The following is a 56,885-nucleotide window of genomic DNA, read 5'->3' on the forward strand; positions in this document are numbered from 1 at the left end:
TATATTTTGATATTATCTTCTATGTACGGATGCGGGATGGACTGGCGAAAATGATCATTAATCTGGAAGCCCAGAAGAATGAACCGACAAAGTATTTTATCTTAAATCGAGCAATCTTCTATACGGCAAGACTGGTGTCATCTCAGAAAGAGCGGGAATTTACAGGTTCTGACTATAACGAGATCAAACAGGTGTATTCCATCTGGATCTGTATGAATATGAAAGAAAACAGTCTGAGTCATATCCATATGGTAAAAGATGATTTACTTGTCGAACAGGAATGGAAAGGCAATCTGGATATTTTAAATATCGTGATGATCGGACTGGCAAAGGAGATTCCGCCAAAGGAAGAAAAATATGAACTGCATCGATTGCTTGGAACGCTATTGTCACAGACAATGACGGCAGAACAGAAATTGAAGCTGATGAAACAGGAGTATGACATACCGGTAGATAGACACAGTATAAGGGAAGAGGTGAAGATCATGTGCAATCTGAGTGAAGGCGTAGAAGAAATGGGATATGTAAAGGGCGAAGCCGCGGGCATAGTCAAAGGTGAAATAATAGGCGAAGCCCGAGGAAAATCGGAGATTATCCTGAAAATGCATAAGAAAGGCTATTCCTTAGAGCAGATCATGGATGTAACCGATATGAGCAAAGCGGAAATTAAGGCAATCATAGGATAAAGACATAAGCAGAACAGATAACATGTATATTTTAGTAGAAATCCAGATATGGCAGAAATGTTGTATCTGGATTTTTTTGTCGAAATTTAAATAATTAAGAAATATTTTGTGAACTATTGACAGTTATTTTTTTTTTTATAATGTTTATGCTTTTTTAGAGACATCAAACAAAAAGTGTCAGATACAGATAAAATTGTGTTTATTTGTACTTGGCACTGTTTCTAAAAATGGGAAAAAGCAATGTACCTTATAAAAACAAGGAGCGTAAGAGAAAAGGAGAGATGAATGAAAATGATGCAAAAGAAGATAAGAAGCCTGATCTATGCGGGCTTGGGATTGATTTTATGTGTGTTGCTGTGTGGCGGGGGCGGTATGACAGCACAGGCGGAAGAGTCAAAGACATATGGTGATTTTACATATGAAGAAGCTAAGGATGGAATTACTATTACCAAGTATAAAGGTGATAAGAAAAAGGTTGTAATCCCGGATAAGATTAATGGGACAGAGGTAATAAGTATAGGAGATTCTGCATTTTGGAATTGTAGCAGTTTAACCAGCATAACAATACCGGAGGGAGTAACAAGTATAGGAGATTTTGCATTTGATCTTTGCTTAAATCTGACCAGTATAACGTTACCAAATAGCTTAACGTGTATAGGAAGCTATGGATTTGCAACTACTGATCTAATGAGTATCACTATACCTGAAAATGTAAGAAGTATAGGATGCGGGGCTTTTTTTCATGTGATAAATTAAAAAAAGTAGTATTGCCGGAGGGGATAACAAGAATCTCCAGTAAAACATTTGCTATGTGCAGCAATTTAACCAGCATAACGATACCGGATAGTGTAACAAGTATCGGTAAGGGAGTTTTTTTTAGCTGTCCGAAATTAAAATCGGTTGTTATACCAGATAGTGTTATTGAAATTGACGTATTTAAAAAGGGTGAGAATGAGAGTGGATATTGGTGGACAGTTTTTAACCAAAATACTACAGTTATTTGCAATAAAAATTCCGTAGCATATAAATATGCAAAGGAGAATAATATACCAGTTAAATTAATGCCAAAGCCTGCTAAGAAAGGTACAATTCTTACAGTTCCTTCTAAGAAGATTAAAGTAAAGGTAACTTCATCTTCAAAGAAGAATCCAACTGTTGCTGTTATGAAGATCACAAACAAGAAAGCGAAAAAACTTACCATACCATCTACTGTAAAGGTGGGTGGTGTTACCTATAAAGTAACAGCGGTTGCGAGCCAGGCATTCAAGGGTAACAAAAATCTGACAAATATCACGATCGGAAGGGGTATAACGAAGATAGGCAATGAAGCATTCTCCGGTTGTAAGAATCCGAAAAAGATCACTGTCACAGCAGGAAATCTTACAACCATCCGTAAGAGTGCATTCAAGGGCATAAATAAGAAAGCAACCATTACTGTGAAAGGCACAAAGAAAGCAAAGACAGCTTTAAAGAAACAGCTGAAAAAGAAATCCGTCGGATACGTAAAGACGTGGAAGATTAAATAATTAGAAAATAGTTAATGTAAGCAGGATCGGTATTATATGACGTGGTATAATACCGGTCCTTTTTGCCAGAAAATCATTGACAAAGAACCTTTTCAGGCCCTATAATTTTGCCTAGCGTTTTAGTAGGTTATTTAGGAGAGATAGACATGTTAACACAGTTTTCCCGGACAGAATTATTGCTTGGTAAAGAAGCAATGGACAAATTGGCAAATTCAAAAGTAGCGGTATTCGGCGTTGGAGGCGTTGGCGGTTATGTGTGCGAAGCTCTGGCACGAAGCGGTGTCGGTTCCTTTGATCTGATCGACGATGATAAGGTATGCCTGACAAACCTGAACCGCCAGATTATTGCCACCAGAAAGTCTGTGGGGAAATATAAAACAGATGTTATGAAAGAACGGATTCTGGACATAAATCCGGATGCTAAGGTCGAGATGCACAAATGCTTTTTCCTGCCGGAAAATGCAGATGAATTCCCATTTGACTCTTATGATTATGTTGTAGATGCGGTAGATACGGTTACGGCTAAGATTGAGCTGGTGCTCCAGTCACAGAAAAAAGGAGTGCCGATCATCAGCAGTATGGGTGCAGGAAACAAGCTGGATGGCAGTATGTTTCAGGTAGCAGATATTTATAAGACAAAGGTATGTCCGCTTGCAAAGGTTATGCGTCGGGAACTTAAGAAGCGTGGCGTGAAAAAGTTAAAGGTTGTATATTCGGAAGAACAGCCGGTAAGACCACTTGAGGATATGTCGATCAGCTGCAGAACAAATTGCATCTGCCCTCCGGGAGCACAGCATAAATGCACAGAGCGGAGAGATATTCCGGGCAGTGTGGCATTTGTTCCGTCGGTTGCAGGACTGATCATTGCAGGTGAAGTGGTAAAAGATTTGTGCAAAGAAGAAAGGCAGCGTGCATATGAGCATTACAATAGCGGAATTAAAGAATCGAAATAAAGACAGTTACCAGTTGATCGATATTCGGGATGCCATTGAGATCTCTCATGGGGCAGTGCCGGATGCGGTTGTGGTTCCTGCGGAAGAAATAGAGACAAGCAGCGAGGTGGATAAGGACAAGTTGCTTGTTTTTGTTTTATAGTGATATGAATGAAACACAGATTACAGGAGAAGATGATATGTATAAAATTACAAAAGATAAGCTGACATTTATACTTTTTTTAGTAGGTATGAGTCTGTCCTTGAGTACAATTTTGAATGGATATCAGATTATGAGTAATTGGATTCAAAAATATGAAAGTCAGGATGGTATTTCAAAGTATAACGCTTATATTAATATCTACTCTACCACAGGAGCAACGGAATATAAATTGAATGATATAGAAGAATATCGACAAATACAGGAGATGGCGGTTCGGAGTACAAAAGCAATTCTGGAGCGTATAAGCGATGTTAGTTGTGATGCTGTAATCAGAGGAGATGAGTTTTCGATTGGCAGTTGTGAGGAAGATGCGGATGAAGTGCAGATTGCAGTGGCATATCATGGAAACTGGAACAGATTGCTTGAAAGTGGCAGATATCCAACAATGGAGGAATGGAATTCGGATAACATTTATCTTGTAGTAGGACATGGATGGAAGGATTCAGTAACAGTTTCAAAAGATGGAACGGAATGCTTGTCATTAGATGGAATTGATTGTCAGGTGACTGGGTATCTGGAATCATTTGGAAATGATTCAGATAAAATGATTATTGCGTTTGGCTCGTTAGAAAACTGGACATCGGAATCAGATGTATTTTTGAACCGGATAGCCGATGGAATGACCTATACTTCATCTTCTTATCCGGGAATGACAATCCAGCTTATGGATAAGAGTGTTCCGGTTGCAGAGCAGGCTGATGAATTGATAGAGATATTTGGACAATCAGATAATTATTATGCACAGCTGCTGGATCATTATGAGAGTCAGACAGATGTGTATATCGTTTATAAATTAAAAGCAGCTATTCTGATATTACTGTACATAGTGGGTATTATAAATTGCATAATGATTGCAAGAGTATGGTATGCACGACAGAAAAGAGATTTTGCAATTATGAAAACAGTTGGAATAACAGATAGACGAATCATAGAGTGGCAGTTGGTACGAATCGGGATATTAATGGGAATTTCTATTATTGTTGCAGGATGTTTACAGATTTTCTATTGTCTTGCAATGAAAAAGAAGATGACGTTTGTCTGGAATACATATATTTTGTGGTATTTTATATTTATGATTGGTATTTTGTTGCTGGTATTACTTTTTCCAATCTGCAAGCTGTTAAGACAGCTGGTGCCTGCAAAGGAGGTTAGGGATTAAGTATGAGAAAACGAAATATAATACGTTTAGCAGCAGATAATGTTATGTCTCATGTTTTACAACTGGGTGGTAATATTGTGTTGGCAATGGTGTTATTGCTTTTGATTGCTGTGCTGATCAGTGTTTATAGTATGTCAACCAATATCAGACATTCTTTGCAAGAGTCAGGAATCAGGAATATAGATACCTTGTGTGAAATCCGTTTTTTGGATGAACTGGATAGTGAATTACAGTCTGACCCGGCAATGGATATAATAAAATCAGTGGATGGAGTGGAAGCTGTAACCTGTGCGTGGCAAACAGGATATATAAATACCGATCCGGCATTGGAGAAATTGAAAAATATTCAGACAGGCCATAGTTTTCAGGCAATCGATGATGAAGATGGAAAAGATGGCTTATATTATATTGAAATAGATGCAACCATTCAGAATATATGGAAGATGAAATTAGACGAAGGAATCCTAATCGAAGAATTAAAACCGATGGAAGATGGCATGTATTTATATCTGGGATTTGCATATAAGGACAAGATAGAAGTTGGAACAAAATATATTGGCGAAGTGGGAGATCAGTCATATACATATGTAGTTGCCGGGATATTAGAAAAGGGACAAAGTTTTCCAGTTTCACAAATGGAAATGCTGGATTTTTCAGATGTTACAGGAACAATTCCGTTGGATTATGAAGTGTTAGCCTGCCCGGGAGAGATATTTTGTAATAATTCGGATTTCTATTTTTCTATAAAACAAGGACACTCTTATGTAAAGATAAAGAGAAGTCTTATGCAAAAGCTGGCAAAGGCTGGATATAAAGATATAAAAGTGATTGATATTGGTAAAGCAATAGAAAATGGAGAAGAAATGAGTCGGAAGATTAATTATAATATTATTCAGATGTTAATTCTGGTGGGACTCACATTTTGTATTGTACTTTTATGTATACAGATACTTGATTTTTTGCGGAGACGAAGAGAGTATGGAATTATGCTGACGGCGGGATTTTCAATGAAAAATATAACCTGGATGATCCTATGGGAGAATATTCTTAAGTTTCTTCTAGCCTATGGCTGTTCATTATTTCTTGTATGGTGGTTGTTTATTCATATAATAGAGCCTGATCAGTTAATGGTATTTTCTTACAGAAGTATATACTGGAAGCGAGTGGTTCCTATCCTTGGAGAGATAAGCATACTATTTGTTGCATTATCAACAATTTGCCCGGTATTTATGATTTATAAGTGTTCACCGATTGATTTGTTAGGAAAAGAAGGAGAATAGTGATGATAAAACTTCGAAATGTTACAAAAATATATGAGCATCGGGAGCTTCCGGCGCTTAAGGATGTATCACTGGATGTCCAGGATGGGGAATACATATCGATCATGGGACAATCCGGATCAGGGAAAAGTACATTATTAAATATTATTGGGACTATGGATTATCTGACAAGCGGTGAATACTATTATAATGATATTGCTGTTCATGAGATGAAAGGAGATAAGCTTCACGAATTTCGTCGTAAACATGTGGGATTTGTATTTCAGAATTATGCCTTAATGAAATCTTATACGGTATTTGAAAATGTAGAACTGCCATTACTGGCAGGCAGATATTCCGGTAGGGAAAGAAAAAAACTGGTGAATGAAATGTTAGAATTTACAGGAATCAGGGATTTAGCAGACAAAAAGGTAACCAGGATTTCAGGTGGGGAACAGCAGCGTTGTGCGATTGCAAGATTGATGGTGGCAGGGGGAGATTTGATCCTTGCAGATGAACCGACAGGCGCATTAGATCATGAAATGGGAATCGCGATTATGGAGTTGTTAGAAATGTTGAATAAACGAGGAAAGACATTGATTGTGATAACACATGATCAAGAGATAGGAAGTCGGGCGGATCGTGTGATACGTCTTGCAGATGGACAAATATTGGAGGAAGCAAAGTGAGAAATAATTTGGGGAAAGTCACGCTTATGATATCTATATTATTGTGCTTTGGGGGATTAACTGCTTGTGAAAGTGCAAAAGAGAAGAATATATCATATGTAGGGGATGCGGCAAATAGTTTGCATATTCCGGATAGTTATATGGAAGAATGGAAAGTAAATAAGAATACAGTTAAGCTTGCGGTAGAGGGTGTTGAATATATACCAGATTCTGATTTTAGAATATATGAATATAAGCAGATTCCGAATGCTGCAAAACAAAAACAGGAGATTGTTGAAGCTGTGTTTGAGGAAGAGAAAGGAATTTTTGAGAACCGTTTGGAAAATGATTATAAGAATCTGTGCAGAGAGGATCTGGAAACCATACATATATATCAGGAGAAAATTCGAGAATATTATTTGGATCAGGGACAAACATCACAGGCAGTTTCCTGCGATCAAGAAATAGAAAATATTATTGCCTGTGAGGCAGGTGCATCAGATAAACGAGCATTGATACAGAATTATGAGGGACAGAAATATGTTGGATATATCGGAGATAATTTATTCCTTTTGACATTTAAAGAAGAAAATGATTGTATTACAGGAATTACACTGGAGAATTATCTGGGAACTGCGGGTTTATATACATATTACGGAATGAAGACGGATGATACGATCACATTGGAAAATCATCTGGGAGATGTAACAGAATGTATTGTTGACTTAGAGAATACAGTGGAAAACAGATGTGCAAAAGATATGGATTGTGCGCGTGATGAAGCCTTGTTGTTTTTGGAAGCATGTGGAATTACGGATGTAGAGATTTTAGAAGAAGGACCGCTTGGTTATAGTACGTTTGAAAGTGCAAGACCAATTGATTTTAATGGCTATTGTTTTCAGTTTACCAGAGCTGCAGGCAATAGAGGGGCATATATAGCTGAAACGGAGTTGTTTGCGCCATATCCGTTCTGCACATCTGAATTATTTACTGTTTGTGTTGACGATAATGGTGTGATGAATGCGGAACTTTATATTGCAGGGGTGCAGGCAGGAGAAAAAGCAGTAACATTAATGGATTTTGAAGATATAGAACCGAAATTCGCAGAACAATATGAGGCATTTTATGCAGCATATCCAGGAATTGATAAACCAGCGGCATTTAATTTTATGGAGCTTGATTATATGCTTGTGGAGGGGGAAAAATTAGGGACGTTTGAGTACAAACCTGTTTGGCTCGTGGCGTATTATGAGGATTTGGATACCTGTTATACATATGATTATTTTTATCTTCCTGATTCGCTGCTGGTAATTGACGCTGAAACAGGAGAATATATTGACTATCTAAAACAGAGCTGTTTTCGTTTATATTCTTCAAGAGTAGCTGTTTTCCATAATTGCATTGACAAAGTAACTTTTTAGGTCATATAATTGCTTGGTATTTTAGTGTAGGTTAAATATATATGAAAGATTATTGGTGCACTAGGAAGAAAGGCAGCGTGCATATGAGCATTACAATAGCGGAATTAAAGAATCGAGATAAAGACAGTTATCGGTTGATCGATATCCGGGATGCCATTGAGATTTCTCATGGGGCAGTGCCGGATGCGATTGCGGTTCCTGCGGAAGAAATAGAGACAAGCAGCGAGGTGGATAAGGACAAGCTGCTTGTTATTTTCTGTGCGAGAGGCGTAGTCAGCATCGATGTAGCGGAGCATTTGAAAGAAAAAGGATATCAGGCGGAGAGTCTGGAAGGCGGTTATGCTGCATGGCTGTTAGATGTTATGAGCAAACCGGAGGAGCAGAACAAGGCGAAGGATGTTGAGCTGAGCCTGCGTAAGAAATTCAAGAAAAGCATTTGGTCAAAGTTCACCAAGGCGATCAACACATATGAGCTGGTGAAGCCGGGAGATAAGATCGCGGTCTGCATTTCCGGTGGTAAGGATTCTATGCTGATGGCGAAATGTTTTCAGGAATTGAAGTTGCATAACAAATTTGAATTTGAAGTTAAGTTTCTGGTTATGGATCCCGGTTACAGTGAGGCGAACCGGAAGGTTATAGAAGAAAATGCAAAAAGTCTGAATATCCCGATTACGATATTTGAATCGGATATATTTGAATCTGTATTTACGGTTGAGAAGTCGCCATGTTATCTGTGTGCACGAATGAGACGAGGACATCTGTATCATTTTGCACAGGAGCTTGGCTGTAATAAGATTGCACTTGGTCATCACTATGATGATGTAATTGAAACCATATTGATGGGTATGCTGTATGGTGCACAGGTACAGACGATGATGCCGAAGCTTCACAGCACGAATTTTGAAGGGATGGAACTGATCCGACCGTTATATCTGGTGCGTGAGGATGATATCAAGGCATGGAGGGACTATAATGGTCTGCATTTTATCCAGTGTGCATGCAAATTCACGGATACCTGTACGACTTGTAATAACGAGAATCGTTCGAAACGTGTTGAAATCAAGGAGCTGATACAGACTTTGAAGCAGGTAAATCCTTATGTGGAAGGTAATATTTTCAAAAGTGTGGAAAATGTAAATCTGGACACAGTTGTTGCATGGAAGCAGCATGGAGAGAAGCATCATTTTCTGGATGCATATGACAGGGAAAATATCTGTACAGAAAATGAAGCAAAGGAATAATGTAACGATTTGACAATAAACAAGATAGGAAGAGGGAATACAAATGAAAAGCAGACAAATCAGAAATTCACTCCTGTTAGTTCTTACGGCATTTATCTGGGGAACCGCCTTTGTGGCACAGAGCAAGGGCGGACAGGCACTAGGACCATTTTCTTTTAATTGTATACGAAGTCTGGTTGGAAGTGTAGTATTGCTTCCGGTGATCAGGTTACTTGATAAAATTAATCCAAGTAATAAGAAGCCGAAGACAGTCGCAGAACGGAGACTGTTATGGATCGGTGGTTTGTGCTGCGGAATGGCATTGTTCTTTGCAAGCTCGGCACAGCAGCTTGGTCTGTATTATGGCACTCCGGCAGGAAAGGCCGGTTTTCTGACGGCTTGCTATATTCTGCTGGTTCCGATCCTTGGTTTGTTTTTAAAGAAAAAATGTGGTTGGAATATCTGGCTTGGAATGGTGATCACGATTGTAGGACTTTATCTTTTATGTATGACAGCGGGGTCGCTATCATTTCAGAACAGTGATCTCTTTGTATTGCTCTGTGCATTTTTGTTTGCTATACATATTCTGGTGATCGATCATTTTTCACCATTGGTTGATGGTGTACGGATGTCCTGTATCCAGTTCCTGGTTGCAGGGGTACTCAGTGCGTTCCCGATGTTCTTTTCAGAGATGGGACATTCGGCAGCAGGAATAGCAGCATGGCTTCCACAGTTACAGTCATGGGATGCATGGGTTGCAATTCTGTATGCCGGTGTGATGTCGAGCGGTGTTGCTTATACCTTGCAGATTATTGCACAGAATGGACTGAATCCGACGCTGGCATCTATGATCATGAGTCTGGAATCTGTATTTTCAGTACTTGCCGGCTGGGTGATCCTTGGTGAGGTGTTGACCGCCCGCCAGCTCCTTGGCTGCCTGTTGATCTTTATTGCGATTATCTTCGCACAGATTCCTGTGGGGGAGAAGAAAGAAGCATAAAACAATTTTAGTAGCATTAAAAATATGCGCGCCAGCTTATCACTATATTTTATGGAGCAGACCTATTTGAACGTCGGTCCTTAACGAGTCACCAATAGGTGACGAGTTTAGTACCGCTACGTGAAAATAGAACGAGAGTGTTCTGCGCAATAAAGATATAGTGATAAGCCAGCGCGCATATTTTTTAGATAAAATCAATATATTATTTCTTCTTCTTTTCTTTCAGAATCTTCTTAATAGAATATTTCTCTAATGAATCCTCAAATATCTCACGGAGTGGTCGAGCATTTTTCATAGCAAGGAAGAAATGTGATTTTTCCTTACGGAGCTCAGCTTCCTCTAACAGATGCTGTTTGAGTTCGTCAATCTTAACGACGATTTCATATTCGGCAGCCAGCTTACGTATCTTAACGATAAGATTGAAGGAGTAAACGATATCAATCAGGAACACGCCGTAGAAGAATCCGATAAAGAATGAAAATGCAAGGTTTCTGGATAACCAGTCAAGTGCTGATAAAACATGTGGATGGATCAGCAGGTAGTAGGTCGCGCCGAGAACTGCCCAGAAGAATGAAAACAGTGGACAGATGATTCCCTGAATATTGCCCCATCGGTCTGTGTAGTCCCAGAGTTTTACATTCATTCCCTTAATGAAGATCAATCCGGTGATGTATTCGATCACGGTCATAGCGATCGCCATAAATACAAATAAAACAATCTTCTCAATGATTGGATGTTCATCCAGAAATGACAGGTTAATAGATGCTAACATATACAAGACGCATAGTCCTGATCCATATAGCGGAAGGTAAGGACCGACCAGAAAGCCGGGATTTACCCATTTCTTTGTTGTTCGACCATTTGGAGAACAGAATCTGCGGAAGAACAATTCAATCACCCATCCGATCAGACTTCCGATAAAAAATAAAAACAATAATACAAGAGCTTTATTCATAATATTTCAACCTTTCTGATTTATATTTTTCCATAGAATTATGGCTCTTTTTTTCATTGATACAAATTGTGACATATCGCGGTCATAAAGTCAATAAATTAAATGCTTTCTCAAGTTGTTTGTATTGAAAAAGTATGGCAAAATGTGGTACTCTCAGATCAGGTATATGAGGCATTGCAGATAGTGAGAAAGCATATATCTGCATTTTAGAAAATGAGGGATAGGGAGATATGTATAAGATCAGAGAAAATGCGGATCGGGAGAAATGTATCCTCTTGATTCCAGCAATGTTAGATGCACATTTTCCATTGTTAAAATATGCGTTTTATTCAAAAAATTATCATCCGGTGATCTTAAAAAATGAAAAGGATATAACGGATATTGGATTAAAATATGTCAATAACGATATGTGTTATCCGATCATCTTAAATGCAGGACAGATGATAGCAGCTCTTCAATCAGGGAAATATGATCTGAACCGTACAAAATTATTAATGCCGACTGCCGGAGATGCATGTCGTGGTTCAAATTATCTGCATGTGTTAAAGGCGGCTGTTCGGAAAGCAGGATTTCCGCAGGCTCAGGTATTGTCGTTAAACATTCAGGGATTGGAGAAGGGGGAGCAGATGAAGCTGGAACCTGATATGGTCTGGCGTGCGTTATTTGGATTGTTTTATGGTGATATTCTGATGCTTTTACTAAATCAGGTCAGACCAAATGAAGTGCATAAAGGTGAGGCACAAAAGAAATGGAAGAAATGGGTCAGGATTCTTGCATGCGATCTTCGGGAAGGAAAACATCTGACAATTTCAAGAATGAAACAGAATTTTATAAGGATTGCGGCGGATTTTTCAAAAATTGAACTGGTGAAGCCAAGAAAGCAACGAATAGGGATCGTCGGAGAGATTTATATAAAGTATTGTCATTTGGGAAACTGGGATATGATCCGTTTTCTTGAAAAGAATAATTGCGAATCCCATACAAATGGATTATCCTGGTACGCGATGTATTATATAGATTCGCATTTATCGGATGTAAGCAAAATAGAACAGGCGGCTTATCGTATTGGGTTAAAATTGTTCGGAAGTCTTCAGAGATCCATGATTGCAGCAATGCGGCAGTATGGATTTTATTCGATGGAAGAATTTCAAATAATGAAAAAAGAGGCTGATGGTTATGTAAACTGGACATATAGAACCGGTGATGGCTGGCTGATCGGTGCAGAGATGGTAGGACATATTCTGCATGACTGCAAAAAGGTATTGGCAGTTCAACCGTTTGGATGTATGCCAAATCATATCTGTGGGAGGGGATTGTATCCTTCCATTCAGCAAAAGCTTCCGGAAGGGCGTATTGTGAGTGCTGATGTAGATTCCGGTTCTTCAAAGTTGAATGTTTATAACCGTGCCAGAATGTTGGTGGATATGCATATTTAACAGAATAGATGGTAATCTTTCTCAATATGCGGTATACTTATTGTGCATTCTTTAACAAAAAATGAAAACATAACAGACAAAGGAGAAAATTGTCATGAATATAAAAGAGATGCAGGATGAAATAATGAGAATAAAGAAGGAAAAGGATATTTGTATCCTTGCACATGCCTACCAGAGCCACGATATCTGGGAAGTGGCTGACTATGTAGGAGATTCCTTCGGTCTTGCACAGAGAGCAGCAGAAGCACCTCAAAAGACTATGATCATGTGTGGCGTGCGTTTTATGGCAGAGACTGTAAAACTGTTATCACCGGAAAAGACCGTATATCTGCCGGAGCCGGATGCCGGATGCCCGATGGCAGACCAGATCGACTATGATCTGCTGGCAGCACTTCGAGAGAAGAATCCGGGTTATACAGTTGTAGCATATGTGAATACTACAACGGAAGTAAAGACGCTGAGTGATGTCTGTGTTACTTCTTCTTCCGCAGTAAAGATCGTGAAGAATATGCCGGAAAAGGATATTTTATTTATTCCTGACTGTAATCTCGGTTCATGGGTAAAGAAGCAGGTACCGGAAAAGAATATTAAGCTGGTATCGGGCGGCTGTCCGACACATGTCAGAGTAACCGTAAAAGATGTAGAGAAAGCAAAAACAGCTCATCCAAATGCATTACTTCTGGTACATCCGGAATGTTTAAAGGAAGTAACGGAGCTTGCAGACTATGCCGGAAGTACAACCGGAATTATGGATTATGCAGCAAAGAGTGATGCAAAGGAATTCATTATCGGTACGGAGAATAGTATCGTGTCACACCTTCAGCTTGCACACCCGGAGAAGCGTTTCTATGCATTGTCTAAGGATTGTGTATGCCACAACATGAAGATGACGACACTTGGTGATGTCTATAACTGCGTGGTAAATGGTGAGGGCGAGAGTATTACCCTTACAGAGGAGACAATGCAGAAAGCCAGAAAGAGCATCGATGCGATGTTGCGCCTTGGCTAGAAGCCGGACGATCACTGTATTTCATATAAACAGAAATAGCAGGAAAAAATGCGAAACTTACTTTGCTTCGATTGGTTTTTATATGCGCGGGATTTCGGACACGATAAAATCGTTGTGTCCTCCATCCCGGCACAAAACCATCGAAACGCAGGTGTTTTCGCAACATTTTCCTGCTATTTTGTTTATTATACAATACGGTGATCTGCCTAAGCTATTCAACAATCGATTGCGTATGCCACGGTCGCTTCCGTTATGGTTTTATCATACGATACGGTCGTGCTTTATTATATATTATTCTGGTGATCTGCCCGAGAGGTCAGTTTACATAATCTGATATCTGGTATTTGCATATGTTATATATTGATATGGTCAGTTTGGATATAAGAAAAAGTTTAAAATTGAATATTTCAATATGGTCAGATAATTTTATAATAAATCCTAGCAGGTTTGTAGTGAATCTGTTCGTGATTTTGAGTAGTGATATTCAAGGATGAATATGTTACAGATAAATACACACATCAAATGAAAAAAGGAGTTACGATTATGGCAAACAGACAGTATGAATTAAACAAAGAATTGGCACAGATGTTAAAGGGTGGCGTTATCATGGATGTAACAACACCGGAGCAGGCAAAGATCGCCGAGGCAGCAGGTGCATGTGCAGTTATGGCACTGGAGCGTATTCCGGCAGATATCAGAGCAGCAGGCGGTGTATCAAGAATGAGTGATCCTAAGATGATCAAGGGCATTCAGGATGCAGTATCTATCCCTGTTATGGCAAAGTGCCGTATCGGACATTTTGTAGAAGCTCAGCTTCTTGAAGCAATCGAGATCGATTACATTGATGAGAGTGAAGTTCTTTCACCTGCTGATGATGTATATCACATCGACAAGACAAAGTTCAAAGTACCATTTGTATGTGGTGCTAAGGATCTCGGCGAGGCACTTCGTAGAATCAATGAAGGTGCATCCATGATCCGTACAAAGGGTGAACCCGGTACAGGTGATGTTGTTCAGGCTGTAAGACATATGAGAATGATGAACAGCGAGATCGCACGTATTTCTTCTATGCGTGAAGATGAATTATATGATGCAGCAAAGGTTCTTCAGGTTCCATATGACCTTGTATTATATGTACATGAGCACAAGCGCCTTCCGGTTGTAAACTTCGCAGCAGGCGGTGTTGCTACACCGGCAGACGCAGCTCTTATGATGCAGCTTGGTGCTGAAGGCGTATTCGTTGGATCCGGTATCTTCAAGTCAGGAAATCCGGAGAAGCGTGCAAATGCCATCGTTAAGGCTGTTACAAACTTCACAGATGCAAAACTGATCGCTGAATTATCAGAGGATCTTGGTGAAGCTATGGTTGGTATCAATGAGAGCGAGATCGAACTCCTTATGGCTGAGCGTGGTAAGTAAAATATCAGACAGACAAATAGATGCGGATATCGTAATGATGGATGATCGACATAAGCGAAAGGATGAACAGACACGATGAAGATAGCAGTATTAGCGGTTCAGGGCGCATTTATCGAACACGAGAAAATGTTAGAGAGCCTTGGAGCAGAAACAATAGAACTCAGACAGAAAAGTGATCTGGAACAGGATTTTGCCGGTATCGTTTTGCCGGGTGGCGAAAGCACTGTTCAGGGTAAGCTGTTAAAAGAGCTTGATATGTATGATGCATTAAAAGAAAAGATCGAACAGGGCATGCCGGTTCTTGCAACCTGTGCGGGACTGATCCTTCTTGCAGAAGAACTGTCCAATGATGATAAACGTCATTTTGCGACCCTTCCGGTCTGCGTAAAGAGAAATGCATATGGCAGACAGCTTGGAAGCTTTCATTATGATGGCGAGATCAAAGGTCTTGGAGTATATCCGATGGAATTCATCCGTGCACCATATATCGAGAGTGTAAAGCCGGGTGTTGAGGTATTAGCCGAGGTAGATGGTCACATTGTAGCGGTAAAATATCAGAACCAGATCGCACTGGCATTCCATCCGGAGCTTTCCGATGATACCCGTATCCATCAGATGTTCTTAGACATGATCAAATAAGGACAATAAAAGTAAACAATAAGATAACGGTATTTATTATTGAGCAGGTTGACTGTACGATAATAAATACCGTTTTTTATTGTCCATATATAAGAACTATGTGATATCCCGCCCTGCGCCTGTCCTTATAGAAATGCCATTGCGAGGATTTCGTTATGAACTGCACATTGTTAGTAAATACGGGTGCTTGTTTGAGCCGAAGGCGAGTTAGCACAGGAGTATTTACGAATTTAACATGTGCAGTGAGTAGAAAACGCAGCACGGCATTTCTATAAGGACAGGCGCAGGGCGGGATGCCATAGAGTTTTTGTCTATCTATAGAATGTAAAAAACTTGCATAATGCTTTCTTCCCACATATAATATTTTATAACTATGGTATCGCAAGGTGGGTTGTGATGCCGGCGGGAATAATGTGAAGGGCGGTTTGCTATGCTGACATATGCACTGGAAAATCGAGGAACAGATACGTTATATGAATATCTGTACAAGCAGATCAAAACAGATATTTTGTCTAAGAAGCTTGTAGCAGGGGAACGTCTGCCATCGAAGCGTCTGCTTGCAAAAAATCTGAATGTCAGCACGATCACCGTGGAAAATGCATACAGTCAGTTGGTTGCCGAAGGATATATATATTCGATTCCGAAAAGCGGTTATTATGTTACGGACATTTCGGCAGATCTGATGAAGCCGTTGCCGGAGCGACCGGCGAAGCAATTTGAAAAGCCGGAAGAAAAGAAAACATATTTTGCGGATTTTGCCAGTAACTCAACGGTAGAGGATGCGTTTCCATTCAGCATCTGGTCAAAGCTTTTAAAAGAAGTGATGGCGGAAAACAGCAAAGAGCTGATGTCCAGATCACCGTCCAAGGGTGTCTATGAGCTGCGAAGCGCGGTAGCAGGCTATCTGTATCAGTTCCGTGGTATGGATGTGAAGCCGGAGCAGGTCATCATAGGAGCCGGAACAGAATATCTCTATGGTCTTATCATTCAGCTGCTTGGCTATGACAAATGTTATGCGGTCGAAGATCCGGGGTATCAGAAGATATCAAGGATCTATCAGGCGCAGAATGTATGCTGCAAATTTGTGGCAATGGATGAAAATGGGATCAATATGGAGGCTCTGGAAGAATCCGGCGCAGATGTACTTCATATTTCGCCAGCGCATCATTTTCCGACCGGACTGGTAACACCTGTCAGCAGGAGATATGAATTGTTATCTTGGGCATCCAGAAAGGACAACCGCTATATCATCGAAGATGAATATGACAGTGAATTTCGACTGGTTGGCAAGCCGGTACCTACACTTGAAAGTATCGATGTGGGCGAAAAGGTCATCTATATCAACACATTTTCCAAGAGCCTTTCCTCTACGATCCGTATCAGTTATATGGTTCTTCCGGAGAGTTTGATACGGCGATATGATGAGATGCTCAGCTTTTATGCTTGTACGGTGTCAAATATCGAGCAATATACACTTGCAAGATTTATCACCGATGGTTGTCTGGAAAAACACATCAACCGCATGCGTAATTATTACAGAGAACAGCGGGATCTGGTGCTTGCATGCATTAAAAAATATATGAATCCGGACAAGATTCGTATTCGCGAAGAGAATTCAGGGCTGCATTTCCTGTTGGAGATTGATACGAATTACAGTGATGAGCGGTTGCGGAATAATGCCGAAGCAAGAGATATTCACATTTCATTTCTCAGCCAGTATTATAGAAATACCGAAAATGCCAGATATCATACACTGGTCATTAATTATTCCGGTATCATGCCGGAGCATATAGAAGAAGCAGTCAGAAGATTGATTGAAAGTATCGAATAAAGAGTGTGCGGATATTAATATAAGGAACCATATAAGGAGGAATCATATGAAGATATTGTTTGATACAATCGCAGAATCAGCGATCAAGAATTTTAAAGGGGGAGAAGGAACATTCCATGTGCATATGTTTCAGGATATGAATAACAAGATCATGAAGGGCAGACTTGTGCCTGGTTCATCGATCGGAACACATACGCATGAGACAAACAGTGAAATCATTTATGTACTTTCCGGTGTCGGAACGATGGAATATGAGGACACCAAAGAGAAGCTGTATCCGGGCGACTGCCATTATTGTCCGCAAGGTGCAACCCACAGCCTGTCAAATGAAGGCGCCGAAGACCTCATATTCTTCGCCGTTGTACCTGAACACGAGCACTAGAGTCGTCAAACATACTCCTAAGGTTTATATGATTGCTAATGTTAGTATATAAACAGATAAGAGACAGGGGCAGAGGATATATATTTTATGAAGCAGACCTGTTCGAACGTCGGTCCTTGGTGAACTGCATAAGCAGTGAGCCTAGTACCGCTACGTGATAACTGAGACCTTAGCGAGGCTCTGCCGAGGTTAGTTCGAAGTTATACAGAGTAGAATAGAACGGGAGTGTTCTGCGGAATAAAGATATATATCCTCTGCCCCTGTCTCTTATCGTTCGGTTATCATACAGCCACCACCTCACACACTGTGAGGACGTTGCCGTTGATGTGGAAGCGCACGTCGAAGCCTGCGAAGGCGACGCCATATCTGCGGTCGGGATCGTGCTGGTAGCCGGGACGCGGATCTTCTGCAAGAATGCCGATCAGGGCAGGACGCTTGGCTTCCGGGATTATTGCCAGAAGCTCCGGCGGAAAGATGACATCCAGTTTTTCCGTATGAATGTGTTCGGTAAAACCGCCGGTGGCATCCGGGTGGCAGTCCGTATATGGAATATAAGGTTTGATATCATATACAGGAGTACCGTTTAACAGATCGACACCGGAGATATGAAGGATTGGACCATAGTCATCGGTGTATTCAATTCCTGTCAGTTTAACAGAAGACAGACCTATATTATTTGGGCGGAACGGCGATCTGGTCGCGAATACGCCCATTCTTTTATTGCCGCCAAGTTTTGGCGGCTTTACTGTTGCACTCCAGTTCTGCCGTTTGGCTTTATGGAATTCCCACAGGATCCAGATGTGAGAGAAATCCTCCAGCCCCCGGAAGGCTTCCGGCTGCCGGTATTCCGGCAGAAAAACAATCGTTCCGGTCAGTTCATCCACCAGACCACTCTGTCTGGGAATCCCAAATTTTTCCTGAAAATCTGTATATACATGTCCGATGATATTCATATCGTTATTTTCTTTATCCTTCGTAAAACGAAATTGTATCTGCAGTTCATAGTAACATGAAAATTTTTTATTTTCCACAGAAATCCATAAGATGACTTTTTCATGATTTTACATTTCTTCCGTTTACACAAAGTTTTTACTTTTCCTTTACTTTGGGATGGTGATGTTTTTTACATAGATGCCGTATGATAATCCTGCGATCCGGAAAAGGGCGCGCGATCCGGTTTCGCAATTTACATAATTTTGAATGGATCAGAAAGATGAACGATTCTGAGTCCAAAGAGTCAATTGGAGGAAAATTAAAATGAAAAAAGGAAATAAGATTTTAGCGGTAACATTAAGTGCAGCACTTGCGGCAGGATGCCTTGCAGGATGTGGAAGTAAAGGTGGTTCAGATTCCAAGAGTGGAAGTTTTGATACAGTACAGGAGATCTCAGTTGTATCCAGAGAGGAAGGCTCAGGTACAAGAGGCGCATTTGTGGAACTGACCGGTGTAGAAGAAAAGGACGCAGATGGAAATAAAGTTGATAAGACAACTACGAGCGCGATTACAGCAAACAGTACAGAAGTAGTTCTCACAACAGTTGCAGGAGACGATTATTCGATTGGTTATATCTCACTTGGAGCATTAAATGATACCGTAAAGGCAGTTAAGATCGGCGGCGTTGAAGCAACGGCAGATAATATCAACAACGGTACATACACCTTATCAAGACCATTTAACATCGTGACAAAGGGTCAGGTAAGTGATGTAGCACAGGATTTTATCAACTACATTATGAGTGAAGACGGACAGAAGATCGTATCAAGCAATGGTTACATTGAGATTGCAAACTCCGGAGCTTTCAAGTCATCAGGAGCAACCGGTAAGATCGTAATTGCCGGATCATCATCTGTAACTCCTGTTATGGAGAAATTAACAGAGGCATATAAGGCAGTCAACAGTGGTGCGGATATCGAGCTTCAGGAATCTGATTCAACAACAGGTATTACAGCAGCGGCAGATGGTACATGTGATATCGGTATGGCATCCAGAGAACTGAAGGATAGCGAGACAAGTGAAGGCCTTACAGCTACTGTAATCGCAATGGATGGTATCGCAGTTATTGTAAATAAGAATAACCCTGCAACTGATTTAACGACCGATCAGGTAAAATCAATCTTTACAGGAGAAGCAGCAACCTGGGCAGATGTCAAATAGTAAGGAGTGTCCTCTATGCAAAAGTTTAAAGAAATATTCATGCATATCGTATTCCTGTTAGCGGCATTTGTATCGATAGCAGCGGTTTTATTGATCTGTGTGTTCTTATTTGCAAGTGGTATTCCTGCCATGAAGGAAATCGGCCTGACTGATTTCCTCTTTGGCAAAGTCTGGAGACCGACCAATGATTATTTTGGTATTCTTCCATTTATTCTTGGCAGTATCTACGTTACAGCCGGGGCAATCGTGATCGGCGTTCCGATCGGACTTCTGACAGCGATATTTTTATCAAAGTTCTGTCCGCCAAAAGCATATAAGATCATTAAACCATTTATCAATCTGATGGCTGGAATCCCATCGGTTGTATACGGATTTTTTGGAATGTGTGTACTTGTTCCGGCAGTCAGACAGATTTTCGGAGTGAACGGAAATACAATGCTTACCGCATCTGTACTGCTTGGCATCATGATACTTCCGACGATCATCAGTGTATCTGAAACTTCGATCAGTGCTGTCCCGGATAAATATTATCAGGGTGCATTAGCACTTGGAGCGACACATGAAAGAAGTGTATTCCTTACTGTAGTGCCGGCTGCAAGATCCGGTATCATGGCAGCAATCATCTTGGGCGTTGGTCGTGCGATCGGTGAGACAATGGCTGTTATCATGGTGGCGGGAAATCAGGTTCATATGCCGAAAGGGTTGATGAAGGGCGTTAGAACCATGACTGCAAATATTGTAATGGAAATGGGCTATGCCCAGGATCTTCACAGAGAAGCCTTAATCGCAACAGGTGTTGTATTGTTTGTATTCATTCTGATCATTAACCTGCTGTTTTCGATTTTAAAAAGAAAGACGGTGAACTAAATGGGAAAAAGAAATTTACTTGCGGAATATAAAAGACGTCCCGGCTCACTGATCCTTCGGATACTTGTTTATCTGGCAGCAGCTTTGACGTTGGTTTGTATTGCTTTTATTTTGGTCTATATTCTTGCAAAAGGAATTCCGAATCTGACACCGGATCTGTTCAAGTTGGAATATACATCGGATAATTGCTCGATGCTTCCGGCATTGTTTAATACGTTGTTTATGACATTACTGTCATTGCTGATTGCGGGACCGATCGGTATCTTCGCAGCTATTTATCTGGTGGAGTATGCAAAATCAGGAAATAAGCTGGTTGGAATTGTACGTATCACTGCAGAGACGCTGACAGGCATTCCATCTATTGTATATGGTTTGTTTGGAATGATCTTATTTATGACAAAGCTTGGATGGGGATTGTCCCTGTTGTCCGGCGCATTTACACTGGCGATTATGGTGCTTCCGGTTATCATGAGAACAACAGAAGAAGCCTTGCTGGCTGTTCCAAAGTCGTACAGAGAAGGAAGCTTTGGACTTGGTGCAGGAAAACTTCGTACAGTATTTAAGGTTGTTTTACCGAGTGCTGTTCCGGGTATTTTATCCGGTGTTATCCTTGCAACCGGACGAATTGTCGGAGAGACAGCAGCGTTGATCTATACGGCAGGTAGTGTGCCGAGAATAGCGAAGAATGTATTTTCTTCCACACGAACCTTGTCCGTACATATGTATCTTCTTTCCAAAGAGGGGCTTCATACGGATCAGGCATATGCAACAGCCGTTGTTCTTCTTGTATTCGTAGTATTGATTAATTTCGCATCCGATGCAATTGCAAAGAAAATGTCGGCGAAAACAGAAAAAGACAGATAACAGATAGATATAAACGGAGATAAATCGATGAGCAATATAAAATTTGATGTAAAAAATCTGAATCTTCACTATGGTAAATTTCATGCGTTGAAAGATGTAAATATGGAAATACCGGAAAAACAGATTACAGCATTTATCGGACCTTCCGGATGCGGTAAATCAACATTCTTAAAATGTTTAAACCGTATGAATGATCTGGTGGAAGGTTGTAGCATCACGGGTGATGTGAAGTTGGATGGTGAAGATATATTTGACGGAATGGATGTAAATCTGTTAAGAAAACGGGTTGGAATGGTGTTCCAGAATCCGAATCCTTTCCCAATGAGTGTATATGACAATATAGCATATGGTCCAAGAACCCATGGTATCCATAGTAAAGAAAAGCTGGACGAGATCGTAGAGCGGTCTCTCAAGCAGGCAGCAATATGGGATGAATTAAAAGACAGACTGAAGAAATCGGCACTTGGTCTTTCCGGCGGACAGCAGCAGAGACTTTGCATCGCCAGAGCACTTGCGGTTGAACCGGAGGTCTTATTGATGGATGAACCGACATCTGCGCTTGACCCGATTTCTACGTCAAAGATCGAAGATCTTGCTATGGAGCTGAAGCATGATTATACGATTATCATGGTTACACATAATATGCAGCAGGCAACCCGTATTGCAGACAAGACAGCATTCTTCTTACTGGGTCAGGTGATCGAATTTGATGATACTGAGAAGATGTTCTCGAAACCACAGGATAAGAGAACTGAGGATTATATCACAGGAAGATTTGGTTAAAAGGAGTAAAGATAATGAGGACAAATTATGACAGACAGTTGAAAAAACTCAATGATGAAATGGTTGAGATGGGATCCATGATCGAGGGTGTGATCGAAAAGGCGATCAAAGCACTTGTAAATCAGGATGTTGATCTGGCACAGGAGGTTATCCGCAGGGATGATCAGATCGATCAGCAGGAAAAGGATATCGAGAGTCTGTGCTTTAAACTTCTTTTAATGGAGCAGCCGGTTGCAACAGATCTTCGTCAGGTTTCATCTGCGCTCAAAATGGTAACGGATATGGAACGTATCGGTGATCATGCAGCAGATATTTCTGAACTGACGATCCAGATGGCAGGCAAACCTTATGTAAAAGAATTGGAACATATTAAGGCAATGGCAAAAGAAAGCATGGTCATGTTGGTTGACAGTATAGAAGCATATGTGAATCTTGATCTTACAAAAGCAAGAAAAGTTATTGCGCAGGATGATGTGGTAGATGATCTGTTTATAAAAGTGAAGAGTGAATTGATCAATCTGATCCACAGGAATGCAGATGCAGGGGAACAGGAAACCGATCTTTTGATGGTTGCAAAATATCTGGAGCGGATTGGCGATCATGCAACGAATATTTCAGAATGGGTCATATATTATATAACAGGAGAACATATTTCCGGAAATTAAGAGTCTTATGGGATACAGAATCAGGAGGTGATTGTCATGAGACGTATATGGAATATGATAGCAGATGCCGGTAAAGGAAAAAGTAAACAGCACCTGATAAAAATGTTTTTGTTATTGAACAGTATCGTCTGGGGCGTGATCGCTGTGGTTGTAGCTGTCACGTTGAAAGGAATCGGGCTTATGTCATCATGGAGTATGGCAGAGAGCATTTTGGTATCGGCAGGATATGGTATTTGTCTGGTAGGACTGCTTGGCGGTATCGTATGTATTTTACAAAACGACGGTCCTGACAGAACGTATCTTGAACAGAGCCAGGAAGAATATTAAACGCATTCAGCATGAAATGTAAAATAAATTTTAAAATTTTACACAGACTTTACGTAGGAATCCTTTCCTTTTTACATACCTGTTATACGATGATGTGCGAAGGTACAAATGTCTAATTTATGTAAAAAGGAAGGAATTTTTTTATGAGTATTTTTGATGTACTTGCACTGTTTGGCGGACTTGCATTGTTTTTATTTGGTATGAACGTAATGGGAGACGGTCTGACCCGTGCGGCGGGCGGTAAGATGGAACGTATCCTTGAAAAGCTGACTTCAACGCCGATTAAAGGGGTGCTGCTTGGAGCGGCTGTAACAGCGGTTATTCAGTCATCATCGGCTACAACCGTTATGGTTGTTGGCTTTGTAAATTCCGGGATTATGAAACTGCGTCAGGCGGTCGGCATTATCATGGGTGCCAATATCGGTACGACAGTTACTTCCTGGATCTTAAGTTTGTCAGGAATTCAGGGAGACAGTATCTGGATCCAGATGTTAAAGCCATCCTCATTTTCTCCGATCCTAGCGGTTATCGGTATTGCATTTCTGATGTTTTCCAAGAATGAGAAAAAACATGATATTGGCATGATCTTTTTGGGATTTACGATCCTTATGTACGGAATGGATGCAATGAGCGGTGCGGTTGCTCCTCTTGCAGATGTTCCTGAATTTGCAAATGTGCTTTTAATGTTCTCAAATCCTATACTCGGAATGATCGTAGGAACATTATTTACAGCAATCATCCAGAGCTCATCGGCATCGGTTGGTATCTTACAGGCACTTTGCATGACAGGAGCAGTTACATATGGAACGGCACTTCCTATTATAATGGGACAGAATATCGGTACTTGTGTAACGGCATTATTATCCAGTATCGGAGCAAAGAAAAATGCGAAACGTGCAGCTTTTGTACATCTTTACTTTAATCTGATCGGAACCATTCTCTTTATGATCGTATTCTATTCGATCAATGCATTTGTAAATTTTGGTGTATTACAGGATATGGCAACTCCGGCTGGCATAGCAGTGATCCACAGTATTTTTAACATTCTGACAACAATTGTATTGCTTCCGTTTGGAAAGGGTCTTGAGAAGCTGGCAACTCTTACGATCCGTGAGAAGGAAGAACCTGTTGAGGAGATTGCGGAGCTTGTACCGTTAAAGCATCTGGATGCAAGATTTCTGGAGCAGCCGGCGTTTGCCGTTACACAGAGCATGGATGTTATGAATCAGATGGCAGGGTATTCAGCTGAAGCGTTATACGATTCATTAGAGTTGCTGAAGGATTATTCGGATGAGAAATGGCAACGTGTTGAAGCTTTGGAAGATATCGTAGACAAATACGAAGATGAACTCGGAACATATCTGGCGAAAGTCAGCGGAAAAGAACTGGCGGAGGAAGACAGCAAACGTGTATCCAATGGGCTTCATTGTATCGGAGATTTGGAGCGTATCTCCGACCATGCATTAGCAATCGCAGAAATTTATGCCAAGATGCACAAGGAAGAAATGGTGTTCTCAGATAAGGCAATGGCAGAATTAAATCTGTATTCAAATGCAGTTTATGAGATCATGAGCATGACCTGTAAAGCGCTGAATGAAGATGATATGAAGATAGCAAAGCGGATTGAACCATTGGAGGAAGTAATTAATGGACTGAATGCTACGATCAAAAAGCAGCATATCAAACGTCTGCAGAAGGGAAAATGTACGATCGAGCTTGGTATTGCCCTTGAAAATCTTCTGAATAATTATGAACGTGTGGCAGACCATTGTTCAAATGTGGCTGCATCATTGCTTCAGGTTAAGACAGACAGCTTTGATACGCATGAGTATCTAAACCGGGTCAAACAGGAATCAAATGTAGAGTTTCAGGCGATGTACAGCATGTATAAGGAAAAGTATAGTTTATAGTAAAGTATACAATATCATAAAGTGCAAATTACTTTGACCATATATTAGAAATATATTATTATAAATAAGAAAGAACAGAGACAGGAGGAACGGCAGATGCAGGCATTGATTTATATTGTAGAAGATGATATGAACATTCAGGAAATAGAAATGTTTGCCTTAAGGAACACGGGATACGTAACAGAAGGTTTTGCGAATGCGAAGAGTTTCTTTTCCAGAATAGCTGAGAAGATTCCGGATCTGATTCTGCTGGATATCATGTTACCGGATCAGGATGGACTGGAGATTGTCAGAAAGTTAAGAGAACGTCCGGAGACTGTGCGCGTGCCGATCATTCTTGTGACGGCAAAGACAACAGAACTTGATAAGGTAAAGGGACTGGATATCGGAGCAGATGATTATCTGACAAAGCCATTCGGCGTAATGGAGCTTATATCCAGAGTTAAAGCATTGCTTCGCAGAAGTAAGAGTATTCAGGAGGATCAGATTCTTCGACTGAAGAACGTAACCCTTGATTCCGAGAAACGTATCGTGCAGGTGAATGATGTTCCGTGTGAGTTGACCTTTAAGGAATTTGAATTGTTAAAGCTGCTAATGATCAACGCCGGAATTGTACTGCGGAGAGAAGTGATCATGATGGATGTGTGGGGAACGGATTACGAAGGTGAATCCAGAACTCTTGATATGCATATCAAGACGCTGCGCCAGAAACTGGGAGATGCAGGGAATATGATCAAGACAGTTCGTAATGTCGGATATAAGATGGAATGAGAATGGATAAGAATAAATAAGAAGAAACAGGAAAATCTTATAACAGAAGAATCTTATAACAGAAAGAACAGGTTTTTATGGAAGAACAGAAAGATAAAAAGGATAAGAAGGTCAGAAAAGACAAACGATTATCCAGCAAGATCAACAGTCGCTTTATAGCATTGACGCTGATTGCGATATTGTGTACGATGATACTTTCGACAACGGTTTATTATGATCTGTTTAAAAAGGAGATCATGCGCGATCTGGAAAATTACACACAGACCTTGAAGAGTGCAGGATTATTTGATGATATCAGTGAGCTTCGCAATGTAAGGATTAAGAATACAGAACTGCGTATTACATTAGTTGCACCGGATGGAACGGTTAAATATGATAACATGGCAGATCCGGAGTCCATGGGAAAACACAACGACAGACCGGAGATCGAGGAGGCATTTGAGAAAGGAGAAGGCGAGGATACCCGTCTTTCCCAGACGCTCAATATGAGCACATTCTACTATGCGATCCGGCTTTCAAATGGTTGTGTACTTCGTGTATCAAAGGAGACAAGCAGCATTGTCAGTGTATTTTTGAAGGGACTTCCAAGCATGACAGTTATTATGCTGGTGCTTGTGACTGCCGTGGTTCTGATATCACGATATCTGACAAAGAGTATCGTCCGTCCGATCGGACAGATGGCAAAGGATCTGGATCATATTGATGATATTAACGCCTATAAGGAGATCCGTCCATTGATTGATACAATTAGGGAACAGCATAGTGATATTATGGAGAATGCACAGATGCGACAGGAATTTACGGCAAATGTATCTCATGAGTTAAAAACACCTCTGACAGCGATCTCCGGTTATTCTGAGCTGATTGAAAACGGGATGGCGACAGATGGTGATGTCAGACGATTTGCTACAGAGATCCATCGTAATTCAAATCGGCTGCTTACCCTTATCAATGACATTATTCGTCTGTCAGAGCTTGATGTAACAGAGAATGCACCATCTATGGAACGGATCGATCTGTGCGCGGTTGCAAGATCGAATGTGGATATGCTGATGCTGTCGGCAGAAAAACATAACGTTACATTGAAGTTTTCCGGTCAGCCAAGTTATATTATGGGTAATAAGATGATGATGGAAGAACTGGTATACAATCTGACCGATAATGCGATCCGATATAATAAACCGGATGGAACCGTAGAAGTAACTGTGTATTCTTATGAGAAAGATCATTCAGTTGTCATGAAGGTGAAGGATACCGGTATCGGAATACCTGAGGGGCATCTGGGGCTGGTGTTCCAGAGATTCTACCGGGTCGATAAGAGTCGGTCGAAGTCGACCGGAGGAACCGGTCTCGGACTTGCGATCGTAAAACACATCGTAGCGCAGCATGATGCGAAGCTTGATATAACAAGTGAACCGAATGTGGGGACAGAGATAACGATCACCTTTCAGAGCAGATAAAAAGACAAGGAAAAGGAGCCTGTAAGAAGTTAGGAAACAGGCTCCTTTGATTTATAAGTATTCACACACACCGATTTGAAATTCAAGATTGTATGTTATTTACTATTCTGATACTATATTAACACACGCTATTTTAAATTTCAAGGTAAAAATGTAAGAAATGCACAATTCATTTTATTAAAAATATACAAAACTTTACCGACATAAGAAATTTTAAGGCGTGAAAAAGATGAAAATACGATTTACCACTGGTAATTTTCGGTTTTTGTTGTATATATATAGTGAATGGAAAAATGATAGGACAATGAGTTAAACAGGTTGATTTAGACACAGATAGGAGGTTTTTAACATGTCATTAAATGATTATGTAAAAGCGCAGAAGCTTGGTGAAAAGAGATATCAGGCTGCACTTTCCAAAAATGAATATCCATATCTGCCGGTACTGGATGAACTGATCACGAATTCCGATATTGCAGGCGAAGTAAATCTTGGTTTACAGCATATTTCTCTCGATCGGGTTGTAGGTACAGCGACAAAAGGCCGTACTACAGCATTTGCAAGTAACTTCATGCCTATATTAGATGCGAATTCTGAATTCGGAAATAAATGGTCATCTCTCTGTGACTCTCATATAGAAGAAGGAATCCATGATCCGATCAAAGTATATGAATATATGAATAAATTCTATGTCATAGAGGGAAATAAGCGTGTCAGTGTACTGAAATATTTCGGTGCGGATTCTGTCCCTGCGATGGTAACCAGAAAGCTGCCGAAGCGGACAGATGAGCTGGAAAACAAGATTTATTATGAATTTGTAGATTTCCATAAGCAGACAGGAATCAACTATATATGGTTCACACAGCTTGGCGGATATGACAAATTAAGAGAATATATAGGATTGACACCGGATGGTGAATTTACGGATGATGATCGTATGAACCTGAATTCGGCACATCTGGCATTTGATACAGCATACAGGCAGAAAAACGGCAGTGACAGTCTTCCAATCACGGTAGATGATGCGATGCTTGTATTTTTAAATGTATATGGATACAGGGCATTACAGGATATGTCCTATGATGAGGTAAAGGCAAATCTGGAAAAGGTCTGGGACGAGATCGTGCTAAGTGCACAGAAGAAGAAGATGACGATCGTTCCGAAGCTGGAACCGGTAGAGTCAAAGAAGAAACTGTTCAGTATCACGCCGGTACCGAAGAAGCTTAAGATTGCATTTGTTTATGATAAAGAGCCTGAGAATTCTGTATGGATCTACAGCCATGATCTCGGAAGAATGGGCGTAGAAGGCAAATTCAAGGATCGGGTTGAGACACATACTTTTTCGAATATGGATGATAATACGAAGCTTGCAGAATGCCTGGAGCAGATTGCACAGGACAAATTCGATGTTGTATTTACAACCGGTCCGGAGATGCTTCCGGAGTCATTAAAGGCAGCGATCAAATATCCGGAATTGAAGATATTAAACTGCTCGTTAAATGTATCGACCAGCCATGTCAGAACGTATTATGCGAGAATGTATGAGGCGAAGTTTATAACCGGTATTATCGCAGGTTCACTCTGTGAGGATGGCAGGATCGGTTATGTGGCTGATTATCCGATCTATGGAACGACGGCGAACATCAACGCATTTGCGATGGGAGCAAAGTTTGTGAATCCAAGAGCGAAGATCTATCTGGAGTGGTCAAAGGTCAAAGGCTCCGATCCGAAGAAACGGTTTAAGGAACTGGGCATTTCTTATGTATCCGATAAGGATATGATCACACCGCTTACGGCCTCCCGTGAATTCGGTCTGTATTCCTGCGATGGGGACGAGATATCGAACCTTGCGATGCCATTTTACAACTGGCGCATATTTTATGAGAAGATCGTTCAGTTGATTCTGGATGGTAACTGGAAGCTGGAAGAAAAGAACGAGAAAGTAAAGGTTCTGAATTACTGGTGGGGCATGTCTGCCGGAGTGATCGATGTGATCTGTTCGAACCATCTTCCGGTTGGAACAGCCAGACTGGTAAATCTGATGAAACAGCTGATCAAGGATGGTACGGTAAGTCCATTCTACGGCAAGCTCTATTCACAGAATGGAGTGGTTCGTGATGATGAAGATGGTGAGATGAGCCCTGAGGAGATCATGAAGATGGATTGGCTGGCAGATATTGTTGTCGGTTCGATCCCGACTCTGGATGAGCTGGTAGAAGATGCCAGAGATGTTGTTACCTTCCAGGGAGTAAATACGCCGGAAAATCTGGAATTGAAAAAAACTACAGACATAGTATAATAAGGCTATGCGGGTCTTGCGATCCGGAGTACGAATGTAGATGAGCGTGTTTTCTTTATGGAAACAGGCGGGGTACAGTTTCGTAGAAAAGAAAAGAAAACACGGAGATACGGATATGAAGATTCTTGTTCTGGCGGATGCAGAATCAAAATACCTATGGGATTATTTTGATAAGAAAAAATTAGAAGAAATTGATCTGATCATTTCCTGCGGTGACCTTGCACCGCAGTATCTGTCGTTCCTTGCGACATTTACGCATGCTCCGGTTCTGTATGTATATGGAAACCACGATACCTGTTATGCAGACACACCACCGGATGGCTGTATCTGCATCGACGATCGAATCTATGTATATAAAGGAATACGGATCTTGGGTCTTGGAGGCTGCATGGAGTATCAGTACAATGGTGCGCCGCATCAGTATACCGAGAAAGCAATGGAGAAACGCATCCGTAAGCTGGGTCGGCAGATAAGAAAACATCGTGGATTTGATATTATGATCACGCATGCCCCTGCGTATCGGATCAATGATTCCGAGGATCTTTGTCATACCGGTTTCAAGTGCTTCCGGACAATGATCGAAGACTATCATCCGAAGTATCTGGTACATGGTCATGTGCATAGTAATTATGGCAGGGATTTTGCACGGGAATCCAGATACCTGGATACCACGATCATAAATGCATTTGAAAAATATATTATAGAAATAGATGAGACTGCCTTACAGGCAGCGAAATAGTCTTGCAAGCCAGGCGAAAGTTTGATAAACTTAAGCTTGGCTTAAATACTATATTCGAAAGGAGATAGAGGTTTGGAAAAGGGAAGTGCAGAGTACGAGAAAATTTTAGATGAACTGGTTGGTTATTGCAATGATTCAGGTACGATCGATCAGAACCTCTATGTTACATATGATGTTAAGAGAGGCCTCGTGATTCAAATGGAAAAGGTGTCTTAACAGGTCTGACAGAGATTTCAGATGTATCCGGTTTTGCAGTTCAGGATGGTGAGCTGGTGCCGGCAGATGGAAGACTCTATATTCAGGGATATAATATCGAAGATCTGGAACGTGGATTCCACGGAAGCAAGTTTGGCTTTGAGGAGACGATCTATCTGCTTTTATTCGGTGAACTGCCGACCAGAACTCAGTTTAATAAATTTAAGGAATTGATGGAGACGTTCCGGGAGCTCCCAAGAAAGTTTGCTCGTGATGTGATTTTAAAAGCACCAAGTAAGAATATGATGAATGTCTTACAGCGTTGTGTGCTTACTTTATATTCATATGATGACTGCCCGGATGACATCAGCATTCGAAATGTCCTTCGTCAAAGTATGGAACTGATTGCACAGTTTCCGCTGATCGCTGCATATGGCTATCAGGGCTATAAGCATTATTATCAGGATAAGAGTCTTATCATTCACAATCCGAAGCCGGGCCTTTCGACAGCAGAGAATTTCCTTCGCCTGATCCGTGCGGATAAGAAGTATACTGAGCTTGAAGCGCAGGTACTGGATATCTGTCTGGTGCTTCATTCAGAGCATGGTGGTGGTAACAACTCCACATTTACAACACATGTTATATCATCAACCGGAACTGATACCTATTCAACCGTTGCCGGTTCTCTCGGTTCTTTAAAAGGACCGAAGCATGGTGGTGCGAACCTGAAGGTTCAGCAGATGATGGATGACCTGAAGGCTCATGTAAAAGACTGGAGCGATGAAGCGGCGATCCGTGAATATCTTCAGGGACTGCTTGATAAGAAGGGCTTTGATCATAGCGGTCTGATCTATGGTATGGGACATGCTGTTTATACGGTGTCCGATCCAAGAGCCAAGATCCTGAAGCGTTATGCCGGAAGACTTGCAGAAGAAAAGGGTATGCAGGAGGAGTTCAAGTTGTACACGGATATTGAACGGATCTCTATGGAGCTTCTTGCAAAGAAGCGAAACTCCGTTATCTCTGCAAATGTCGATTTCTACAGTGGATTTGTATATCGTATGCTTGATATACCGATTGAACTGTTTACTCCAATCTTCGCGATTGCAAGAATCGCAGGCTGGAGCGCACATAGAATAGAAGAGTTGGTAAATGCCGGTAAGATCATCCGTCCGGCTTACAAATATGTCGGAACGCATAAGACATATCTGGATATGGACGAGAGAAACTGGTAAAGAATACAGCACCGGTGCTTAAGAGATGCTGTGTTGTTAAGAATATGAAATAAAAATGGAAGCCTGTATTACTATTATGAAGCAAGCCTAGCCGAATGTCGGTCCTTAGCGATCCGCCGTCAGACGGGAGCTTAGTACCGCTACATGAGGTTAGCGCGAAAGCATCTTGCGGAATAATAGGTAATACAGGCTTCCATTTTTTATTTCATATTCTATCCGGGGGTTATCGGCACCATCTTCCGGCAGCGCCGCATGGCAGTACCAGACCGGAGCCTGTAACCGGAAGTCCTACTTCGTCGGAGATAACATGACCGCCGAATTTAGACTGTACCTCGGTTGCTATCATATAGGTAAGAACGGCTGGTGCAAGTCCGGTCGTATAGGAATTGACCAGGAAGAAAAGCGGATCATCGCAGAGCAGCTCGCTGCACAGCTTGATAAACGGATGTATCTTTTCTTCGATCTTCCAGATCTCGCCCTTTGGTCCTCGGCCGTAGGATGGTGGGTCCATAATGATCGCATCATAGTGATTGCCACGGCGGATCTCACGTTCTACGAATTTTACACAGTCATCAACGATCCAGCGGATCGGGGCATCTCCGAGTCCGGATGAGACTGCATTTTCCTTTGCCCATGTAACCATGCCCTTAGAAGCATCAACATGAGTAACTGCCGCACCTGCTTTTGCTGCCGCACAGGTTGCACCGCCGGTGTAAGAGAAAAGGTTTAATACCTTGATCTCTTTCTTTTTCGATGAGCGGATCAGGTCAGAGAACCAGTCCCAGTTGGCTGCCTGTTCCGGAAACAGACCGGTGTGTTTGAAGCTGAATGGTTTTAGGTTAAAGGTCAGATCTTTATAATGAATCGACCATTGCTGCGGAAGGTTAAAGAACTCCCATTCACCGCCGCCCTTATTGCTGCGGTGGTAGTGACCATTTAGTTGCTTCCAGCGTTTATCTGTTTTTGGAGTTGACCACAGAACCTGTGGATCGGGACGAAGGAGAATGTATTTGCCCCATCGTTCCAGTTTTTCTCCATCTGAACAATCTATTACTTCATAATCCTGCCAGTGATCGGCTGTCCACATAATCGATATCCTCGTTTCGTTTGAAATATTTATATAAAACTACTATATTATAAGGTGCAGTCATTTTCAAGTCAACGATGAAATCTGCATAGAAAGAAAATGAAATCGGCATATAAGGAAAACAAATTGACCGATATCTGCCGGGGTGATAAAATCACAGCAGTAGAGCAAAACGAAAATATATAATTGCAATAGATAATTTGGAATATAATGAATGCCAAATTATTTGCTCGTGAAAATGTTAATTATGTGAAGGACATTTCATGAGCTGTGTTTCACAAAATGATAAGCAGATACAAGACAGAAAACATGGAGAAATATATGGATATTATAAAAGAGATCGCGGAGACACATCCACATAAGGTCGTACTGAGCAATGGAAAGGGAGAATACAAGAAGATCATATTTGCCCGAAAGGTATTAAAGGGCAGAAATGCATACCAGCTTGAGAAATATACACAGACGCAGGTCTTTCATGAGAATATCGAAGAAGGAAGGCTGGCAGAGCATATTGCGATGCATTTTCCGGCAGAGTTTAAGCAGATGAATGCATTTTCTCTGACGACAGATTATGATGTAAAAGCAGGCAAAAAAGGAAATCTGGCAGTCAGCCGCAGACAGGCGGAGAATAAGACGATATTGGTCGGCGGTAATAATCGCAAGAAGAAATATATTCTGGATGAGGGAATGGATATTCCTGCATTCCGGGAGCTTGGAATATTTACCAAAGAGGGAAAAGTAGTTTCCTCCATGTATGATAAGTTCCGTCAGATCAACCGCTTTATCGAGATGGTCGATGATGTGTTAAAGACTTATAAAGGCGATGAGATCAACATTATTGATTTTGGATGCGGCAAATCCTATCTGACTTTCTTCTTATATTATTATATAGTAGAGATCCGTCATATGACGGCACATATCACAGGGCTTGATCTGAAAGAACAGGTAATAAAGAACTGTAATAAGCTGGCAGAAAAATGCGGATATACAGATCTGAAGTTTAAAATCGGTGATATTAATGGATACCGGACAGACCGTAAGGTGGATATGGTAGTGACCTTGCATGCCTGTGATACGGCAACTGACTATGCGCTCTATAATGCGATCTGCTGGAACACGACATACATCTTATCTGTTCCGTGCTGCCAGCATGAGTTAAATAAACAGATCCGGTCGGAGGAGTTGTCGGCACTGACCAAGTACGGAATCATCAAGGAACGGACAGCAGCATTGATGACTGATGCGATCCGTGGATGTATGCTGGAATATTGTGGATATAAGACAGATCTGTTGGAATTTATTGATATTGAACATTCACCTAAAAATATTCTGATCCGGGCAGTGAAGAAACCGGTATCAGAGGAGAAACGGGAGCGGGCAAAAGCAGAAGCGGAACGGTTGTGCCGGACCTTTGGCATTCACCAGACTCTGATGCAGCTTGTGCTGACGGAAGAAAGGAGCCATTCATGAAGCGAATTTTAATATATGATTGTAATACAGTGGATACCGTTTATGCACCGCTTGTATGCAGAGAGATCATGATTCAGGATGATCTGATCGACCGTCTGGCATGCGGCTATGTTTCAAAAGCTTCGAAAGAAGAACTGCAGAAGCAGGGATTTCGCGTGATGGGAGCAGAAGAACGGGGGAATCATGCCGGCTGCACTTTTATAACAGAATTGGTTGCCCATGCATTTGACCGGCAGGTCGAAGGAATCGATATTGTGACCGATGATGATACGATCCTGGCGGCAGTTGTAAAGGCACAGGAGCAGGGCAAGAATATTCGGGTATTTGGCAGTAACGCACACAGCGAATCGTTTATCCGCAGAAGTAATCGCTTCTGTTATATAGATATTTTGCAGGGCTATGAACCGGAACAGTGTCTGACACCATTATCAGAGATTGTATCTGATGTCTACCGCATTATAATAGAAGAAAGAGCTTCGGGTATCTGTACAGAACTGGCAGGATTGATATATAAGCTCACAAAGCTGCACACAGAATTCGATACCAGAAACTATGGATATACCAGCATGGAAGAACTAATCCTGAAAAATGGAAAAGATATTCAATTCTATAAAGCTGGAGAGCAGTATTATCTCGAGATGATCGATGACCGGGAAAACGTAGAACACTTTATCACATCGTATCTGTCAGAACGGAATAACAAGATAGATGATATGCAGGAGCTGTTTGATGCATTATCAGAAGAATTCGAACGATTTGATACCAGAAATTATGGTTACGCATCGGATATCGCTTTTCTTTTAAGTTTCCCGAAGCTGGAAATATATAATAACAGGGGCGTGAAGCTGAAACAGAGCTTTAAGCTGAAATAAGCGATAACGTTTCTATTGTGCATTATATATAGAAGAAACAGATAAAATATAACAGTATGACGGATGAAGAAATGCAGGGAAATATAATAAAAAAATTCTTAAAAAATATAGAAAAAATGCTTGCATTCCGCAAAAACGTGTTATATAATCAAACGTGCTGTGACATGATAGCGTTGAAACGGAGGTTGCTGTATCGTATAGATACAGGTTTTTCGTGGAGCGAATGTCAATAAAAAATTACTGACGACAAGTCACTGTACCAATAACTGTCTATCAAAAGGATAGAAACGACGTGTTGATTCTGATTTAATTCAGGATACACACGGGAGAGTGTACAGTCACCACTTGTTGTACTATTAAAAAGTGCGAAAAGGAGGCGGCTTTTTTTATGGCAAAACAGATTATGAGAATCACATTGAAGGCGTACGACCACAAACTTATCGATCAGGCTGCTGGACAGATCATCGATACTGTTAAAAAGACAGGAGCTAAAGTCAGCGGACCGGTTCCAATGCCTACAAAGGTTGAGAAGATTACAATCCTCAGAGCTGTTCATAAGTACAAAGATTCAAGAGAACAGTTCGAGCAGAGAACTCATAAGAGATTAATCGACGTGATTGCACCAACACAGAAGACAATTGATGCATTACAGAAGATCGATTTATCAGCTGGCGTATACATCGACGTAAAGATGAAATAATCAGCCACAAAAATTAGAAGTGAACTAATCAAATCACAAAAAAACAAACATAGCACGAAACAGTGCACAAGCAGTAACCTAATGCATCCGAAGGATGTAATTTAGTATGATTGTCAAGACAATCCGCTGTGAATTAAATTAGGAGGAAAACTTAAAATGAAGAAAGCTATTTTAGCAACAAAAGTCGGAATGACTCAGATCTTCGACGAAAACGGCGTTTTAGTGCCGGTAACAGTTTTACAGGCTGGTCCATGTGTTGTAACCCAGGTAAAAACAGTTGAGAATGACGGTTATGATGCAATTCAGGTAGGATTCGGCGAAAAGAAAGAAAGAATCACAACAAAAGATGTATCAGGAAAGAAAGTAATCAGAAACCCACATGGTGCTGGTAAGGCAGAAGTTGGACATGCAAAGAAAGCAAACACAACACCTAAGACTTTCTACAGAGAGTTCAGACTTGATGACTGTGCTCAGTACGAACTTGGTGCAGAGATCAAAGCCGATGTATTTGCTGAAGGAGACAAGATTGACGTTACAGCAAAGACAAAAGGTAAGGGATATGCAGGCGGTCTTAAGAGACACGGCTTAAAGTCAGGTCCTTCAGGACATGGTTCCAAGTATCACAGACATGCAGGTTCAAACGGTTCAGCTACTACACCAGGTAGAGTATTCAAAGGTAAGAAGATGCCTGGACATATGGGTAGCGTAAGAGTTACAATCCAGAACCTTGAGGTAGTTAAGATAGATGTAGAAAATGATGTTATTTTGGTAAAGGGCGCAGTTCCGGGACCAAAGAAATCATTAGTAATGATTAAGGATACAGTAAAGACTGGCAAGTAGTCTTTAGGAAGGAGGAACGAAAATGGCATCAGTTAAGGTTTATGACATCGAAGGAAAAGAAGTTGAGACATTAGAACTCAATGATTCTGTATTCGGTGTAGAGATAAATGAACATTTAATGCATCTGGCTGTAGTTGGCCAGCTGGCAAATAGCCGTCAGGGTACACAGAGCGCAAAGACTCGTTCTGAAGTATCAGGTGGTGGAAGAAAGCCATGGAGACAGAAAGGAACAGGTCATGCAAGACAGGGTTCAACAAGATCTCCACAGTGGACAGGTGGCGGAGTTGTATTTGCACCAAAGCCAAGAGATTATTCAGTTAAGATGAATAAGAAAGAAAAGCAGCTTGCTATGAAGTCAGCACTTTCAGCAAAGCTTGCAGAAGATAAACTTGTTGTAGTTGACAAGATTGAATTAGAAGAGGTTAAGACAAGTGTATTCGCAAAGATCCTTGCAAATCTTAAAGCTCCTAAGTCATTAGTAGTAACAAAGGACAAGAACGACAAGGTTGTTCTTTCAGCAAACAACATTCCAACAGTTAAGACAACAGCTACAAACTCACTGAGTGTATATGACATTCTTAAGTATGATAAGCTTGTTCTTACAAAGGATGCTGTAGCAGCAATTGAGGAGGTGTACGCATAATGGCAGACATCAAATATTATGACGTTATACTTAAGCCTGTAATCACAGAGAAAAGTATGAATGCAATGGCAGAGAAGAAGTACACATTTCTTGTACACCCGGAAGCAACAAAGTCTCAGATCAAAGAAGCTGTAGAGAAGATGTTCGAAGGAACAGAAGTTGCTAAGGTTAACACCATGAACAATGACGGTAAGGTTAAGAGACGTGGCGTAACACTTGGAAGAACAGACAAGTACAAGAAAGCAATCGTTAAACTTACAGAAGCAAGTAAAGAGATCGAAATTTTCGAAGGACTGTAAAATAACGAAACAGATTTATACGCAAAAAAGCGTGACAATAAATTGAACCGAAAGGAGAACAAAAATGGGAATTAAGACATATAACCCATATACACCTTCCAGAAGAAATATGACTGGCCTTGATTTTTCAGAGATCACAAAATCAACACCTGAGAAATCACTCGTTGTATCAATGAGCAAGACAGCCGGCCGTAACAATCAGGGAAAGATCACAGTTAGACATCACGGTGGTGGTGAGAAACGTAAATACAGAATTATAGATTTCAAGAGAAACGATAAGGATGGAATTCCAGCAACAGTTAATGCAATCGAATATGATCCAAACAGATCAGCAAACATTGCACTTCTGTTCTACGCTGATGGCGAGAAGAGATACATCCTTGCTCCTTATAAGTTAGCAGTAGGAGATGTTCTTATGAGTGGTGCTGAAGCAGAGATCAAAGTTGGTAACTGCCTCCCACTTCAGAATATTCCAGTTGGTACATTAGTACACAACATCGAGTTATACCCGGGTAAGGGCGGACAACTTGTTCGTTCAGCAGGTAACTCAGCACAGCTTATGGCTAAGGAAGGAAAGTATGCAACATTAAGACTTCCTTCAGGCGAAATGAGAATGGTTCCAATCATCTGCCGTGCAACAATCGGTCAGGTAGGAAACATTGAGCATGGCCTTGTTAACATTGGTAAAGCCGGACGTAAACGTCACATGGGTATTAGACCAACAGTTCGTGGTTCTGTTATGAACCCTAATGACCATCCACATGGTGGTGGTGAAGGTAGAGCACCAATCGGTCGTTCAGGCCCTTCAACTCCATGGGGTAAGCCAGCAATGGGATTAAAGACAAGAAAGAAGAACAAGCAGTCTAATAAGATGATCGTAAGAAGAAGAGACGGCAAGAGCATTAAATAGTTAATAAGGAGGTATGACAATGGCTCGTTCATTAAAAAAAGGACCATTCGCAGATGAGCATTTACTCAAGAAGATAGATGCTATGAATGCAAGCAATAGCAAAGAAGTTGTTAAGACCTGGTCAAGACGTTCAACAATTTTCCCATCATTCGTAGGTCATACAATCGCAGTTCATGATGGAAGAAAGCATGTACCTGTATATGTTACAGAAGACATGGTTGGACATAAGCTTGGTGAGTTCGTAGTTACCAGAACCTACAGAGGTCATGGTAAAGACGAAAAGAAGGGTAGAAGATAATATTTGGAATATTTGAAAGGAGGACTAAATCATGGCTAAAGGACATAGATCCCATGATAAGAGACTCAGAAATGAGAATAAAGATACCAGACCATCAGCTAAGGTATCATATGCAAGAGTGTCAGTAACAAAGGCTTGTTTCGTATTAGATGCCATCAGAGGTAAGGATGTTCAGACTGCACTTGGTATTCTGGCATACAACCCAAGATATGGTTCAAGTGTTATAGAGAAGCTGTTAAAGTCAGCAATCGCAAATGCTGAAAACAACAATGGACTTAAGGCAGAGGACCTTTATGTAGCAGAGTGCTACGCTAACAAGGGACCTACAATGAAGAGAGTTCATCCAAGAGCCCAGGGTAGAGCATATAGAATCGAGAAGAGAACAAGTCACATCACAATCGTGCTTGACGAGAGATAGGAGGTAAATAATGGGACAGAAAGTTAATCCTCATGGTTTAAGAGTCGGCGTTATCAAAGATTGGGATTCAAGATGGTATGCTGACACAAAGAATGATGAATTTTCTAACAACCTTGTAGAAGATCATAAAATCAGAACTTATTTAAAGAAGACACTTTACAATGCAAACATCTCAAAGATCGAGATCGAGAGAGCTGCAGACAGAGTAAAGGTTGCATTATATACAGCTAAGCCTGGTGTTATCATCGGTAAGGGCGGAGCTGGAATCGAAAAGATCAAAGCAGATGCACAGAAGCTTACAGATAAGAAGCTGTTCATCGATGTAAAAGAAATTAAGAAGCCGGATGCAGACGCACAGTTAGTAGCTGAGAACATTGCAGCACAGCTTGAGAATCGTATCTCATTCAGAAAAGCAATGAAGTCATGCATGAGCAGAACAATGAAAGCTGGAGCACTTGGTATCAAGGCTTCATGTTCAGGACGTCTTGGTGGTGCTGATATGGCTAGAACAGAGTTCTACAGCCAGGGAACAATTCCTCTTCAGACACTTCGTGCTGACATTGATTATGGTTTTGCTGAAGCAGACACAACATTTGGTAAAGTTGGTGTTAAGACATGGGTTTACCATGGTGAAGTACTTCCTGTAAAAGGAAATAAGGAAGGAGCGGATAAATAATGTTAATGCCTAAGAGAGTAAAGCGTCGTAAGCAGTTCAGAGGAACTATGGCTGGTAAGGCACTTAGAGGCAATAAGATTACAAACGGTCAGTATGGTTTAGTAGCACTTGAGCCTGCATGGATTAAGTCAAACCAGATCGAAGCAGCCCGTATTGCGATGACAAGATATATGAAGCGTAGTGGTAAAGTATTTATCAAGATCTTCCCTGATAAGCCAGTTACAGCTAAGCCGGCTGAAACTCGTATGGGTTCAGGTAAGGGAGCACTTGAGTACTGGGTAGCAGTTGTTAAGCCGGGTAGAGTTATGTTCGAGATTGCAGACGTACCTGAAGAAGTAGCAAAAGAAGCTTTAAGACTTGCTATGCACAAGCTTCCACTTAAGTGTAAGATCGTTTCAAAAGAAGATTTAGAGGAGGTAGCAGGCAGTGAAAACTAAGGACTATATGAACGAATTAAATGCTAAATCTGTTGATGAGCTTCAGAACGAATTAGTAGCTGCAAAGAAGGAATTATTCAACTTAAGATTCCAGAATGCTACAAATCAGTTAGAGAACACAAGCAGAATCAAAGACGTAAGAAAGAATATTGCAAGAATACAGACAGTTATAGCCCAGAAGGCTAATGCTTAATTATCTTAGAAGGAGGAATATATTGTGGAAAGAAATCTGAGAAAAACACGTGTAGGTATCGTTACAAGTGACAAGATGGACAAGACAATCGTTGTTTCTATCGTAGATAATGTTAAGCATCCTCTTTATGGAAAAATCGTAAAGAGAACTTACAAGTTAAAGGCTCATGATGAGAAGAATGAGTGCAATATTGGCGATAGAGTAAGAGTTATGGAGACAAGACCTTTATCAAAGGACAAGAGATGGAGACTTGTTGAGATTATAGAGAAGGCTAAATAAGGAGGCAAATAAAATGGTTCAGCAGGAAACAAGACTTAAAGTTGCTGATAATACTGGTGCCAAAGAGCTCCTTTGCATCAGAGTTTTAGGCGGCTCAGTAAGAAGATATGCAAATATCGGCGATATCATCGTTGCCTCAGTTAAAGACGCAACACCAGGCGGAGTTGTTAAAAAAGGTGATGTTGTTAAGGCCGTAGTAGTAAGATCAAAGAAGGGCGCTCGTCGTAAGGATGGTTCATACATCAAGTTTGATGAGAATGCAGCAGTTATTATAAAAGACGATTTAAATCCAAGAGGAACACGTATCTTTGGACCAGTTGCAAGAGAGTTAAGAGACAAGAAGTTCATGAAGATTGTCTCACTTGCACCTGAAGTATTATAAGGAGGTGTAGACCATGGCAACATTAAAGATTAAGAAAGATGATATGGTACAGGTTATTGCCGGCAAGGATAAAGGTAAAGAAGGCAAGGTTCTTCATGTTGACAAGAAGAACGGTACTGTAGTCGTTGAAGGCGTAAATAAAGTATTTAAGCACAGCAAGCCAAGCATGGCTAACCAGGCAGGCGGAATTATCGAAATGGAAGCTCCAATGGACATCTCCAATGTAATGTATCTTTACAAAGGCAAGCCGGTAAGAGTTGGTTTTGAAGGAACAGGTAAAGATAAAGTCCGTGTTGCTAAAGTAGATGGCAAAACAGAGAAGATAGATTAATTGGAAGGAGGTCGTCTTAGTTGAGTAGACTTAGAGAAAAGTATGACGCTGAAATTAAAAGCGCCATGACTGAAAAATTTGGATATAAAAATGTAATGCAGATCCCAAAGCTTGATAAGATCGTTATTAACATGGGCGTTGGTGAAGCAAGAGAAAATGCTAAAGTTTTAGACGCAGCTATCAAGGATCTTGAAACAATCGCCGGTCAGAAGGCAGTTGTTACACGTGCGAGAAAGTCAGTTGCTAACTTCAAGTTAAGAGAAGGAATGCCTATCGGATGTAAAGTAACACTTCGTGGCGAGAAGATGTATGAGTTCTTAGATCGTCTTGTAAACCTTGCACTTCCTCGTGTACGTGACTTTAGAGGTGTTAACCCTAACGGTTTCGATGGCAGAGGTAACTATGCTTTAGGTATCAAGGAACAGCTCATTTTCCCGGAAATCGAGTACGATAAGATTGATAAAGTCAGAGGTATGGATATCATCTTTGTTACAACAGCAGAGACAGACGAAGAAGGTCGCGAACTGTTAACATTATTTGGTATGCCTTACAGCAAATAATTAAAGGAGGAAGATTCGTTATGGCTAAGACAGCAATGAAAGTTAAACAGCAGCGTAAACAGAAGTTTTCATCAAGAGAATATACACGTTGCAAGATTTGTGGACGTCCACACTCAGTATTAAAGAAATACGGAATCTGTAGAATCTGCTTCCGTGAATTAGCATACAAGGGACAGATCCCTGGCGTTAAGAAATCAAGCTGGTAAGAGATAGAAGGAGGAAGAAACATTATGTCAATGAGCGATCCAATAGCAGATATGCTTACAAGAATTCGTAATGCTAACACAGCAAAACATGATACAGTAGAAATCCCTGCTTCAAAGATGAAAAAGGCTATTGCTGACATCCTTTTATCAGAAGGATATGTTCAGGCAGTAGACATTATCGAAGATGGTAAGTTTGAGACAATCAAAATTACATTGAAGTATGGTGCAGATAAGAACGAGAAGATCATCACAGGCCTTAAGAGAATCTCTAAGCCAGGTCTTCGTGTATATGCAAGCAAGGATGAGCTCCCAAGAGTACTTGGTGGACTCGGAACTGCAATTATTTCAACAAACAAAGGTGTACTTACTGACAAGGAAGCAAGAAAGCAGAATGTTGGTGGCGAAGTATTAGCATTTGTTTGGTAGGCATTGAGCACTTAGTGAGCACAAGCTGAAAGCGCCGTGCGAAGTTAGTGCGAAAGCCCATCCCGAGACTTAACGAATACGAGTCGAAGACGATGGATGAGTTTAGTTCGAGTGGATGTCATTAGAGCACTTAGTGAGCACAAGCTGAAAGCACCGTGCGAAGTTAGTGCGAAAGCTGATAAAACAATCCCTCCGGCATCATTTCCTGAAAAATACCGGAGGTTAAAGCCTGCATGGATACACTCCGTGCAGCACAAATACAAATAATATAAATTTTAAGGAGGAAGGCGAAATGTCACGTATCGGAAGAATGCCTATCGCTGTACCTGCAGGAGTGACTGTAGATATCGCAGAAAATAATAAAGTGACTGTTAAAGGACCAAAGGGAACACTTGAGAGAGTTCTCCCGGCAGAAATGGATATTAAGTTAGAAGCTGATGTAATCACAGTTTCAAGACCTAATGATTTAAAGAAGATGAAGTCTTTACACGGACTTACCAGAACACTTATCCACAACATGATCATTGGTGTTACAGAGGGTTATGTTAAGGATCTGGAAGTAAACGGTGTAGGTTATAGAGCTCAGAAGCAGGGCAATAAATTAGTTCTTGCTCTTGGTTATTCACATCCAGTTGAGATGGTTGACCCAGAAGGTATCGAAGTAAAGGTTGATGGTAACAAGATTTCAGTTGTTGGTATTGACAAGGAAAAAGTTGGTCAGTATGCAGCAGAGATCAGAGAAAAGAGAGCACCGGAACCTTACAAGGGCAAAGGTATCAAGTATGTTGACGAGACTATCAGACGTAAAGTTGGTAAGACTGGTAAGAAATAATAAAGGAGTGAGATAAGATGGTTAATAAAGAATCAAGAAGCGAAGTTCGTATTAAGAAGCATATGCGTGTTCGTAATCATTTAGCTGGAACAGCAGATAGACCACGTTTAGCGGTTTTCAGAAGTAATAATCATATGTACGCTCAGATTATTGATGATTCAGTTGGAAACACAATTGTAGCAGCATCAACAGTAGAGAAGTCAATCAAGGAAGCACTTGAGCAGACAGATAATGTAGATGCAGCAGCATACGTTGGTAAAGTTGTTGCTGAAAGAGCACTGGAAAAGGGAATCAAGACTGTTGTATTTGACAGAGGAGGATTCATCTACCAGGGTAAGGTTCAGGCATTAGCAGATGCAGCAAGAGAAGCTGGTCTAGAATTCTAAGAAGGAGGAAGAACAACATATGAAGCGTGAAATAATTGATGCTAGTAAATTAGAATTAGAAGATAAAGTAGTAGATATCAAACGTGTAACTAAGGTTGTTAAGGGCGGACGTAATTCTAGATTTGCATGTCTTGTAGTTGTTGGTGACAAAAACGGTCATGTAGGCGTAGGCGTTGGTAAGGCTGTAGAAATTCCTGAAGCTATCCGTAAGGGTAAGGAAGATGCAGCTAAGCACCTTGTTACAGTTCCTGTAAATGAAAACGGAAGTATCCCATATGATTGGAACGGAGAATTTGGTAGTGCAACAGTATTGCTTAAGTCAGCTCCAGAAGGTACTGGTATTATCGCCGGTGGTCCTGCTCGTAACGTACTTGAGCTTGCTGGATACAAGAATATCCGTACAAAATCCTTAGGATCAAACAACAAACAGAACGTAGTTCTTGCAACAATCAAAGGTCTTTCAGAGATCAAGACTCCGGAAGAGATCGCAAGACTTCGTGGAAAATCTGTTGATGAGATACTTAACTAAGGAGGTATTATAAGATGGCAGATAAGTTAAAAGTTACTTTAGTAAAATCACCAATCGGATGCGTACCAAAGCATAAGAGAACTGTAGAAGCATTAGGTCTTAAAAAGGTAAACAAGTCAGTTGAACTTCCTAACAATGCTGCAACTCTTGGTATGGTTAAGCAGGTTAGTTATTTAGTAAAGGTAGAAGAGATTTAATTATATTTGAAGGAGGTGCAGGTCGTGAATTTATCAACATTAAAGCCAGCAGAAGGTTCTAAGCATAGTACTAATTTCAGAGTAGGCCGTGGTCATGGTTCAGGAAATGGTAAGACTGCAGGTAAGGGCCATAAGGGTCAGAAGGCACGTTCAGGATCACCTAGACCAGGATTTGAAGGCGGACAGATGCCTTTATATAGAAGAATCCCTAAGAGAGGATTTACATGTATCAATCACAAAGATATCGTTGCAATCAATGTTTCAGTTCTTGATCGTTTCGAGGATGGAGCAGAGGTTACAGTAGATACACTTGTTGAATGCGGTATCGTAAAGAATCCACGTGATGGAGTTAAGATTCTTGGAAATGGAGAGTTAACAAAGAAGCTTACAGTTAAGGCAAATGCTTTTTCAAAGTCAGCAGCCGAGAAGATTGAAGCTCTTGGCGGAAAAGCAGAGGTGATCTAATAATGTTTAAAACCTTTATCAACGCATTCAAAGTAAAGGAATTAAGACAGAAATTATTATACACATTCTTTGTTCTCATAGTAGTCAGGCTGGGAAGCCTGATTACTGTACCGGGAATCCGTGCAGATGCAATTAAAGAATATCTAAGTAACGCACTTGGAGATTCCTTCAATCTGTTCAGCTCATTCACCGGAGGATCGTTCGATCAGATGTCAATATTTGCATTGAACGTAACACCATATATTACATCTTCCATTATCATCCAGCTTCTTACCATAGCAATTCCAGCTCTGGAAGAAATGCAGAAAGATGGTGAAGACGGAAGAAAGAAAATTACAGCAATTACCCGTATCTTAACGATTGGTCTTGCAATTCTGGAAAGTGCAGGTCTTGCGATCAATTTCGGAAGAAAAGGATTCATGGACAGCTACAATTTCTGGACAGTGCTTTCAATGATCGTTATCCTTACAGGTGGTAGTGCATTTGTAATGTGGCTTGGCGAACGTGTAACAGATCGTGGTGTGGGAAATGGTATTTCCATTATCCTGTTGATTAACATCGTATCAACCATGCCGAATGATTTCAAGAATATTTACACACAGTTCATCAAAGGCAAAGATGCAGTCAGAATGTGTCTGATCGCACTTCTGGTTGTTGCAATTGTTGTATGTGTAACCATTCTTGTATGTATGCTTCAGGGAGCTGAAAGAAAGATTCCTGTACAGTATGCAAAGAAAGTTCAGGGTAGAAAGCAGATGGGAGGTCAGTCCTCCAACATTCCACTTAAGGTAAATACAGCAGGCGTTATTCCTGTAATCTTCGCTTCTTCACTGATGGCGATTCCTTCTATTATAACGAGTTTATTTGGAAAGAGTCCATCCGGTGTTGGTGCTAAGATCCTTCAGGGAATGAGCCAGTCATACTGGTTTAATCCGAACTATCCTTGGGGATTCCTTGGATTGGCAGTATATATCTTACTGGTATTCTTCTTCGCGTATTTCTATACAGCAATTACCTTCAATCCAATGGAGATTGCAAATAACATGAAGAAGAGCGGTGGTTTTGTACCGGGTATTCGACCAGGTAAGCCAACCCAGGACTATTTAAATAAAATACTGAACTATATTATATTTATCGGAGCAGTTGGTCTTTTGATCGTTGCGATGATTCCTATGTTCTTCAACGGATTTTTCAGTGTAAATGTTTCATTCGGTGGAACATCCATCATCATCGTAGTTGGTGTTGTAATTGAAACCATGAAGAGTCTGGAATCACAGATGTTAGTAAGACATTATCAGGGATTCTTATTAGATTAATTGTAAGATACAGATATAAAAAACACGAAAAATGGGAGTGTACACTTGTGCACTTCCTATTCGTGTATTATAGTATAAGTATCTATGGCTTGTTCATTTGGAGGACGGCTGATAACAGGAGGGATTGCAATGAACGTATCCCGCAGGAAAATAAAAAATGGAGGTTATATATGAAGATAATTATGTTAGGTGCGCCAGGCGCAGGCAAAGGTACACAGGCTAAAATGATCGCTGAGAAGTACGGAGTACCACATATCTCAACAGGAGATATTTTCAGAGCAAACATCAAGAACGGAACAGAACTCGGAGCAAAGGCAAAAGAATATATGGATAAGGGACTTCTTGTTCCGGATGAATTAGTTGTAGATCTGGTAATTGACAGATTCAAAGCAGACGACTGCGCAAAGGGATATATCCTTGATGGATTTCCAAGAACTATTCCACAGGCAGAGGCACTTGACAAAGCATTATCAGCAATCGGTGATTCTGTAGACTATGCGATCAACGTAGAAGTACCGGATGAGAATATCGTTCGCAGAATGTCCGGAAGACGTGCATGCGTTGGCTGTGGTGCAACATATCATATTGTATATAACCCTACAAAAGTGGAAGGCAAATGTGATGTATGTTCATCCGATCTTATCTTAAGAGATGACGATCAGCCGGAAACAGTATTAAACAGACTGAAAGTATATCATGAGCAGACACAGCCATTGATCGATTTCTATGCTAAGAAAGGAATCCTGAAAGAAGTTGATGGAACAATGGATATGAATGATGTATTTGCAGCAATCGTTAAGATTTTAGGTGAATAAAATGGCAATATCTATAAAATCTGAGAGAGAAATTGAATTGATGAAAGAAGCCGGCAGAATTCTGGCTCTCACACATGAGGAGCTGAAGAAGGCGATCAAACCGGGAATCACAACCTATGAGATCGATAAACTTGGTGAAGAAGTGATCAGAAGCTATGGCTGTATTCCTTCCTTCCTGAATTATAACGGTTATCCGGCATCTATCTGTGTATCCGTAAATGAGGAAGTTGTTCATGGTATACCATCAAAGACAAGATTTCTGAAAGAGGGCGACATAGTAAGTCTTGATGCAGGCGTTATCTATGAAGGATATCACTCCGATGCAGCAAGAACTTATGGAGTAGGAAAGATTTCACCGGAAAATGAGCATCTGATTGCAGTTACAAAGCAGAGCTTTTTCGAAGCAATGAAGGCTGCTGTTCCGGGAAATCATATTCGAGATATCGGAAGGGCTGTAGAGCAGTATGTTTTGAAATTTGGATATGGAATCGTAGAAGATCTGGTTGGACATGGTGTTGGAGCAAATCTTCATGAGGATCCGGAAATACCGAATTTTGAAACGATCAAAAAAGGACCAAAGCTGAAACCGGGAATGACGATCGCAATCGAACCGATGATAACAGCAGGTGATTATGAAGTAGACTGGCTGGATGATGACTGGACTGTCGTAACCGTGGATGGTTCCAATGCAGCACACTATGAGAACACGATCCTTATTACAGAGGACAAACCGATCATCTTGTCGCAGGCAGAAGGATTGGAATTATAGAAAATAAAAAATGAATTCAAAATCTCAAGGATTTTAAGGAGGATTAAAAATGTCAAAGGCAGACGTAATTGAAGTAGAAGGAACAGTAATCGAGAAGTTACCAAATGCAATGTTTCAGGTAGAGATCGAGAATGGTCATAAGGTTTTAGCACACATTAGTGGTAAGCTCAGAATGAATTATATCAAGATCCTTCCGGGTGATAAGGTAACAATTGAATTATCACCATACGACCTGACAAAGGGAAGAATTGTTTGGAGAGATAAATAAATTCTTCTATATAAAGAGGTATGTAATGAACATCCTGTAAAGATATTCCCTTTATAGGATGTGATTTATCATAATAATCCCATTAATATGAAAAAAATAGAAAATGGGACTTGCATTCTATTGTGAAAAATGATAGAATGCTTATTCGTAGCGGACTTTTTTTGAAAGGAGATTTTCTAATGAAGGTTAGAGCATCAGTAAAACCTATATGCGATAAGTGCAAAGTTATCAAGAGAAAGGGTATCGTTAGAGTTATCTGCGAGAATCCAAAGCACAAACAGCGTCAGGGTTAATCAAAAAAAGAAACTGGGTATCCGGATGATAGCCCATCCATATGATATCTTGTTTTTTAAGTATCAACACACACGGATGTGTTGTAAATTTTAAAAGCGGCTGTAGCATAATCATTATATGCTAGTAAAAATAAAAAAACAGGCAGCGAGATGGAAACATATGCATTTCACCTCAGCATTTTTATGTTGAGATATGTCGAGATCCGATATGCCGGACAGAAGAATTTTTACGGAGGTTAATTAGAATGGCTCGTATTTCAGGTGTTGATTTACCAAGAGACAAGCGTGTTGAGATTGGTCTTACTTATGTATATGGTATAGGTTTGACATCTTCACAGCGTATCCTTAAGGAAGCAAATGTTAATCCTGACACACGTTGTAATGATTTAACTGATGATGAAGTAAGAAGAATCAGCGAAGTAATCAATGCAACACAGACTGTTGAAGGAGATTTACGTAGAGAAGTAGCGCTTAACATCAAGCGTTTACAGGAAATTGCATGCTACCGTGGTAAGCGTCATAGACAGGGACTTCCTGTTCGTGGACAGAAGACAAAGACAAACGCAAGAACACGTAAGGGACCTAAGAAGACAGTAGCAAACAAGAAGAAATAATACTGTTTTCATTTGTTCTTATATATAGTAGAAGATAAGAGATCTTCTGCACCGGGCAGAAGATAAAGTACATTTGTATAAATTTGGAAAACCATAGGAGGTTTAAGAGTTAATGGCTAAGCAAGTTACTAAAAAAGTGGCTAAGAAGCGTGTCAGAAAGAGTGTTCAGCACGGACAGGCTCATATTCAGTCATCTTTCAATAATACAATCGTTACATTAACAGACGCTGAAGGTAATGCACTTTCATGGGCAAGTGCTGGCGGTTTAGGATTCAAGGGTTCTAAGAAGTCAACACCATATGCTGCTCAGATGGCTGCTGAGACAGCTGCAAAGGCTGCTGCTCCTTACGGATTAAAGACTGTTGATGTTATGGTAAAAGGCCCAGGCTCAGGTAGAGAAGCAGCTATCCGTGCTCTCGCAGCTTGCGGTATCGATGTTGTAAGTATCAAAGACGTTACACCAGTTCCACATAATGGTTGTCGTCCACCAAAGAGAAGAAGAGTCTAATTAGGAGGTACAGAGTAAGATGGCAGTAGATAGAACCCCAGTTCTTAAGAGATGCAGATCTTTAGGCATGGAGCCAATGTATCTCGGAATTGACAAGAAATCAAATAGAAAATCAACAAGAGCAAACAGAAAAGTAAGTGAGTATGGTTTACAGCTTCGTGAAAAGCAGAAGGCTAAGTTCATTTACGGTGTATTAGAGAAGCCTTTCCGTAACCTTTACGCTAAGGCAGAGCAGCAGAAGGGCTTAACAGGTCCTAACCTTATGACATTACTTGAGTTAAGACTTGATAATGTTATCTTCAGATTAGGTTTTGCAAGAACAAGAAGAGAAGCAAGACAGATTGTAGATCACAAGCATGTACTTGTTAATGGAAAGAGTGTTAACATTCCTTCATACCAGGTAAAGGCCGGAGACAAGATCGAGATCAGAGAGAAGAGCAAATCCTTACAGAGATATAAGGATATCATTGCTGCAACAGAAGGACATTTAGTTCCAGGTTGGTTAACCGCTGACAGAGAAAACCTTTGTGGAGAAGTAGTTGAGAAGCCAAACAGAGAGCAGATCGATGTTCCTGTAAACGAGACCCTTATTGTCGAGTTATATTCCAAGTAATAAGAATAAATATGATCATCCGTACATCCATCCGGGATTTACCCGTGTGGATGTCTGGATGCAGAATATATTTATGATATTTGCAAAGTTGGAGTATACCAGTTAATTACCCATAAAGGAGGGGCTTAAATGTTTGAGTTTGAGAAACCAAAAATTGAGATAGTTGAGATTTCAGATGATAACAAGTATGGTAAGTTTGTAGTAGAGCCTTTAGAGAGAGGCTATGGTACAACCCTTGGTAATTCATTAAGAAGAATTATGCTTTCTTCATTACCTGGTACAGCAGTAACACACGTTAAGATTAAAGGTGTTTTACATGAGTTCAGTTCTATTCCCGGAGTAAAGGAAGATGTAACTGAGATCGTTATGAATATCAAGTCTTTAGTAATAAAGAATAATTCATTAACAAATGAGCCGAAGCAGGCTTATATCGATGTAGCTGGTGACTGTGTTGTCAGAGCATCCGATATTCATGTAGACGGCGATATCGAGATCATCAATCCTGATCTTGTAATTGCAAATCTTAGTGGCCCGGATGCAAGACTTGAGATGGAACTCACCATCGGCAACGGCAGAGGCTACGTTGGTTCTGATAAGAATAAAGAAGCAGATGCACCGATTGATGTCATCGCTATTGATTCTATATATACACCGGTTGAGAGAGTTAATCTTACAGTTCAGAATACTCGTGTTGGTCAGGTTACAGATTATGATAAGCTGACACTTGATGTATTTACAAATGGTGCTATCGCACCGGATGAGGCTGTCAGCCTCGCTGCAAGAGTCCTTGTAGAACATTTGAACCTGTTCGTTGATCTGTCTGAGAACGCAAAATCCGTTGATGTAATGGTTGAGAGCGTAACAGATGAGAAGGAAAAGGTTCTGGAAATGAATATTGATGAGCTTGAATTATCAGTTCGTTCATACAACTGCTTAAAGAGAGCCGGTATCAATACAGTTGAAGAATTGATCAATAAGACTCCGGAGGATATGATGAAAGTTCGTAACCTCGGTCGTAAGTCATTAGATGAAGTATTAGCTAAGCTGAAAGAATTAGGCTTATCACTGAATGACAGTGAGGAATAATACTTTTTACCACTCAAGCCGAATAATAGTAAGCACAGTGAAGACCCGCAAGGGTAAGGAGGATAAATAAAAATGGCAATGTATAGAAAACTTGGAAAAGCAAGCGCACAGAGAAATGCATTACTTCGTAACCAGGTAACACAGTTATTATACCATGGTAAGATCAGAACAACAGAAGCTAGAGCTAAGGAAGTTGTTAAGATTGCAGAGAAGCTTATCACATTAGCAGTTAAGGAAAAGGATAACTATGATGAAGTTACCGTTACCGCTAAGGTTGCTAAGAAAGATAAAGATGGTAAGAGAGTGAAGGAAGTTGTTGATGGTAAGAAAGTTACTGTATATGATGAAGTAGAAAAGACCATCAAGAAGGATCAGCCTTCAAGACTTCATGCAAGAAGAGAAATGCTTAAGGTATTATATCCGGTTGTTGAAGTTCCTACAGATGCTGCCGGAAAGAAAGCCGGTACAAAGAAAGTTGATTTAACAAGTAAGTTATTCGATGAGTACGGTACAAAGTACGCAGGACGTAAGGGTGGTTACACAAGAATCATCAAGATCGGTCAGCGTAAGGGCGATGCTGCAATGGAAGTTATTCTTGAGTTAGTATAATTATAAACATAAGGGCTGTCAGGTACATGTATGTGTATTTGGCAGCTTTTTTATTTCTAGGAGCGTGTACATGAGTTTTATTCAGGTGAGAAAGCTTGGACATAAATTTAATATCAAGGACAAGGATGGAAATGTTACAGGTGAAAAATGGGCTGTGAAGGATATGGATTTTGATGCCCATAAGGGACAGATCATTGCCGTTCTTGGACGTAACGGTTCGGGAAAGTCAACATTTGCCAGACACCTGAATGGCTTATATGCACCAAATCAGGGAACGGTATGGATACAGGGAGATTCTGATGTATTAGATGCGAGCCGGGAAGGTGATCTGCTGGCCATCCGTCGTGCAGTCGGGATGATCTTTCAGAATCCGGACAACCAAATGGTAGGAAATACGGTTGCGGAAGATGTAGGATTTGGTTTGGAAAATCTGGGCTTCCAGGCAGAGAAGATATGGGAGCGAATCAACGAAGTACTTCGATTGACAGGGATGGAGGCATATCTGGAACGAAATGTATCACATCTAAGCGGTGGACAGAAGCAAAGACTGGCAATCGCATCTGTGATGGCCATGTCACCGGAATGTATCGTTATGGATGAAGCAACTGCCATGCTCGATCCTGTGGGAAGCAGACAGATACTTGATACCTTATATCATTTGAACCGGGAGTTTGGCATCACGGTCATTATGATCACACATCGAATGGAGGAAACGGTTCGGGCAGATCAGATCTATGTAATGGATGATGGAAATGTAGAGTTGATTGGCGCACCATATGAGATTTATCCACAGGTAGAGAAGTTAGAGCAGCTTGGTCTTGACAGTTTATTGCCATATAAGCTGTTGCATGAGTTGAAAGTAGATTATTCCGATGATAAGAAATTTGTCAAAGATTTGGATGAAGACGTAAAAAGTGCGTTGGTTGATAGAAAAGAGGGGCTCTTGTCGGTACAGGATGCTGCGGACAGGATAAAGGCATGTTTGTGTGATGGAAAATCTTTTGTAAACAGACAAGAAGTAGCAGAACATTTTAATTCGGCGCAGAAAGATATACCATCAAGTAAAAATGAGGATGGAATACATGAGGATATCCTTGATAATAGAAATAACATGGATAGAGAAGAACACAATGGTATGTTATTGGATGCCGGGATAAAAAAAGATATCTTGGTCGAGGCTGATAATCTGGAGTATTCTTATAAGGATGGTGCGGTACTGGTTCCTGCGGTAGAGCAGGTGTCATTTCAGATCAGAAAAGGAGAGATCCTTGCGGTGGCAGGACAGACCGGTTCCGGGAAAAGTACGCTGTTATATATGTTAAATGGTATTTACCGTCCGATGGGGGGAACACTTAAGGTTGATGGAATTGATGTAGGAAAGACGAAGAATCTGAAAGAATTGCGGAAGAAGATTGGATTTGTGTTTCAGTATCCGGAGTATCAGTTATTTGAAAGTACGGTGTTAGCGGATGTAATGTATGGCACATTGAACTTCGGGATGTCGAAAGCAGAAGCAGAACAGGCGGCAAGGGAAGCATTGGCACTTGTGAATATATCAGAGGAATATTTTGAATATTCTCCGTTTGACCTTTCAGGCGGACAGAAGAAGCGTGTAGCACTTGCAGGAATCCTTGCATATAAGCCGGAGATTCTTATTCTCGATGAGCCGGTTGCCGGCATGGATCCGAAATCCAAACGGGAATTATTTGCACTGATCCGCAGATTACATGAAGAACGGAATATAACTGTAATCTTTGTATCACACGACATGAAGGATGTGTATGAGATTGCAGATCGTATACTGGTTATGGGACAGGGAAAGCTGGTCTATGATGGAGCAGTAGAGCAGGCATTTGGAACGCCGGAGATTGTAGAAAAACTGGGCTTAGAGATGCCGGAAATGGCGATGTTCAGGGAGGCATTACTGCCGGAGATAAGACTCACAGCAAGAAGCATGGCGGGCGTGATCGACGAGTTGCGAGATTATATACAGTAACGTAAAGGAAAGAAGCATGGTAAGAGATATTACAATCGGACAATATTACAATACCAGATCACCGATTCACGAGTTGGATGCCAGAACAAAACTGGTGCTCACGATCGTATATGCGGTTACGATCTTCTGGTGCAGGGATTTGTGGACTTTTCTTGCTGCAACAGCATTTCTTATTGTGTATGTGGCATTAAGTCGTGTTCCACTTTCTTTTATCTGCCGGGGACTTAAGGTTGTCTGGGCGTTTATATTATTTACAGCATTTTTCAGTCTGTTTAACGGTGATGGAAGGGTTCTGGTCAGTATCTGGAGATTTCATATCACGACCGGCAGCTTAAAGACGACCGGAATTGTAGTATTCCGTTTCGTGTACCTGATCATTGGTTCATCGATCATGACATATACAACGCTTCCACTGGCACTTACAGCAGGCTTGGAGAAGTTGTTTGGATTTCTGAAGATATTCCGTGTTCCGGTATCGGATATGGCATTGATGCTTTCAATCACGCTTCGATTTATTCCGATTCTGATGGAAGAACTGGACAAAATTATGAAAGCACAGCTTTCGCGTGGAGCCGATTTTGAAAATGGAAATATTTTCAAACGGATACGAAGTTATACCCAGATATTTATTCCGTTATTTGCATCTGCGATCCGACGTGCAACCGATCTGGCATATGCGATGGACGCCAGATGTTATCACGGAAGCGAATGCCGTACCAGCATGAAACCGTTGAGATATAGTAAAAAAGATGCATTTGCATATGGTCTGCTGGTGGTATATGTGGTAGGATTGATCTTGATGAAGATATTTTTATAACAGGAAACCGGGAAAATGAAACGAGTAAAATTAGTAGTAGCCTATGATGGTACGAACTATCATGGCTGGCAGGTACAGGACAACGGAATAACGATAGAGGAAGTGCTGAATCGGACGATCAGCGAGCTGGTGCAGGAAGATATCAAGGTGATCGGAGCCAGCAGGACGGATGCTGGTGTACATGCCTGTGGAAATGTGGCAGTATTTGACACTGAATCCCGGATACCGGGGGATAAGTTTTCATTTGCGTTAAATCAGCGGCTTCCGGAGGATATACGGATTCAGGAATCCTGCGAGGTGGATGCAGACTTTCATCCAAGGTATGCAGATACAGTAAAAACCTATGAATATAATATATTGAACCGGCGGTTTGAACTGCCGACAAAACGGTTATATGCGGCATTTTGCTACTATCCGATGGATATAGAGCGGATGAATCAGGCGGCGGCGTATCTGGTTGGTGAACATGATTTTAAGAGCTTCTGTTCTGCAGGTGCACAGGTGCAGACGACGGTTCGGACGATCTATGCGGTAAATGTGACGAAAGCGGATGACATGGTTCATATCAGGATCACGGGAAATGGCTTCTTATATAACATGGTAAGGATCATTGCAGGAACTTTGATGCAGGTCGGAACCGGGCTGATGGAGCCGGAGCAGGTGAAGGAGATCCTGGAAGCGAGAGACCGAAGCAAGGCAGGACCGACAGCAGTAGCGAAAGGCTTGACACTGGTGGAGATCCGATATGAATAAAAGAATCGTTTGTATATGTATGAGTGTGCTTTTATGTCTGACTGTTATATGTATGGACACAGGCACAGATGTACATGCCGGATATTATGAAGATAATGACAAATATATAAAACAACGTGTAGCTGACAGGATGAAGGAAATGAGCTGGGAGGAGAAAATAGCCCAGATGATCCTAGTGAAGGCTCCTGCTAAAAATGCTGCAAATATCCAGAAACAATATCAGTTTGGCGGATATGTTTTGTTTGGGGAAGATTTTGAAAACAGTACACCGGAGAAACTTAGAAATCGGATCTATGGAATTCAGAAAGCGTCAAAGATTCCGATGTTGATCGCAGTGGATGAAGAAGGCGGAGCTGTAGTAAGAGCATCCAGATACCGTCAGTTCCGATCCACACCATATGCTTCGCCGAGGACAGTATTTTCTGCAGGCGGATGGAATGGTATAGTAAAGGATACGAAGGATAAAGCGAAGTTTCTGAAAAAGCTTGGAATCAATACGATCTTGCACCGGTTGCCGATGTTGCATATGATTCGAGTAACTTTATTTACAATAGAAGCTTTTCTACAAATGCAGCGGATACTTCCAGATATATCAATCTTGTGGTGAATAACATGAAACAGGAGGATATGATCAGCTCATTAAAACATTTTCCGGGCTATGGAAATAATGGGGATACGCATACAAACCTGATCCATGATTATCGGAGCTATAGTAGCTTCAAGAACCGGGATCTGAAGCCATTTCAGGCGGGAATCCGGTCGGGATGTGATATGATCATGGTAAGCCATAATATTGTACATTGTTTTGATTCTAAAAATCCGGCATCTATATCACCGAAGGTAAACAAATACATTAGAAATACAATGGGATTTAAAGGTGTGATCGTTACGGATTCGTTGTCGATGGCAGGAGTACGGAGCTTTACCGGAAGTGAGGGTGAGAGTGCTGTCAGAGCAGTTC

Annotated in this window: 71 protein-coding genes (1 of these 71 running past the window's edge); 68 read left to right on the top strand and 3 right to left on the bottom strand. The window is 40.9% G+C overall.

Annotated elements, in window-relative coordinates:
- The 11 genes from DW959_RS12720 to DW959_RS12765 all read left to right on the top strand — a co-directional run.
- The coding region (locus DW959_RS12720) for a hypothetical protein (RefSeq protein ID WP_118616329.1) at positions 1-686 on the top strand (686 nt) is incomplete at its 5' end.
- Between the two features lie 285 nt (positions 687-971).
- Entirely contained in the window at positions 972-1,442 is a 471-nt protein-coding gene (locus tag DW959_RS14745) for a leucine-rich repeat domain-containing protein (protein WP_243023407.1), read from the top strand.
- Positions 1,412-2,212 carry a leucine-rich repeat protein gene (locus DW959_RS14750; RefSeq protein WP_226801051.1) on the top strand — a complete coding sequence of 267 codons (801 nt, stop codon included), beginning with the start codon at positions 1,412-1,414 and terminating at the stop codon, positions 2,210-2,212. The genes DW959_RS14745 and DW959_RS14750 overlap by 31 nt, the downstream gene beginning before the upstream one ends.
- A 146-nt stretch (positions 2,213-2,358) precedes the next feature.
- Complete coding sequence (locus DW959_RS12730) at positions 2,359-3,165, top strand: tRNA threonylcarbamoyladenosine dehydratase (protein ID WP_118616331.1); 807 nt, start codon at positions 2,359-2,361, stop codon at positions 3,163-3,165.
- Entirely contained in the window at positions 3,128-3,307 is a 180-nt protein-coding gene (locus DW959_RS12735; protein ID WP_173783786.1) for a hypothetical protein, read from the top strand. The genes DW959_RS12730 and DW959_RS12735 overlap by 38 nt, the downstream gene beginning before the upstream one ends.
- A 37-nt stretch (positions 3,308-3,344) precedes the next feature.
- Positions 3,345-4,526, top strand: a complete 1,182-nt coding sequence (locus tag DW959_RS12740) for an ABC transporter permease (protein WP_147340886.1) — start codon at positions 3,345-3,347, stop codon at positions 4,524-4,526.
- A gap of 2 nt (positions 4,527-4,528) precedes the next feature.
- Positions 4,529-5,806: an ABC transporter permease gene (locus DW959_RS12745; protein ID WP_118616333.1), complete on the top strand. Its 1,278-nt coding sequence runs from the start codon at positions 4,529-4,531 to the stop codon at positions 5,804-5,806.
- A gap of 2 nt (positions 5,807-5,808) precedes the next feature.
- The gene (locus DW959_RS12750) at positions 5,809-6,474 is read left to right on the top strand and encodes an ABC transporter ATP-binding protein (RefSeq protein WP_173783785.1); all 666 of its coding nucleotides are present in this window, start codon (positions 5,809-5,811) and stop codon (positions 6,472-6,474) included.
- Complete coding sequence (locus tag DW959_RS12755) at positions 6,471-7,874, top strand: hypothetical protein (RefSeq protein WP_117822151.1); 1,404 nt, start codon at positions 6,471-6,473, stop codon at positions 7,872-7,874. Before DW959_RS12750 ends, DW959_RS12755 begins: the two co-directional genes overlap by 4 nt.
- 83 nt (positions 7,875-7,957) lie before the next feature.
- A complete protein-coding gene (locus tag DW959_RS12760; protein ID WP_118616369.1) occupies positions 7,958-9,115 on the top strand; it encodes an ATP-binding protein in 1,158 nt (385 codons plus the stop codon).
- Positions 9,116-9,158: 43 nt separating this feature from the next.
- A complete protein-coding gene (locus tag DW959_RS12765) occupies positions 9,159-10,094 on the top strand; it encodes a DMT family transporter (RefSeq protein ID WP_118616335.1) in 936 nt (311 codons plus the stop codon).
- Positions 10,095-10,296: 202 nt separating this feature from the next.
- Here DW959_RS12765 and DW959_RS12770 read toward each other — a convergent pair whose 3' ends face one another.
- Positions 10,297-11,049: a putative ABC transporter permease gene (locus DW959_RS12770; protein WP_008402776.1), complete on the bottom strand. Its 753-nt coding sequence runs from the start codon at positions 11,047-11,049 to the stop codon at positions 10,297-10,299.
- A 230-nt stretch (positions 11,050-11,279) separates the two neighbouring features.
- Here DW959_RS12770 and DW959_RS12775 point away from each other — a divergent pair, with 230 nt between their 5' ends.
- The 6 genes from DW959_RS12775 (at position 11,280) to DW959_RS12800 (ending at position 17,765) form a co-directional block, all read left to right on the top strand.
- Entirely contained in the window at positions 11,280-12,485 is a 1,206-nt protein-coding gene (locus DW959_RS12775) for a 2-hydroxyacyl-CoA dehydratase (RefSeq protein ID WP_118616337.1), read from the top strand.
- A gap of 94 nt (positions 12,486-12,579) precedes the next feature.
- Positions 12,580-13,494, top strand: coding sequence for a quinolinate synthase NadA (gene nadA, locus DW959_RS12780; RefSeq protein ID WP_021945000.1), 915 nt, complete (start codon positions 12,580-12,582; stop codon positions 13,492-13,494).
- Positions 13,495-14,037: 543 nt separating this feature from the next.
- Positions 14,038-14,913, top strand: a complete 876-nt coding sequence (gene pdxS, locus DW959_RS12785) for a pyridoxal 5'-phosphate synthase lyase subunit PdxS (protein ID WP_021944999.1) — start codon at positions 14,038-14,040, stop codon at positions 14,911-14,913.
- 75 nt (positions 14,914-14,988) lie between these two features.
- The gene (pdxT, locus tag DW959_RS12790; protein WP_117785645.1) at positions 14,989-15,552 is read left to right on the top strand and encodes a pyridoxal 5'-phosphate synthase glutaminase subunit PdxT; all 564 of its coding nucleotides are present in this window, start codon (positions 14,989-14,991) and stop codon (positions 15,550-15,552) included.
- 430 nt (positions 15,553-15,982) lie between these two features.
- Positions 15,983-17,383 carry a PLP-dependent aminotransferase family protein gene (locus tag DW959_RS12795; RefSeq protein WP_117822145.1) on the top strand — a complete coding sequence of 467 codons (1,401 nt, stop codon included), beginning with the start codon at positions 15,983-15,985 and terminating at the stop codon, positions 17,381-17,383.
- A 46-nt stretch (positions 17,384-17,429) separates the two neighbouring features.
- Positions 17,430-17,765, top strand: a complete 336-nt coding sequence (locus DW959_RS12800; RefSeq protein ID WP_117822144.1) for a cupin domain-containing protein — start codon at positions 17,430-17,432, stop codon at positions 17,763-17,765.
- A gap of 281 nt (positions 17,766-18,046) precedes the next feature.
- On the opposite strand, the gene tsaA is transcribed toward DW959_RS12800, so the two are convergent.
- On the bottom strand, positions 18,047-18,718 hold the full coding sequence (gene tsaA, locus DW959_RS12805) for a tRNA (N6-threonylcarbamoyladenosine(37)-N6)-methyltransferase TrmO (RefSeq protein ID WP_118616339.1): 672 nt from the start codon (positions 18,716-18,718) through the stop codon (positions 18,047-18,049).
- Positions 18,719-19,022: 304 nt separating this feature from the next.
- On the opposite strand from tsaA, the gene DW959_RS12810 reads away from it, so the two are divergent.
- From DW959_RS12810 to DW959_RS12865, 13 genes are all read left to right on the top strand, one after another.
- Positions 19,023-19,919: a substrate-binding domain-containing protein gene (locus tag DW959_RS12810; RefSeq protein ID WP_117807154.1), complete on the top strand. Its 897-nt coding sequence runs from the start codon at positions 19,023-19,025 to the stop codon at positions 19,917-19,919.
- 15 nt (positions 19,920-19,934) lie between these two features.
- Positions 19,935-20,786, top strand: a complete 852-nt coding sequence (gene pstC / locus DW959_RS12815; protein ID WP_117807155.1) for a phosphate ABC transporter permease subunit PstC — start codon at positions 19,935-19,937, stop codon at positions 20,784-20,786.
- Complete coding sequence (gene pstA, locus DW959_RS12820; protein WP_118616341.1) at positions 20,787-21,650, top strand: phosphate ABC transporter permease PstA; 864 nt, start codon at positions 20,787-20,789, stop codon at positions 21,648-21,650.
- Between the two features lie 27 nt (positions 21,651-21,677).
- A complete protein-coding gene (gene pstB / locus DW959_RS12825; protein ID WP_118616343.1) occupies positions 21,678-22,433 on the top strand; it encodes a phosphate ABC transporter ATP-binding protein PstB in 756 nt (251 codons plus the stop codon).
- Between the two features lie 14 nt (positions 22,434-22,447).
- Positions 22,448-23,098 (top strand): phosphate signaling complex protein PhoU, encoded by a 651-nt coding sequence (gene phoU / locus DW959_RS12830; protein ID WP_117807157.1) that lies wholly within the window; start codon positions 22,448-22,450, stop codon positions 23,096-23,098.
- A 36-nt stretch (positions 23,099-23,134) separates the two neighbouring features.
- Positions 23,135-23,425 (top strand): hypothetical protein, encoded by a 291-nt coding sequence (locus tag DW959_RS12835; protein WP_118616345.1) that lies wholly within the window; start codon positions 23,135-23,137, stop codon positions 23,423-23,425.
- Positions 23,426-23,568: 143 nt separating this feature from the next.
- Positions 23,569-25,335, top strand: a complete 1,767-nt coding sequence (locus tag DW959_RS12840) for a Na/Pi cotransporter family protein (RefSeq protein WP_118616347.1) — start codon at positions 23,569-23,571, stop codon at positions 25,333-25,335.
- Positions 25,336-25,431: 96 nt separating this feature from the next.
- Positions 25,432-26,106, top strand: a complete 675-nt coding sequence (locus DW959_RS12845) for a response regulator transcription factor (protein WP_118616349.1) — start codon at positions 25,432-25,434, stop codon at positions 26,104-26,106.
- A 77-nt stretch (positions 26,107-26,183) separates the two neighbouring features.
- Complete coding sequence (locus tag DW959_RS12850; protein WP_117807161.1) at positions 26,184-27,566, top strand: ATP-binding protein; 1,383 nt, start codon at positions 26,184-26,186, stop codon at positions 27,564-27,566.
- Between the two features lie 349 nt (positions 27,567-27,915).
- Positions 27,916-29,862: a BMP family ABC transporter substrate-binding protein gene (locus DW959_RS12855; protein ID WP_118616351.1), complete on the top strand. Its 1,947-nt coding sequence runs from the start codon at positions 27,916-27,918 to the stop codon at positions 29,860-29,862.
- 115 nt (positions 29,863-29,977) lie between these two features.
- Positions 29,978-30,601, top strand: coding sequence for a metallophosphoesterase (locus DW959_RS12860; protein ID WP_118616371.1), 624 nt, complete (start codon positions 29,978-29,980; stop codon positions 30,599-30,601).
- A gap of 72 nt (positions 30,602-30,673) precedes the next feature.
- Entirely contained in the window at positions 30,674-30,817 is a 144-nt protein-coding gene (locus DW959_RS15165; protein ID WP_243015440.1) for a hypothetical protein, read from the top strand.
- A 14-nt stretch (positions 30,818-30,831) separates the two neighbouring features.
- Positions 30,832-32,031 (top strand): citrate synthase, encoded by a 1,200-nt coding sequence (locus DW959_RS12865; protein ID WP_347475363.1) that lies wholly within the window; start codon positions 30,832-30,834, stop codon positions 32,029-32,031.
- A 223-nt stretch (positions 32,032-32,254) separates the two neighbouring features.
- On the opposite strand, the gene DW959_RS12870 is transcribed toward DW959_RS12865, so the two are convergent.
- On the bottom strand, positions 32,255-33,118 hold the full coding sequence (locus DW959_RS12870) for a class I SAM-dependent methyltransferase (protein WP_117822142.1): 864 nt from the start codon (positions 33,116-33,118) through the stop codon (positions 32,255-32,257).
- A gap of 321 nt (positions 33,119-33,439) precedes the next feature.
- Here DW959_RS12870 and DW959_RS12875 point away from each other — a divergent pair, with 321 nt between their 5' ends.
- The 38 genes from DW959_RS12875 to DW959_RS14935 all read left to right on the top strand — a co-directional run.
- Positions 33,440-34,588 carry an SAM-dependent methyltransferase gene (locus DW959_RS12875; RefSeq protein WP_226801050.1) on the top strand — a complete coding sequence of 383 codons (1,149 nt, stop codon included), beginning with the start codon at positions 33,440-33,442 and terminating at the stop codon, positions 34,586-34,588.
- Positions 34,585-35,460, top strand: coding sequence for an OST-HTH/LOTUS domain-containing protein (locus tag DW959_RS12880; protein ID WP_117822140.1), 876 nt, complete (start codon positions 34,585-34,587; stop codon positions 35,458-35,460). Before DW959_RS12875 ends, DW959_RS12880 begins: the two co-directional genes overlap by 4 nt.
- Positions 35,461-35,848: 388 nt before the next feature.
- The gene (gene rpsJ / locus DW959_RS12885) at positions 35,849-36,160 is read left to right on the top strand and encodes a 30S ribosomal protein S10 (protein ID WP_021944981.1); all 312 of its coding nucleotides are present in this window, start codon (positions 35,849-35,851) and stop codon (positions 36,158-36,160) included.
- Between the two features lie 156 nt (positions 36,161-36,316).
- Positions 36,317-37,000, top strand: a complete 684-nt coding sequence (rplC, locus tag DW959_RS12890) for a 50S ribosomal protein L3 (protein ID WP_008402751.1) — start codon at positions 36,317-36,319, stop codon at positions 36,998-37,000.
- A 22-nt stretch (positions 37,001-37,022) separates the two neighbouring features.
- Positions 37,023-37,643, top strand: coding sequence for a 50S ribosomal protein L4 (rplD, locus tag DW959_RS12895; protein WP_117822139.1), 621 nt, complete (start codon positions 37,023-37,025; stop codon positions 37,641-37,643).
- The gene (gene rplW / locus DW959_RS12900; RefSeq protein ID WP_021944979.1) at positions 37,643-37,942 is read left to right on the top strand and encodes a 50S ribosomal protein L23; all 300 of its coding nucleotides are present in this window, start codon (positions 37,643-37,645) and stop codon (positions 37,940-37,942) included. The genes rplD and rplW overlap by 1 nt, the downstream gene beginning before the upstream one ends.
- A 64-nt stretch (positions 37,943-38,006) precedes the next feature.
- Positions 38,007-38,852: a 50S ribosomal protein L2 gene (gene rplB / locus DW959_RS12905; protein WP_021944978.1), complete on the top strand. Its 846-nt coding sequence runs from the start codon at positions 38,007-38,009 to the stop codon at positions 38,850-38,852.
- 19 nt (positions 38,853-38,871) lie between these two features.
- Positions 38,872-39,150 (top strand): 30S ribosomal protein S19, encoded by a 279-nt coding sequence (gene rpsS / locus DW959_RS12910; RefSeq protein ID WP_021944977.1) that lies wholly within the window; start codon positions 38,872-38,874, stop codon positions 39,148-39,150.
- A 31-nt stretch (positions 39,151-39,181) separates the two neighbouring features.
- Positions 39,182-39,568 carry a 50S ribosomal protein L22 gene (gene rplV, locus DW959_RS12915; RefSeq protein ID WP_008402744.1) on the top strand — a complete coding sequence of 129 codons (387 nt, stop codon included), beginning with the start codon at positions 39,182-39,184 and terminating at the stop codon, positions 39,566-39,568.
- 10 nt (positions 39,569-39,578) lie between these two features.
- Positions 39,579-40,244: a 30S ribosomal protein S3 gene (rpsC, locus tag DW959_RS12920; RefSeq protein WP_117807167.1), complete on the top strand. Its 666-nt coding sequence runs from the start codon at positions 39,579-39,581 to the stop codon at positions 40,242-40,244.
- Complete coding sequence (gene rplP / locus DW959_RS12925; protein ID WP_117807168.1) at positions 40,244-40,681, top strand: 50S ribosomal protein L16; 438 nt, start codon at positions 40,244-40,246, stop codon at positions 40,679-40,681. Before rpsC ends, rplP begins: the two co-directional genes overlap by 1 nt.
- Positions 40,671-40,874 (top strand): 50S ribosomal protein L29, encoded by a 204-nt coding sequence (gene rpmC / locus DW959_RS12930; protein ID WP_008402741.1) that lies wholly within the window; start codon positions 40,671-40,673, stop codon positions 40,872-40,874. Before rplP ends, rpmC begins: the two co-directional genes overlap by 11 nt.
- 21 nt (positions 40,875-40,895) lie before the next feature.
- Positions 40,896-41,153, top strand: a complete 258-nt coding sequence (gene rpsQ, locus DW959_RS12935) for a 30S ribosomal protein S17 (RefSeq protein ID WP_173783815.1) — start codon at positions 40,896-40,898, stop codon at positions 41,151-41,153.
- 13 nt (positions 41,154-41,166) lie between these two features.
- Positions 41,167-41,535, top strand: a complete 369-nt coding sequence (gene rplN / locus DW959_RS12940; protein WP_008402739.1) for a 50S ribosomal protein L14 — start codon at positions 41,167-41,169, stop codon at positions 41,533-41,535.
- 13 nt (positions 41,536-41,548) lie between these two features.
- The gene (gene rplX, locus DW959_RS12945) at positions 41,549-41,866 is read left to right on the top strand and encodes a 50S ribosomal protein L24 (RefSeq protein WP_021944973.1); all 318 of its coding nucleotides are present in this window, start codon (positions 41,549-41,551) and stop codon (positions 41,864-41,866) included.
- 20 nt (positions 41,867-41,886) lie between these two features.
- Positions 41,887-42,426: a 50S ribosomal protein L5 gene (gene rplE, locus DW959_RS12950; protein WP_008402736.1), complete on the top strand. Its 540-nt coding sequence runs from the start codon at positions 41,887-41,889 to the stop codon at positions 42,424-42,426.
- Positions 42,427-42,446: 20 nt separating this feature from the next.
- Positions 42,447-42,632, top strand: a complete 186-nt coding sequence (locus DW959_RS12955) for a type Z 30S ribosomal protein S14 (RefSeq protein WP_008402734.1) — start codon at positions 42,447-42,449, stop codon at positions 42,630-42,632.
- 24 nt (positions 42,633-42,656) lie between these two features.
- Positions 42,657-43,058, top strand: a complete 402-nt coding sequence (gene rpsH / locus DW959_RS12960) for a 30S ribosomal protein S8 (RefSeq protein WP_021944972.1) — start codon at positions 42,657-42,659, stop codon at positions 43,056-43,058.
- 292 nt (positions 43,059-43,350) lie between these two features.
- The gene (rplF, locus tag DW959_RS12965) at positions 43,351-43,890 is read left to right on the top strand and encodes a 50S ribosomal protein L6 (RefSeq protein WP_021944971.1); all 540 of its coding nucleotides are present in this window, start codon (positions 43,351-43,353) and stop codon (positions 43,888-43,890) included.
- A 17-nt stretch (positions 43,891-43,907) separates the two neighbouring features.
- Positions 43,908-44,276, top strand: a complete 369-nt coding sequence (gene rplR / locus DW959_RS12970; RefSeq protein WP_008402729.1) for a 50S ribosomal protein L18 — start codon at positions 43,908-43,910, stop codon at positions 44,274-44,276.
- A gap of 19 nt (positions 44,277-44,295) precedes the next feature.
- Complete coding sequence (rpsE, locus tag DW959_RS12975; RefSeq protein WP_008402728.1) at positions 44,296-44,805, top strand: 30S ribosomal protein S5; 510 nt, start codon at positions 44,296-44,298, stop codon at positions 44,803-44,805.
- A 14-nt stretch (positions 44,806-44,819) separates the two neighbouring features.
- The gene (rpmD, locus tag DW959_RS12980; protein WP_008402727.1) at positions 44,820-45,002 is read left to right on the top strand and encodes a 50S ribosomal protein L30; all 183 of its coding nucleotides are present in this window, start codon (positions 44,820-44,822) and stop codon (positions 45,000-45,002) included.
- Positions 45,003-45,026: 24 nt separating this feature from the next.
- Positions 45,027-45,467 carry a 50S ribosomal protein L15 gene (gene rplO, locus DW959_RS12985; RefSeq protein WP_117807169.1) on the top strand — a complete coding sequence of 147 codons (441 nt, stop codon included), beginning with the start codon at positions 45,027-45,029 and terminating at the stop codon, positions 45,465-45,467.
- A 2-nt stretch (positions 45,468-45,469) separates the two neighbouring features.
- The gene (gene secY, locus DW959_RS12990) at positions 45,470-46,783 is read left to right on the top strand and encodes a preprotein translocase subunit SecY (RefSeq protein WP_117807170.1); all 1,314 of its coding nucleotides are present in this window, start codon (positions 45,470-45,472) and stop codon (positions 46,781-46,783) included.
- 170 nt (positions 46,784-46,953) lie between these two features.
- Entirely contained in the window at positions 46,954-47,598 is a 645-nt protein-coding gene (locus DW959_RS12995; protein ID WP_021944968.1) for an adenylate kinase, read from the top strand.
- Between the two features lies 1 nt (position 47,599).
- Positions 47,600-48,367 (top strand): type I methionyl aminopeptidase, encoded by a 768-nt coding sequence (gene map / locus DW959_RS13000; protein ID WP_117822138.1) that lies wholly within the window; start codon positions 47,600-47,602, stop codon positions 48,365-48,367.
- A gap of 49 nt (positions 48,368-48,416) precedes the next feature.
- On the top strand, positions 48,417-48,635 hold the full coding sequence (gene infA / locus DW959_RS13005; RefSeq protein ID WP_008402721.1) for a translation initiation factor IF-1: 219 nt from the start codon (positions 48,417-48,419) through the stop codon (positions 48,633-48,635).
- A gap of 179 nt (positions 48,636-48,814) precedes the next feature.
- Positions 48,815-48,928, top strand: a complete 114-nt coding sequence (gene rpmJ / locus DW959_RS13010) for a 50S ribosomal protein L36 (RefSeq protein ID WP_015533797.1) — start codon at positions 48,815-48,817, stop codon at positions 48,926-48,928.
- Between the two features lie 245 nt (positions 48,929-49,173).
- A complete protein-coding gene (rpsM, locus tag DW959_RS13015; RefSeq protein ID WP_021944966.1) occupies positions 49,174-49,542 on the top strand; it encodes a 30S ribosomal protein S13 in 369 nt (122 codons plus the stop codon).
- 112 nt (positions 49,543-49,654) lie between these two features.
- Entirely contained in the window at positions 49,655-50,050 is a 396-nt protein-coding gene (gene rpsK / locus DW959_RS13020) for a 30S ribosomal protein S11 (RefSeq protein WP_008402719.1), read from the top strand.
- A 19-nt stretch (positions 50,051-50,069) separates the two neighbouring features.
- Positions 50,070-50,663: a 30S ribosomal protein S4 gene (gene rpsD, locus DW959_RS13025; protein ID WP_008402717.1), complete on the top strand. Its 594-nt coding sequence runs from the start codon at positions 50,070-50,072 to the stop codon at positions 50,661-50,663.
- Between the two features lie 129 nt (positions 50,664-50,792).
- Positions 50,793-51,749, top strand: a complete 957-nt coding sequence (locus DW959_RS13030) for a DNA-directed RNA polymerase subunit alpha (protein WP_008402715.1) — start codon at positions 50,793-50,795, stop codon at positions 51,747-51,749.
- 72 nt (positions 51,750-51,821) lie between these two features.
- Positions 51,822-52,358, top strand: a complete 537-nt coding sequence (locus DW959_RS13035; RefSeq protein WP_008402714.1) for a bL17 family ribosomal protein — start codon at positions 51,822-51,824, stop codon at positions 52,356-52,358.
- A 70-nt stretch (positions 52,359-52,428) separates the two neighbouring features.
- Positions 52,429-54,354, top strand: coding sequence for an energy-coupling factor transporter ATPase (locus DW959_RS13040; RefSeq protein WP_118616353.1), 1,926 nt, complete (start codon positions 52,429-52,431; stop codon positions 54,352-54,354).
- Between the two features lie 16 nt (positions 54,355-54,370).
- Positions 54,371-55,171: an energy-coupling factor transporter transmembrane component T gene (locus tag DW959_RS13045; protein ID WP_118616355.1), complete on the top strand. Its 801-nt coding sequence runs from the start codon at positions 54,371-54,373 to the stop codon at positions 55,169-55,171.
- 15 nt (positions 55,172-55,186) lie between these two features.
- Positions 55,187-55,924, top strand: a complete 738-nt coding sequence (truA, locus tag DW959_RS13050) for a tRNA pseudouridine(38-40) synthase TruA (protein WP_118616357.1) — start codon at positions 55,187-55,189, stop codon at positions 55,922-55,924.
- Positions 55,917-56,531 (top strand): glycoside hydrolase family 3 N-terminal domain-containing protein, encoded by a 615-nt coding sequence (locus DW959_RS14930; protein WP_118616359.1) that lies wholly within the window; start codon positions 55,917-55,919, stop codon positions 56,529-56,531. Before truA ends, DW959_RS14930 begins: the two co-directional genes overlap by 8 nt.
- Positions 56,468-56,885, top strand: the 5' portion of a protein-coding gene (locus DW959_RS14935; protein WP_279221009.1) for a glycoside hydrolase family 3 N-terminal domain-containing protein. The gene runs 176 nt beyond the window's last position; 418 of the gene's 594 nt are visible here — the first part of the coding sequence; its start codon is at positions 56,468-56,470; its stop codon lies off the right edge, out of view. Before DW959_RS14930 ends, DW959_RS14935 begins: the two co-directional genes overlap by 64 nt.

Origin of the sequence: Clostridium sp. AM46-21 (assembly GCF_003480025.1) — a bacterium.
Lineage (GTDB): Bacteria > Bacillota > Clostridia > Lachnospirales > Lachnospiraceae > Coprococcus > Coprococcus ammoniilyticus.

Excerpts from the sequence above, each read along its gene's own strand:
- rplR (WP_008402729.1), top strand. The coding sequence starts at position 43,908 with ATGGTTAATAAAGAATCAAGAAGCGAAGTTCGTATTAAGAAGCATATG.
- phoU (WP_117807157.1), top strand. The coding sequence starts at position 22,448 with ATGAGGACAAATTATGACAGACAGTTGAAAAAACTCAATGATGAAATG.
- DW959_RS13045 (WP_118616355.1), top strand. The coding sequence starts at position 54,371 with ATGGTAAGAGATATTACAATCGGACAATATTACAATACCAGATCACCG.
- DW959_RS12775 (WP_118616337.1), top strand. The coding sequence starts at position 11,280 with ATGTATAAGATCAGAGAAAATGCGGATCGGGAGAAATGTATCCTCTTG.
- rpsD (WP_008402717.1), top strand. The coding sequence starts at position 50,070 with ATGGCAGTAGATAGAACCCCAGTTCTTAAGAGATGCAGATCTTTAGGC.
- rplW (WP_021944979.1), top strand. The coding sequence starts at position 37,643 with ATGGCAGACATCAAATATTATGACGTTATACTTAAGCCTGTAATCACA.
- DW959_RS12880 (WP_117822140.1), top strand. The coding sequence starts at position 34,585 with ATGAAGCGAATTTTAATATATGATTGTAATACAGTGGATACCGTTTAT.
- DW959_RS12795 (WP_117822145.1), top strand. The coding sequence starts at position 15,983 with ATGCTGACATATGCACTGGAAAATCGAGGAACAGATACGTTATATGAA.
- DW959_RS12850 (WP_117807161.1), top strand. The coding sequence starts at position 26,184 with ATGGAAGAACAGAAAGATAAAAAGGATAAGAAGGTCAGAAAAGACAAA.
- rpsE (WP_008402728.1), top strand. The coding sequence starts at position 44,296 with ATGAAGCGTGAAATAATTGATGCTAGTAAATTAGAATTAGAAGATAAA.
- DW959_RS12875 (WP_226801050.1), top strand. The coding sequence starts at position 33,440 with ATGGATATTATAAAAGAGATCGCGGAGACACATCCACATAAGGTCGTA.
- infA (WP_008402721.1), top strand. The coding sequence starts at position 48,417 with ATGTCAAAGGCAGACGTAATTGAAGTAGAAGGAACAGTAATCGAGAAG.
- DW959_RS13035 (WP_008402714.1), top strand. The coding sequence starts at position 51,822 with ATGGCAATGTATAGAAAACTTGGAAAAGCAAGCGCACAGAGAAATGCA.
- DW959_RS12840 (WP_118616347.1), top strand. The coding sequence starts at position 23,569 with ATGAGTATTTTTGATGTACTTGCACTGTTTGGCGGACTTGCATTGTTT.
- rplC (WP_008402751.1), top strand. The coding sequence starts at position 36,317 with ATGAAGAAAGCTATTTTAGCAACAAAAGTCGGAATGACTCAGATCTTC.
- rpsJ (WP_021944981.1), top strand. The coding sequence starts at position 35,849 with ATGGCAAAACAGATTATGAGAATCACATTGAAGGCGTACGACCACAAA.
- DW959_RS12860 (WP_118616371.1), top strand. The coding sequence starts at position 29,978 with ATGAAGATTCTTGTTCTGGCGGATGCAGAATCAAAATACCTATGGGAT.
- rpsC (WP_117807167.1), top strand. The coding sequence starts at position 39,579 with ATGGGACAGAAAGTTAATCCTCATGGTTTAAGAGTCGGCGTTATCAAA.
- rpmJ (WP_015533797.1), top strand. The coding sequence starts at position 48,815 with ATGAAGGTTAGAGCATCAGTAAAACCTATATGCGATAAGTGCAAAGTT.
- DW959_RS12750 (WP_173783785.1), top strand. The coding sequence starts at position 5,809 with ATGATAAAACTTCGAAATGTTACAAAAATATATGAGCATCGGGAGCTT.
- DW959_RS12765 (WP_118616335.1), top strand. The coding sequence starts at position 9,159 with ATGAAAAGCAGACAAATCAGAAATTCACTCCTGTTAGTTCTTACGGCA.
- pdxS (WP_021944999.1), top strand. The coding sequence starts at position 14,038 with ATGGCAAACAGACAGTATGAATTAAACAAAGAATTGGCACAGATGTTA.
- rplX (WP_021944973.1), top strand. The coding sequence starts at position 41,549 with ATGGCAACATTAAAGATTAAGAAAGATGATATGGTACAGGTTATTGCC.
- DW959_RS12835 (WP_118616345.1), top strand. The coding sequence starts at position 23,135 with ATGAGACGTATATGGAATATGATAGCAGATGCCGGTAAAGGAAAAAGT.
- rpsH (WP_021944972.1), top strand. The coding sequence starts at position 42,657 with ATGTCAATGAGCGATCCAATAGCAGATATGCTTACAAGAATTCGTAAT.
- truA (WP_118616357.1), top strand. The coding sequence starts at position 55,187 with ATGAAACGAGTAAAATTAGTAGTAGCCTATGATGGTACGAACTATCAT.
- DW959_RS12870 (WP_117822142.1), bottom strand. The coding sequence starts at position 33,118 with ATGTGGACAGCCGATCACTGGCAGGATTATGAAGTAATAGATTGTTCA.
- pstA (WP_118616341.1), top strand. The coding sequence starts at position 20,787 with ATGGGAAAAAGAAATTTACTTGCGGAATATAAAAGACGTCCCGGCTCA.
- DW959_RS14930 (WP_118616359.1), top strand. The coding sequence starts at position 55,917 with ATGAATAAAAGAATCGTTTGTATATGTATGAGTGTGCTTTTATGTCTG.
- rpsK (WP_008402719.1), top strand. The coding sequence starts at position 49,655 with ATGGCTAAGCAAGTTACTAAAAAAGTGGCTAAGAAGCGTGTCAGAAAG.
- map (WP_117822138.1), top strand. The coding sequence starts at position 47,600 with ATGGCAATATCTATAAAATCTGAGAGAGAAATTGAATTGATGAAAGAA.
- DW959_RS12745 (WP_118616333.1), top strand. The coding sequence starts at position 4,529 with ATGAGAAAACGAAATATAATACGTTTAGCAGCAGATAATGTTATGTCT.
- rplN (WP_008402739.1), top strand. The coding sequence starts at position 41,167 with ATGGTTCAGCAGGAAACAAGACTTAAAGTTGCTGATAATACTGGTGCC.
- DW959_RS12995 (WP_021944968.1), top strand. The coding sequence starts at position 46,954 with ATGAAGATAATTATGTTAGGTGCGCCAGGCGCAGGCAAAGGTACACAG.
- secY (WP_117807170.1), top strand. The coding sequence starts at position 45,470 with ATGTTTAAAACCTTTATCAACGCATTCAAAGTAAAGGAATTAAGACAG.
- rplD (WP_117822139.1), top strand. The coding sequence starts at position 37,023 with ATGGCATCAGTTAAGGTTTATGACATCGAAGGAAAAGAAGTTGAGACA.
- DW959_RS12800 (WP_117822144.1), top strand. The coding sequence starts at position 17,430 with ATGAAGATATTGTTTGATACAATCGCAGAATCAGCGATCAAGAATTTT.
- rplV (WP_008402744.1), top strand. The coding sequence starts at position 39,182 with ATGGCTAAAGGACATAGATCCCATGATAAGAGACTCAGAAATGAGAAT.
- DW959_RS14750 (WP_226801051.1), top strand. The coding sequence starts at position 1,412 with ATGCGGGGCTTTTTTTCATGTGATAAATTAAAAAAAGTAGTATTGCCG.
- tsaA (WP_118616339.1), bottom strand. The coding sequence starts at position 18,718 with ATGAATATCATCGGACATGTATATACAGATTTTCAGGAAAAATTTGGG.
- rpsM (WP_021944966.1), top strand. The coding sequence starts at position 49,174 with ATGGCTCGTATTTCAGGTGTTGATTTACCAAGAGACAAGCGTGTTGAG.
- DW959_RS12770 (WP_008402776.1), bottom strand. The coding sequence starts at position 11,049 with ATGAATAAAGCTCTTGTATTATTGTTTTTATTTTTTATCGGAAGTCTG.
- DW959_RS12740 (WP_147340886.1), top strand. The coding sequence starts at position 3,345 with ATGTATAAAATTACAAAAGATAAGCTGACATTTATACTTTTTTTAGTA.
- DW959_RS12955 (WP_008402734.1), top strand. The coding sequence starts at position 42,447 with ATGGCTAAGACAGCAATGAAAGTTAAACAGCAGCGTAAACAGAAGTTT.
- rplF (WP_021944971.1), top strand. The coding sequence starts at position 43,351 with ATGTCACGTATCGGAAGAATGCCTATCGCTGTACCTGCAGGAGTGACT.
- pdxT (WP_117785645.1), top strand. The coding sequence starts at position 14,989 with ATGAAGATAGCAGTATTAGCGGTTCAGGGCGCATTTATCGAACACGAG.
- DW959_RS14745 (WP_243023407.1), top strand. The coding sequence starts at position 972 with ATGAAAATGATGCAAAAGAAGATAAGAAGCCTGATCTATGCGGGCTTG.
- DW959_RS12855 (WP_118616351.1), top strand. The coding sequence starts at position 27,916 with ATGTCATTAAATGATTATGTAAAAGCGCAGAAGCTTGGTGAAAAGAGA.
- pstB (WP_118616343.1), top strand. The coding sequence starts at position 21,678 with ATGAGCAATATAAAATTTGATGTAAAAAATCTGAATCTTCACTATGGT.
- rpsS (WP_021944977.1), top strand. The coding sequence starts at position 38,872 with ATGGCTCGTTCATTAAAAAAAGGACCATTCGCAGATGAGCATTTACTC.
- DW959_RS12845 (WP_118616349.1), top strand. The coding sequence starts at position 25,432 with ATGCAGGCATTGATTTATATTGTAGAAGATGATATGAACATTCAGGAA.
- DW959_RS12730 (WP_118616331.1), top strand. The coding sequence starts at position 2,359 with ATGTTAACACAGTTTTCCCGGACAGAATTATTGCTTGGTAAAGAAGCA.
- DW959_RS13040 (WP_118616353.1), top strand. The coding sequence starts at position 52,429 with ATGAGTTTTATTCAGGTGAGAAAGCTTGGACATAAATTTAATATCAAG.
- nadA (WP_021945000.1), top strand. The coding sequence starts at position 12,580 with ATGAATATAAAAGAGATGCAGGATGAAATAATGAGAATAAAGAAGGAA.
- DW959_RS12810 (WP_117807154.1), top strand. The coding sequence starts at position 19,023 with ATGAAAAAAGGAAATAAGATTTTAGCGGTAACATTAAGTGCAGCACTT.
- rplP (WP_117807168.1), top strand. The coding sequence starts at position 40,244 with ATGTTAATGCCTAAGAGAGTAAAGCGTCGTAAGCAGTTCAGAGGAACT.
- DW959_RS13030 (WP_008402715.1), top strand. The coding sequence starts at position 50,793 with ATGTTTGAGTTTGAGAAACCAAAAATTGAGATAGTTGAGATTTCAGAT.
- DW959_RS12735 (WP_173783786.1), top strand. The coding sequence starts at position 3,128 with ATGAGCATTACAATAGCGGAATTAAAGAATCGAAATAAAGACAGTTAC.
- pstC (WP_117807155.1), top strand. The coding sequence starts at position 19,935 with ATGCAAAAGTTTAAAGAAATATTCATGCATATCGTATTCCTGTTAGCG.
- rplB (WP_021944978.1), top strand. The coding sequence starts at position 38,007 with ATGGGAATTAAGACATATAACCCATATACACCTTCCAGAAGAAATATG.
- rpmD (WP_008402727.1), top strand. The coding sequence starts at position 44,820 with ATGGCAGATAAGTTAAAAGTTACTTTAGTAAAATCACCAATCGGATGC.
- DW959_RS12760 (WP_118616369.1), top strand. The coding sequence starts at position 7,958 with ATGAGCATTACAATAGCGGAATTAAAGAATCGAGATAAAGACAGTTAT.